Origin of the sequence: Rothia sp. HMSC072B03 (assembly GCF_001809565.1) — a bacterium.
Taxonomy (GTDB): Bacteria; Actinomycetota; Actinomycetes; order Actinomycetales; family Micrococcaceae; genus Rothia; species Rothia mucilaginosa_A.
The window spans coordinates 33,193-83,043 of sequence record NZ_KV797964.1 but is presented as its reverse complement, the minus strand read 5'-3'; the positions used below and the strand labels follow the sequence as shown (position 1 = coordinate 83,043).

Below are 49,851 nucleotides of genomic sequence, written 5' to 3'. Positions count from 1 at the left end.
CCCCCCCCCCGTGCCCGGCGCAATGCCTGCGGTGCGGTAGAGTGAAACCATGGTTACCCTATCCCCCACCGGTCCCGCGGTTCCCGCCTCCCTCAACCGATTCTTTGAGGCCCTCAGCTCCGTGCAGACCCCCGCACTCATCTGGTACTCCGACAACGGCGAGCGCATCGAGCTCTCCGGGCGCGTCCTCATGAACTGGGTCAACAAGACCGCCAACCTGCTCATCGAGGAATGTGACCTCGCCACTGAAGAGGCCTTCGATCTGCAGGCGCCCCTGCACTGGCGTCCTCTGGTGGTCGGCCTAGCCGCCCTGCGCGTGGGCGCAACTCTCGACCGGGACGAGCCCCTGGCCGCCGCGGTATGCACCGAGCAGGACGCGCGCTTCGTCAACGGCCCAGCCTATCTTCTGGCGGTAGACCGCGCTCCCCTGGCCCTCGCCTACTCTGGGGATTTGACTGCTCTGCAAACCTACGCCGATGAAGTGCTCGATTTCTGTGCCCTGGTGCCCAGCATGGGCGACCACTACGAGGGTCTGCTGCCCGACGAGTCTGCCGAAGTGGTCGAGGGCTTCACCTACTCCGAGGCCTACGCGCAGATTCGCCAGCTAGCGGACTCGTACCGTGGCGAGACGCTTTCCGGCGGTCAGCGGGCGTTGGCCCTCATGCTGAGCCCCAGCTACGGTTTTGATTCCTCGGAGGCGACGCTGAGCACCCTGATGCAGGCCTTGGCCATCATGGCTTCGGGGCGCGCCGTGTTCCTGGCCGATCCGGCCGTTGAGTGGAGCGAAGAGCGGCTTGCATCCCTCCTGGAGGCCGAACGCGCCAAGGAACTGCCCTGTAGTTAGGCCCCCGATACGATAAGAGCGTGAAGATAAAGCACCGGCCCCGATACACGAAGTATCGGGGCCGGTGCTTTATCTTTTATAGAGCTGGTGGGCTCTGAGCGGTGCCGTTTAGCGGCCGCGCTCGGTACCGGACGCGTTCGCCCCGCCGTCCTGAGCCTTGGAGCCTTCCGAGGCTCCGCCGTCCAGGATGGCGGCCGCGTCATCAAACATGCGGCCGAGTTCCTCATGGTCGGTGCCCTCACCCTTGGAGACCTGGTTACGGTGCGAGCCGTACACCCAGAAGCGGTAGAGGAAGTAACGCAGGATGGTGCCCAGGATGGTACCGATGATCGTACCGGAGATGAACGAGGCCTCCGCGGTGCGCAGGTTCAGCACGTAGGTGCTAAAGGCCACGCAGCCGGCCTCAACCATGATGCCCAGCAGGTTGACGATGCCGAATTCGACGGCCTCGCGCTTCCAGTTTTCGGAGCGGGATTCGCGGAAGGTCCACAGGCGGTTCATAAGCCACGAGAAGATGGTGGCCACGATACTTGCGACGACCTTTGCCTTCGTGTGGGACTGCGACATGACGGTCATCATGAGAACCCACACGGTAATGGAATTCACCACAAACGCAGCGCCACCGACGGTTCCGAACTTAAGCACCTCGATGCCGTAGCTGTCCCACAGGGATTTCAGTCGTTCGGTCATGGTGGGTTTAGTCTGTGCGCTCATGCGGGGCCTATCTAACAGGTGGTGTCGGTGGATAGCTTCCGGGTCCGCCAGAGCGGGGCCGCGAGGCAGAGACCGGGCGCCGGGGACTTTTCAAGCTCTTCATATGGTAGTACAGACCGGCCGGGTTATCCCTAGCCGCGCCAGATTTTTCAGTCAATACCCAGCCGGTAGCGGCAGCTTTTCCCCCGCCACAGGCAATCGCCCGCCCACAGTTCACGATACGGTTCATCTAACGTGTACGCCCCGAAGCGAGTACACTTAGGTGATGTGACTTACCCTGTGACTGGACCCGTAATTGGCGTCATCGGCGGAGGCCAGCTGGCCCGCATGATGGCCCCCGCAGCAACTAACCTTGGCATCAACCTGCAGATTCTCGCGGAGGCGCCCACCGTCGGCGCCGTGGCGGCGGTACGCACCGCCCCCGTTGGCGATTACAAGGATCTCGATACCCTCCGCGAGTTTGCCCGCGGCAAGGATGTCATCACCTTCGATCACGAGCACGTGCCCACCGAATTTTTGCGCACCCTCATGGCCGAGGGTGTGAACGTGCAGCCTCAGCCCGACGCTCTGCAGTACGCGCAGGATAAGCTCCTGATGCGCCAGGCCATCGAGCGCCTGGGTCTGCCGAACCCTCGCTGGGCCAAGGTTTCTACCCTGGACGAGCTTCTTGCCTTCGGCGATGAGATTGGCTGGCCCGTGGTGTTGAAGACCCCGCGCGGCGGCTACGACGGCAAGGGCGTGCTTGTGCTGGATTCCCCCGCCGAGGCCCGCGAGCGTAGCTCCGAATGGTTCGAGCAGCTGCCCTCGCGCACCGATTTCTCCGCCCTGCTGGCCGAGGAGAAGGTTCCCTTCACCCGCGAGCTTTCCGCACTGGTGGCTCGTCGTGAGAGCGGCGAGGTGCGCCCCTGGCAGGTCGTTGAGACCATCCAGGTGAACTCCATCTGTGACGAGGTGATTGCCCCCGCGCAGAACCTGGCCCCCGAGATTGCCGAGGCCGCCGCGGCCGCAGCCGTGACCATCGCCTCCGAGCTGGGCGTGACCGGCGTGATGGCCGCCGAGCTCTTCGAGGTGCCCGGCTCCCCCGCAGGCTTCTACATCAACGAGCTAGCCATGCGCCCGCACAACACCGGCCACTGGACCCAGAACGGTTCGGTGACCAGCCAGTTCGAGCAGCATCTGCGGGCCGTGCTGGATCTGCCGCTGGGCGATACCTCCGTGCTGGACGAGGTCGCCGTCATGAAGAACTACCTGGGCGGCGAGAACGAGGACATCTTCGGCGTCTACCCGCTGGCCCTCTCGGCCGAGCCTCGCGCCAAGATTCACTTCTACGGTAAGGAAACCCGACCCGGCCGCAAGATTGGCCACGTGAACATTTCGGGCCGGGTCGATGAGCTTGAGAACCTGCGCCACAGCGCCGCCAACGCCGCATCCATTTTGCGCGATGGCCGCCCCCTGTAGGCGACGGGCCACTCAAATATAGGTCGAGCGCGGGTTCTCTCCGCTGAGAACCCGCGCTCGACGCCCCTAGTGATGGTGGTATTCCACCGCATTGTGAAAGGATATGAGGATTATGTCTCAGTCTCCCTATGATTCCTCCCAACCCATTGTCGGCATTGTGATGGGTTCCGATTCGGACTGGTCGGTCATGGAGGCCGCCGCCGAGGTGCTGGAAGAGTTCGGCATCCCCTACGAGGCTGACGTCGTCTCGGCGCACCGCATGCCCGAGGACATGATTGAGTACGGCAAGAAGGCTCACAGCCGCGGCATCCGCGTGATTATTGCCGGTGCCGGCGGTGCCGCTCACCTGCCGGGCATGCTCGCCTCGGTCACCGCTCTGCCGGTGATTGGTGTTCCGGTGCGCCTGAAGAACCTCGAAGGCATGGATTCGCTGCTGTCGATTGTTCAGATGCCCGCCGGCGTTCCGGTAGCTACCGTCTCCATTAACGGTGCTCGCAACGCGGGCCTGCTGGCCCTGCGCATCCTGGGTTCGGGCACCGATGCTTTCGCCCGCCAGGTGCACGACGACCTGCACGAGTTCTCGGCTAACCTGCGCCAGTCGGCTATCGACAAGGGCGCCGCCCTGCGCACCCGCGTGGCCGAGGCCAAGGCCAAGGCAGCCGCCGAGCGCGAGGCTGAGGAGAACGTCTCTTCAACCCGTCCGAACTCTGCCCCCGAAGCCTCCTCGGAGCCCCAGGCTTACGTTCCCTAAGCTCGGATACACTAGAAGGATGAGCAATATTCTTCAGTCCGATATTTGGGCACGTTTTCAGGAATCTAATGGTCACACCGTAATCCGCAAGAGCGGTAACGGCTGGTCGTACCTTGCAACCGTTGAGGGCGGCGCCACCGGCCGCTACCTGTACAGCCCGTACGGACCGGTCGCCTCCAGCGCTGTGGCCTTCGACGAGGCTCTCGCGTCATTGAAGGAAGAGGCCGCGAAGCACCGTTGTCTGTTCGTGCGTATCGAGCCTACCGAATCGGCAATCTGGGGTGACCAGGATGCCGTTACATTCCTAGCTCGTCGCGGTGCGGTTCTAGCTCCTCGCCAGGTGCAGCCCTCGCACACGCAGATTATTGACCTCTCGGGCACCGAGGACGAAATCCTCAAGGGAATGAGCTCCAGTTACCGTAATCGTCATCGTAATATCCACAAAAAGGGCGTGACCATTGAGGTGTCGACCAATCCCTCGGATATGACGATTCTCTTCGGCTTCCTCGAGGAGACCGCGGAGCGTAACGGTTTTAACCGTCAGCATGACGATTACCTGATGCAGGTTGCTCGCGTGCTGATGCCCGCCGGTGCGGCATCGCTCTACATTGCGAAGCTGGCGGGCGAGAACGGTGAGAGCACCCCGATTGCGGCGGCGTTCGTGTACGATTCGGACGATACCCGCACCTACGCGCACGCTGCGGCTTCCTTCGAGCACCGCAACCTTAGTGCAGGTGTTGTGGTGGTGACGAACTTCATCCTGGACGCTAAGCGTAAGGGCCTGAAGTACGTTGACCTCTTCGGCATCGCGCCGGAGGATCAGCCGGATCACGAGTGGGCCGGTTTCACGAAGTTCAAGAAGTCCTTCGGCGGCGAGTCTGTGGAGTACCCGGGTACCTGGGATGTTCCGGTGACCTCGCTGGGTTACCGCGCCTATACCCTGGCGTACAAGGCACGCCCGGCGGTTCGCGATGCAGTGTCGAAGGCGAAGGATAAGCTGCGTTCCCTGCGTTCGCGCTAACGTGTGCCGGTAACGGCGATAAGCATAAGGAGCCGCCCCCGACCGAGTGATTCGGTCGGGGGCGGCTCCTTATGCTTGGGGGCTACCTCAAAGGCTTAGGCTTCGCCGGGGCTCTTGGTGTGCGAGAGAATCTCGCGCAGGCGGGAGAGGCGGTGCTCTGCCTCAACGGTACGCACGGTGCCCGAGGAGGAACGCATAACCAGCGACTGGGTGGTCACAACGTTCTTGCTGTAACGCACGCCGCGCAGCAGCTTGCCGTCGGTGATACCGGTTGCGGCGAAGAAGCAGTTGTCGCTGGTGACCAGGTCGTTGGTGGTCAGCACGCGGTCGAGGTCGTGGCCGGCTTCCAGTGCCTTTTCACGCTCTGCCTCGTCGGTCGGTGCCAGGCGGCCCTGGATAACGCCGCCGGTTGCCTTGATAGCGCATGCTGCGACAACGCCTTCGGGGGTGCCGCCAGTGCCGAGCATGAGGTCCACGCCGGTGTTTTCGCGGCAGGCTGCGATAGCGCCGGCGACGTCACCGTCGAGGATGATGCGGGTACGGGCACCTGCCTCGCGAATCTCCTGAATCAGCTTGGCGTGACGGGGGCGGTCCAGCACGCATACGGTCAGCTCGCTGACCTTCTTGCCCTTAGCCTTAGCGACCAGGTGCAGGTTCTGCTTGACGGGCAGGCGCAGGTCGACGAACTCTGCGGCGTCGGGGCCGGTGACCAGCTTCTCCATGTAGAACACTGCGGAGGGGTCGAACATGGTGCCGCCGTCTGCCACAGCAATCACGGAGAGGGCGTTGTCCATGCCGAGTGCGGTCAGGCGGGTACCGTCGATGGGGTCAACCGCCACGTCGAGGGAGGGACCGGAGCCGTCGCCGACATTCTCGCCGTTGTACAGCATGGGAGCCTTGTCCTTCTCGCCTTCACCGATGACAACGGTGCCGTTGAAGTTGACGGTGGAGAGGCGGTAGCGCATAGCGTCGACAGCTGCGCCGTCCGCAAGATTCTTTTCGCCCGCGCCAACCCAGGGACCCGCTGCGATGGCTGCGGCTTCGGTAGCGCGCACCAGTTCCATTGCCAGGTTACGGTCGCCGTGGTTATTGTTCGTAGTCATAGACTCACCTTCGAGATGTCTGAATACACCGTCGGCTGGCTGGTTCTTTCCAGCACGAAGTCGCCGACGCAGTAGTGCTCCTTTCAGGATAGCGCGCGGGCGCTTCGTTTTCTTATTCTGAACGAGTTTGCGTGCGTGTTGACTTTACGGTGAGCAGATGCGACAAATCTGTGAGGGTTTCGTCTCTCTTCGGCGCTTCATACGCTCTGAGGCACTGATTTTGGATGTTGTGAAGGCGCGCCAAACTAGCTATTTTTCGCATATTTAAGGCATATTTGAGGTAGGTTCTTTCTCCGGGAGGCTCCCGGCAAGGAGCTGAGCTTCAGCGCGAGCGCCTGAAGCCCCACATACCCGTTCGCAGATTCGCTGGCTCCGACGGCACGCGTTATCTGTATTTGTCCGCTAAGGAGCATCACATGGCTGGCATCCAACCGACTCCCGCAGAAGCATGGAAGCGTCTGAAGGACGGTAACCGCCGTTTTGTTGAGGGTAGCAATGAGCACCCCAACCAGGACACGATTCGCCGCACCGACCTGGCTGCGGGCCAGTTCCCGTTCGCCTCGATTTTCGGTTGCGGCGACTCTCGCCTCGCGGCAGAGATTATTTTTGACCTGGGCCTGGGCGACGCGTTCGTGGTGCGTACCGCCGGCCACGTCCTGGAGAACGCGGCGCTCGGTTCGCTGGAGTACGCGGTTGATGAGTTTGAGACCCCCATTGTGATGGTTCTCGGTCACGACTCCTGCGGCGCCGTGACTGCGGCCAGCAAGTCTCTGGAGTCCGGCGAGATGCCGCACGGCTTCATCCGTAACCTGGTGCAGCACATCCTGCCTTCGGTAATGTCCCCGAAGCTACCCGAAAACCCGGTCGTCAACGATATGGTTCGTGAGCACACCCGCCAGACCGCTATCCGCATTATCGAGCAGTCCCACATCATTTCGGATGCGGTGCTTGCGGGTAAGGTCGCCGTGATCGGCGTCTTCTACCACCTGAAGGAGGGTAAGGCCGAGCTCGTGTTCAGCTCGCAGGACCTCGCTCTGCAGGAGGAGAAGAACGATGAACAGAACCCGCCGACCCAGACGCTCCCCGTGGTCGTGAAGACTCCCCCGCGCGTCGTGATTGCCGAGAACCTGGACTAGAGCCCGGATTTATTTCTCCGGAGGGACGATAAAACGGCCCACCGCGAGAACCCACTCGTTCACACGCAAGACCATGTTTTTTCATGGGTAAGCCCCTCCCCTACGGTGTGTTCCCACATTCGCGGGGGTGGGGCTTTTTCCGTGCTCTGAATCCTGCAAAATTTATGAGCGTTTTTCCTTTTCTGGCACCGGATTTTGGCGACGGGGGCCACTTTGAACGCCTATGCTAGAGATATGGCTGAAAACATTGAATACCGCATTGAACATGACACCATGGGCGAAGTTCGCGTTCCGGCTGATGCACTCTACCGTGCACAGACCCAGCGCGCAGTCGAGAACTTCCCGATTTCGGGTCAGACTCTCGAATCCGCCCATATTCGTGCGCTTGCCCTCGTGAAGAAGGCAGCCGCGACCGCCAATGAGGAACTCAAGGTGCTCGACGCTGAGCGCGCCCAGGCTATCCGCGACGCAGCGGATCTGGTAGCAACCGGTAAGTACGACGCCCACTTCCCCATTGACGTCTTCCAGACCGGTTCCGGTACCTCATCGAACATGAACGCAAACGAGGTCCTGGCAACCCTGGCAACCCGTTCCCTGGAGTCCAAGGGCATTGAGGTTCACCCCAACGACCACGTGAACGCTTCCCAGTCCTCCAACGACGTCTTCCCCACCTCCGTGCACGTTGCTGTGACCGAGGCTCTGGTGAAGGACCTGATTCCCGCTCTGGAGGTGCTCGCTGAGTCCCTGGAGCGCAAGTCCGCAGAGTTCAAGGACGTTGTGAAGTCGGGCCGTACCCACCTGATGGACGCAACCCCCATCACCCTGGGTCAGGAGTTCTCCGGCTACGCCGCAACCGTGCGTTACGGCATTGAGCGTGTGAACGCTTCCCTGCCCCGCGTGGCTGAGGTTCCCCTGGGCGGTACCGCTGTGGGTACCGGCATTAACACCCCGGCTGGTTTCTCCGCTCGCGTGATTGAGTTGCTGGCTGAGGAGACCGGCCTGCCCCTGACCGAGGCTCGTAACCACTTCGAGGCTCAGGCTAACCGTGACGGCCTGATTGAGGTTTCCGGCCAGTTGCGCACCCTGGCGTACGGCCTGATGAAGATCAGCAACGACATCCGCTGGATGGGTTCGGGCCCGAACACCGGCCTGGGCGAGTTGCACATCCCCGACCTGCAGCCCGGCTCCTCGATTATGCCCGGTAAGGTCAACCCCGTGATTTGTGAGGCTACCATTCAGGTTGCCGCTCAGGTCATCGGTAACGACGCAACCATTGCTCTGTCTTCCACCAACGGCGCGTTTGAGCTGAACGTGGGTATTCCGGTGATGGCCGCTAACCTGCTGCAGTCGATCCGCCTGCTCGCTAACGTCTCTCGCGTTGCCGCCGAGAAGATGGTTGACGGTCTGACCGCTAACGTTGAGCGTTGCCGCTTCCTGGCTGAGGCTTCGCCCTCGACCGTGACCCCGCTGAACAAGCTGATTGGTTACGAGGCTGCTGCGAAGATCGCTAAGTACTCGGTGGCTCACAAGGTGACTGTCCGTGAGGCAGTTGTGGCTCTGGGCTACGTGGAGCGCGGCGAAGTGACCGAGGAGCAGCTGGATGCGGCTCTGGACGTCACCAAGATGCTGGGCAACTTCTAATCTCACCTGCCTGAACCTCACCTGATGTTCGCGGCTTAACCATAGAGGGAGGGGCGACTCGCCATGACGGCGGGTCGACCCTCCTTCTGTATGTGTTCTCTGCCCCGTCATTGAGTCGGCAACAGATCCTCACTATTGTTCAACGATATTGAACACTTTGAATTGTTTATAGTGGACCAGCGTGTAGATGAGGCAGAGTACAGCCGGGATACTCACGACAAGCGCAGCGTTGAAGGAGCCGAGATGGTCAAGCATCAGTGCTACCGCGCCCATGGAGTACAGCGTTCCTAGCCCAAACACGGCACCGTCAAGGGAGCTGGCACGCCCCAGTAGCTCATTCGGCGTAATGCAGTCACGCAGATTGTTGGAGAAGATGAAAGCTGATGCCCATCCTACGTCCAGGATGAAGAGCAAGGCTCCGAGCACTACAGGATTATTGCTGATGGTGACCAGCGGTATTCCGAGCAGGGATACGACATTGGCGACCAGCAGCATTCCTCGTGTGTTCTCGAAAGAGAGGAAACGATCGATGATGAGCGCCGCGACGATACCACCGATACCGCTGCAGGCCATAATCATACCTACCACTGAGGCTTCAAAAGTGAGCTCCTCATACAGACGGTAAATAATAATGAGCGAATACGATGCTGTAGCTGCCGCCAAGAAGAACGTGTAGACAAGGATAAGTCTCTGCGGGGCGCCGGAGAACATGTATTGGATACCGTCAAACATGCGGTGAATAAACCCATGTTGTGCGGTTTCGCGTTGCTCAGTTTTAGTTTCCATCTCTACGGATGGCAACGTTGCGTATGAAATAGTTGCCGCTCCGAAAAGGAGCACCGGGACGATAAGACCGACCGTTGCACCCGCGACAAGAACAATAAATCCTGCTGTAGGGGGCGCAATGATTGCGGATATTCCCTCGCAAATTTCACGACGTGCGTTGTACGAAAGAAGGTTTTCTCGTCCGAGAAGCTGCGGAATATATCCTGCTTCTGAGGCAGCAGCCAGTTCGGAGAAGACACCACTCACAAATCCTAGTGCGGCGATGGTGAACCATGACAGCATATGCTGCTCAATCATCAACGCCAAGGTAAGGATACTGAGGATGTTTACTGCCCCGGCAATCACAATCATAGGTTTTCGAGGCAGACTATCCGATAGGGTTGCTAGCGGATATGCCAAGGCGATATTGGGGATTTGCATGGCTACCGCCATTACGCCAGCCAACCCAATTTCGCCTGTACTAGCGAGAATCGCGATGGGTAGGGCGAAGGAATATATTCCTGTACCTACCAGAGAGCCGATAAGGGCTACGTAGATTCTCCAGGGTATTTTATGTGTTGTCATGCTTTGCTCCTTCCAGGACGCATCAAAATAGCGACCAAGAATTGCGATGAACACAATGAGCCTAGTTCACAGAAAAATGGCATGCCTTAAAGATTTATAGGCAGAGTAAAAGGAAAGCGACTACGCTCACCAGAACATCACGTGAACGAATCTTTCTCGGGTTACTGACTAATACGGGGCCGTCACTCCCAATGTAACCCGTGTCATATATAAAGCATCTCATGCGCACCACTCATAACTCGACACACAGGCGCAACTTAAAGTAAAAAAGACAAAAACAAAATAAAACCACGGCAACTTTTAGGTTTCCAGCCCCCCACTCCCACAGGAAAACAGGAAGAACCACCCAATAACATGTAATAAACTGTCATAAAAATACTGGGAGGGGCGACTCGCCATGACGGCGGGTCGCCCCTCCCTCTGTATGTGCAGGTTTAGTTCAGCGGCTTTTACTCAGTCCCAGTAACCGGTCTAGAGCTCTTCCGGCGGCACCGATTCCAAACCAAAACGGCAGTGGCCGTCATAGTTCAGCGCCGCATCAATACGGTCCAGCATCCGCTCCGAAAGCAACGCACGCTCCGCCGGGTCAGACACATCCACCCAACGCACCTGCGAAGACTCCTCATCATTCACCTTCGCCTCACCAGAAACCCAGCGGCACAAGAACGTATGATCCAAGAACTGGCAGCGGTCACCATTACCGAACTGCATGGCAGGGTCAGCCTTCACCTGCGCCAGCTCCAGCACCTCAATCTGCACGTTCGCTTCCTCCTGCGCCTCACGCAGGCAGGTCAGTGCGGGGCTCTCCCCCGGGTCCACAATGCCCGTAATCGGGGTCCACGCCCCGTTATCGCTACGGCGCACCAGCAGCACCTTAGAATCCTGCTCACGGTACACCACAGCCGTCGCACCGGACAGCCACAGGTAATCCGAACCGATCCGCTCACGCAGCTTACGGATATAGGGAGGAGTAGGCATAACATCAACCTTTCAAAAGCTCCCGGAAAGTCTACCGGGGAATAGGTGCTAGAGAGCAGAGCGAACAGCCGCGAGCCGCACACAGAACAAGCCCGCCACTTAGCCGGACGGTCACCCTACTTCGGAATCTACCACAGAGAATACGCAGGAGCCGCCAACGCCACCAGCGCACCCAGAAGCATAAACGGACCGAACGCAATACGGGTGCTACCGCGCGCCTTCGTGAACAGCACCAGAGCCAAAGACACCAGACCACCGGCAAGGAACGTTACCAGCGACGCCCAGCCCAGGTTCGCCCAGGACAGGTACCCGAGCACGCCGCCCAGGATGCCGGCGAGCTTCACATCCCCGCGGCCCAGCGCGCCAAAGGACAGAATACGCAGAAGCCCGTAGCAGAACCAGAGCGCCAGACCGGCACCAATCACGCGCCAAATATCGGCGGGGCGGCCCGCAAAAAGCAAAGACACCGGCAGCGCCGTATAGGTGGCAATAGCCAAAGGAATCAGGATGCGGTGCGGCAGGCGGTGCTCCCGCACGTCAATACGCCACAGCCGCAGGGCACACCACAGAAAATACAGCAGGTAGCTGCCGAGCACCAGAGCGGCAATAACGGAGGCACCGCCTGTGTTGTAGAGGCGGGAAAGCTCAGCGAGCATAGAACGTCCATTCTGTATTGCTGGAGGCTGTACTACCGGAGGCTACTAGTCAGGAACAGCCAGCCAAGAAACACGAGCCAACGGCGCTAGACCCTTAGCCTCTAGGAAGCTTCTAGGAACCGAAGCGGCGGGAACGGTTCGCGTAGTCCCGCAGGGCACGCAGAAAATCAACGCGCGTGAAATCCGGCCACAGGGCACGGCAGAAATAAAACTCAGAATACGCGCTCTGCCAGGTCATAAAACCGGACAGGCGCTGCTCACCCGAAGTGCGAATCAGCAGGTCCGGGTCAGGCATATCGGCGGTGTACAGGTGCGAAGAAATATCCTCCACGCTCAGCTGTTCGGCAAGCGATTCCAAGGATGTGCCCTCAGCGGCGGCTTCGAGCAGAACTGAGCGGACCGCATCCACAATCTCCTGGCGGCCGCCGTAACCGACCGCAATGTTTACCCGCACGCCGGATAGGTGCGCGGTCTGCGCAATCGCCCAGTCCAGGCGCTCGTGCAGCTGGCGGGGAATCAGGTCAATATTGCCGATGGCGCGCACAGGACCGCACGCAGACTCCACCAGCCGTACCAGGAAGTTATCGATGACCGCCACCAGGCCGGTCAGTTCCTGCTCGGGGCGCTTGAGGTTCTCAACCGAGAGCATGTACAGGCTCACCTGCGGAATCGACAGCTCGGTGCACCAGGCCAGAAAATCAATAATTCGCTCCGCACCGGCGGCGTGGCCCTCACGGGTGCTCAAGCCGCGCTGAGCCGCCCAGCGGCGGTTGCCGTCCACCAGCACTCCAATGTGGGCGGGCAGGATTTCAGGGCTCAGCGAGCGCTCCAGGGCCCGCTCGTAGACGGTCAGCTCCGTGACAGTACCGGGGTTGCTGGCATGACCGTGCACGGTAATCACGGGCAGGGCGTTAGCGCTCATGGCTCGTACCTCATTCGGCTGTCGAAGCGGATGCATCACGGGCTCTACGGTGTGAGAGCCCAAGCTCTAATTCTACGCCCCGGGCGCGCGCCGCGGGGCTCCCCGCGGGTGCGGAAGGGCTGAGAATCGGCTCAAAGTTTGAGCTTCCGGGGGCTCAGACGGGGCCCGGACCCGGAGTGGGTACTCATGCGAAGGCCCCGGCCCCGCTCTCCGTATGCATCACGGGGCGGAACCGGGGGCGCTGAAGAAGCATCGTGGCTGAGCTCTAGATGACGTAGTAATCGCTCAGGCCCTCGTCCAGGCTAGATTCGGGCAGCTGAACCTCAGTATGCGAGGCGGCCAGCGTGTAGTCCTCCCAGGGCCAAATGTCCTTCAGCTGTTCGCTGGGAACGGCGAAGAACACGCCGTTCGGGTCCACCTGCGAGGCGTGCGCGCGCAAAGCCTGATCGCGCTGCTCAAAGTGATCGGTCACCAGGATGCGGGTCGTAGTCTCGTGGCGAGGTGCCTCCCCTGAGGAGGCGCGGTGCGCGAGGTTCTCAATCCAGCCGCTCAGCAGGCTCTCACCGTGCGTATCGAGCAGATGCTCGTGCAGGGCGAGGGTGCGTTCGGGGTTGAATGCGCGGTCGTAGTAGAGCTTCAGCGGGGTCCAGGGCTCGCCCTCACCCACGTAGGCTTCCGGGTCGCCTGCCTTCTCGAATGCTTCCACGGCAACCTTGTGAGTCATGATGTGGTCGGGGTGCGGGTAGCCGCCAATTTCGTCATAGGTGATGATGATGTGCGGGCGGTACTCACGCACCAGACGCACGAGCGGCGCGGCGGCACGGTCCAGGGGCATGGTGCCAAAGCTACCGAAGGGAAGCGGCGGCATGGGGTCGCCCTCGGGCAGGCCCGAGTCGAAGAAGCCAATCCAGCGGTGCTCAATACCCATAATCTCGCGGGCAGCCGCCATCTCAGCGCGGCGCAGACCCGGCAGGTCACGGTGCGCACGCGGGCTCTTATCGACCTCCTCATTCAGAATGTCGCCGCGCTCGCCGCCGGTCATCGTCGCCACCATGAAGCGCGCGCCACGGGCGATATACGCGGATGCGGTACCTGCGCCCTTGGAGGACTCGTCGTCCGGGTGTGCGTGCACGGCCAGGATGCGCAGACCGGTGTAGTCCTCCTCCAGCGGCTTAATAGCCTCGACGGGAGGGTGAGTCGGCAGGTTCGCCTTCAGCTGTTCGATGGCTTCGCTCACGGTGGTGTCCTTTGGGTTCGTGCCTGGCGGTGCGGTGGGTGGCGTATTAGGTGCGGGATGCGTCGGCGCCTTCCGGTGATTATCCGAAGGCCACGACGAAAGCATTACGAAACAACGCCGGTGTAACTCCTCGTATGATACCCGGGGTCGGGAAGGTTCACTAGCGCAGATGACGCCGTGTGACATCGTGAAACGTAAGGTCACATCCGGGGGTGTATCCGGAGAAGCGCTGGGGAATCTCAAGTATGCGGCAGCCACCGTCCGCCCGGCTTTTCTGCCGTCGGCCCGCGCATCGTCGAGGATACGCTCAAAGGTGCGCTCAGAGGGGAAGAAGCGACCGAGCTACCAGCCGAAAACCCTCCGGTGCTCTAAAATAGGTCTGTTGATTCATTCCGTTACCGGCGCCGCCGCGCATTGAACGCGGCACACGGTAGCGGGTTTATTCGTTTCGCACCGGCAACGCCGGCGCACAAGCAAAGGATACGCATGGCTGACAACACCGGTGCATGGCTCACTCAGGACGCCTTCGACCGTCTCACCCAGGAGCTGGAGTACCTCTCCGGCCCGTACCGTCAGGAAATCGTCGACCGCATCGCGCAGGCACGCGACGAGGGCGACCTCCGTGAGAACGGCGGCTACCACGCCGCCCGCGACGAGCAGGCCAAGAACGAGGCACGCATCAAGCAGCTCAAGCACCTGCTGGAGACCGCACAGATTGGCGACGCTCCCGTCGACGACGGCGTTGTGGCCCTGGGCATGGTCATTGAGGCCGAGGTTGCGGGCCGCCACCTGAAGTTCCTGCTCGGATCCCGCGAGATTGAGGACACCCTCCCCGCCGGTACCGATCTGAAGGTCTTCTCGGAGAAGTCCCCGCTGGGTGCCGCAATCCTGGGCGCTAAGCAGGGCGACGAGGTTTCCTACACCGCTCCGAACGGCAAAGAGCTGAGCGCCAAGATTGTCTCTGTGACCCCCTACCACGCCTAAGTCGAGGCTCATAGATTTGCGGCTGTCGAGGTCCACGGCCCCAGCGCCAACACGCTAAAAGTGCGGGGTGCCGATTCTTCGGAATCGGCACCCCGCACTTTTTATGTCTTCCGCTTCACCGCGTGAAGATTCACGAGCGAGCGGCAACCCACAAAATGTAAGGTCGGCTTAGTAGACGATAATCGGCTTGAAGCCCTCGTCCTCCAAGGCAGAAATGACCTGGCGGCAGTGCTCCACACCCTTGGTTTCCATGTCGATGGTGATGGACACATCGCCCATGGAGAGCGAGCCACCCACGCGGGTGTGATCCACACCGGTAACGTTCGCGTCGTTCTCGGAGATGATGCGTGAGATGGTTGCCAGCTCACCCGGGCGGTCAGAGAGCATCATCTTAATGGTCATGTAGCGGCCGGCAGCAGAAAGACCGCGCTGAATCACCTTCAGCATCAGCATCGGGTCGATATTGCCGCCCGAGAGCACGCACACGACGGTGCCTAGGTCGCCGTACTCTTCCTTCAGCTTGCCGTTCATCAGCGCCGCCACGGGCACCGAACCGGCGGGCTCCACCACGAGCTTGTTGCGTTCCATGAGGAAAATGAGGGCGCGGGCAATATCGTCTTCGCTCACGGTCGCCACGTCATCCACCAGCTCCTTGATGATGGAGAAGGGCATCTGGCCGGGGCGACCCACGGCGATACCGTCGGCGATGGTGGAGACCTTCTTCAGGGGCACCAGAGCGTCCGCAGCGAGGGACAGCGGGTAGGCCGCGGCGTGCTCAGCCTGAACACCGATAATCTTGATCTTCTTGCCGAGCTCCTGCTCCTTCGCGCGAATCGCCGCGGACAGGCCGGCCAGCAGACCGCCGCCGCCAACACCCACGATGACGGTATCCACATCGGGCACCTGCTCCAGAATCTCCAGGCCAATCGTGCCCTGGCCCGCGATAATGTCTTCGTTATCGAAGGGGTGCACGAAGACCGCGCCGGTCTCTTCGGCGTAGCGCTTCGCCTCCGCCAGGGCCTCGTCCACGGTCACGCCGTACAGCTCAACCTCGGCACCGTGATCGCGGGTTGCGGTAATCTTCGGCAGCGCCGCGCCCAGCGGCATGTAGATACGGGCCTTAATGCCCAGGCGGTCAGCCGCCAGGGCCACACCCTGCGCGTGGTTACCCGCGCTCGCGGCCACCACGCCGCGATTCTTCTCCTCCTCGGAGAGCTTTGCCATGCGCACATACGCGCCGCGCACCTTGAACGAACCGGCGCGTTGCAGGTTCTCACACTTGAAGAACACCTCGGAACCCAGGCGCTGGCTCAGGGCACGCGAATGGGCGACCGGGGTGCGTTCAATAACGCCTTCGAGCAGCTCTGCGGCACGTTCAATATCGGTAATGGTCACGGGCAGGGAGTCGAGATCTACGCTCACAGGTTTTCCATTCTGACAGTGCGTTGCCCCGCGGGCGCGGGGCGGTGATGTATTGCTCATCCCATTTTAGAGGATGGGTACAGTGAAGGGGGCTACTCGGTCGCGAGTAGCCCCCTAGCGAGACACCGCCGTAGACGGCATCGCGGCCGGCGGTATCGCCGGGAGGAGATAGCGGAGCGTTATCGAGGATGGCGGGGTGCCATACGCCAAAACCTCCCGCTCGATGCAGGCCCCTAGTCTTCGGAGGAGTCCGAAACCTCGGAAGCCCGATTCTCAGGCTCCTCAGCCTTCTGATGGCGCGGCACTCGGGAGGCCAGCTTCTTGACGCTCTCCTGCCGTTCCTGGGCCTTCTCCTCAGCATGCTCGCGGCGAGCCACCTCGTGCGGGAAGAGGAACTCCTCATCGCGCAGGCTGGGGTCGTGTTCCCAACCGCGATCCGCCAGGTAGCGCACCACCGAGTTCACCACGGCCAGCGTCGGCACCGCGAACAGCGCGCCCACGGCACCGAAAATCATGGAGCCGCCGGCCACCGAGAAAATCACGGCCAGCGGGTGCAGGGACACAGCCTTACCCATGATGAGCGGCTGCAGAATATGCGACTCCACCTGCTGCACCAGTAGCACGATGCCCAGCATAATCAGCGCCTGCACCGGCCCCAGGGCCACGAGCGCCAGAAGCACCGCCACGGCACCGGAGAACAGCGCACCAATCACCGGGATAAAGGAACCCAGGAACACCAGCACGCCCAGCGGAATCGCCAGGGGCACACCCAGGATGGCGGCGCCCAGGCCGATACCGATGGCATCAATCGCGGCCACCAGAATCTGCACGCGGACGTAGGCGCCCAGGGACTTCCAGCCCGCGCGGCCCGCACCGTTCACGGCCTCGCGCGCATCCTTGGGGAAGAGACCAACGACGAACAGCCAGATGCGTTCGCCCTCCATCAGGAAGAAAAGCAGCGTGAACAGGGTTAGGAGCACACCGGTTGCGACATCGGCAGCGGTCGAACCGACCCGAGACACGCCGTTCAGCACGGTGTTCGGATTGTCCTTAAAAGTGTTCTCAATCTGGTGCAGGAGCTGGTTCAGCTGGTCAGCACCCAAATCGTACCCGAGGCTCTTCAGCCACCAGTCCACGAGCTGCTGATAGCCCTGCACCGCCTTATTAGCCATCGTGGCGAAACCGCGCACCAGCTGCTGACCGGTCAGCGAAATAATCACAGCGAGAAGCAGCAGCAGACCCAGCTCGGCGATAGCAGCCGCGCCGCCGGCCCGCACGCCCTTCTTCCGCAGGAGCATGACGGTCGGGCTCAGCAGAGCCGCCAGGAGCATGGCCACCATCATCGCGATGACCAGCAGGGAGACGTGCCCCAAGCCCTTCCACACGACCCAGCCCGCGCCGGCAATCACGATGAGGCGCCAGGACCACGCGCCGGCCACGTCCACGGCGAAGGGAACCCGGTAGCCCTCCCCCGCCCGACGTTCTTCGGCACTCGATGTATGCTTCACGCTGTCTCTCTTTCTCAAGCCCGCCAGGTTGCTGGGCGAGCCGGTATTCGTGGGGCGCTAAACCCCGCCAAAGCCGCGAAAGCGGCGGCACCGCTACGGTACCGCCGCTTCGTACGAATTTTTAGTCGTTGCTGAAGATGCTTGCCAGGTACATGAGTACGCGCAGAATCTCAACGTACAGCCACACCAGCGATGCGGTCAGGCCGAAAGCCAGGCGCCAGGACTCGCTCTGCGGCAGACCCGCATCCACAGCCTCGGCGGTCGTGGTGTAGTCAATCAGCAGCGAGTAGGTTGCCATCGCAACCGCGATCAGAGCAATCGGCAGACCCAGCGGGATACCACCGATGCTCATGCTGTTCAGCGAGAAACCGAAGAGGCCCGCGGTCAGCATGGACACCAGGCCGTAACCCAGGTAGCTGAGCGCACCAATCATGAAAATCTTATTCAGCTTGGGGGTGGTGCGAATCTTGCCGTTGGCGAAGAGAGCCAGGGTCACACCCGCAACCACGATGGTTGCCAGAACCGCCTGGATGGCGGTGCCCGGGTAGCGCAGGTTGACGATGGCGGACAGACCGCCCAGCATCATGCCCTCCATGAGCGCGTAGGCCATGACCAAAACCGGGGAAACCTTCTGCTTGAAGGAGTTCACGAGGCCCAGCACCAGGCCGCCCAGCAGACCCAGGAGCATCAGCACGGGCACGTACCATGCGACCACGGCGCCCACCACGACCAGGCCCAGGTTAATGGCGGTCTTGACCAGCACGTCGTTCATGGTCAGACGCTCACCGGCCGGAATCGGCTCGGAGTAGGTCGGCTCGGAGGAGGTCGGAGCACTGTAATCGGTGTACTGCGGCTGACCGTAGCCCTGCTGGCCATACTGAGCCTGGCCGTACTGGGGCTGGCTCTGCTGACCGTAAGACTGCTGGCCGTACTGCGGCTGACCGTAAGCCTGCTGCTGGCTCTGCTGAGCCTGGCCACCGGCGCCGAAGCGACCGAAGCGAGGATCGCCCTGCCCCTGCTTCTTCGTCATTGAATTAATAAGCGGGTTTCCCGCCATCTTTCTCTCCTTGAATAGATAAGTACTACTAATGCGTTTAATTATAACCGATGGTTGCCCAGCTCACGCTTCTGTTCGTTCTGAGCACGGCATAGTCTCACATAGCGCGACTCCGCGCAGACACCAGACTTTCGTAAGAGGCCGGCGAGAGATGCTAGGAGGCGTCACGCACATCCAGCGCATCCAGCAAGTCTTCCAGATAGCTCAGAACGGCCTGCTCCTCGTTCGTGCCAATCACCTCATCGGCCAGCTCCTTCACACTCGGCGCGGCATTCCCCGTGGCCACGCCGTGTCCGGCGAAGCTAAGCATCCGGCTATCATTCTCGCCGTCGCCGAAGGCGAGGATTCCTTCGGGGCTGTAGCCGAATCGCTCACAGAGATCCTGCAGACCCGTCGCCTTATTCACGCCCGTGCGAACCAGGTCGATTGCCCCGAAGCCGCTAACCAGCGGGGTCACACCCTCGGGCAGCACCTCGCGCAGGTGCGCGTTAATGCTTTGGGTCTGCGCCGGAGGGGTCAGCAGCGGGAACTTAATGGGTGCCCCGCGAACCTCCTCAATGGAGTCAACCAGAATCGCACCGGGAAAGAAGAACCCCGCGAAGTCCTCCAGGGTCAGGGTATCGGGAATACTCTGGCCCGTGTCCTCAAAGTAATTACGGATGACGTGCACAATCTGTTCGCGGCGATCCTTCGGTAGGAAGATTCCTTCGGTGGTGCATACGAGTAAGCCAATCTGCCTTAGCCCATCCAGCACTTCGTAGATGGCGGGAACGTCTTCCTCTCGGAAGGGGTGCACCGCCAGCTGGCCGCTATCGTCTGCCAGGTAAGCGCCGTTCTCGGCAATGTAGATGAGGCCTCGGTTCTCAAAGCCGCGCATGTAATCCTGCAACTTGGCGTAGGTGTTGCCGCTGGCCACCACGAATCGAATACCGCGCGCATCCAGGCGATCGAGAATCGCGGAGAAGCGTTCGGTATCGAAGGTCTTCGCGTCGGTGAGGAAGGTGCCATCCATATCGACGGCGATGAGAGAGGGCTGAGTCTGCATGTTATGCCTTTCTGGCTCTGCTATCCCGTTCAGGGCGGGTGCGCCTACGGCTGTGCTCCTTTAAGGGTCTCATGTTTTTGGGGTTCCGGAAGCCGCCGAGAGGAGGTTTTATGTATTGAGCGCCGTCACAAAACGTCATCTAAAACTCCAATTTTTGGGATGTGGGTCACTTTTTAGCCTATTTTTCACCACTTTTTGCACTCTTTTCCGCTATAGACTGAATTTACTCGAAGTGTAAAACTTTACTTGTCAAACTTAAAGGCATGAACAACGACACCATGAAATCCGCCGGCCTACTTATCCTCCGCCTCGTCTTCGGTTTCGTCATGATTATGCACGGCATCCAGAAGGCATTCGAATGGACCCCCGCGGGTACCGTCGCCTCCTTCGAGCAGATGGGCATCCCCATGGCAGCCGCAGCGGCATACTTCGCCATGGCAACCGAACTACTCGGCGGCACCATGATTATCCTGGGTGCGGGCACCCGCATCGCGGCAGCAGCATCTGTAGTATCCATGAGCGGCGCCCTCATCTTCGTCCACCTCGCGGCAGGTTTCTCCGCTTCCAAGGGCGGCTACGAATACGTTCTCACCCTTGCCGCAATCGCAGCAGCCTTCTTCTTCACCGGCGCCGGCAAGTTCTCCATCGACGCGCTCTTCGCACGCCGCAAGTAGCGTCCACAGATAGACTTTCGACCTCCGGCTCGGTGCCCCGCACGGGCAACCAATCACCGGTAGTCGAGCCAGGCTTCACCGCCGGGCCGCGCTGATTCCGGCAGCGCGCGGCCCTTATCTACCCGCGGTGAAGAGAGCACCGCCGCGTGCTCGACGATGCCCCCGATAGTATGGGTCGGGGGCATCGTCTCTTTATCCGGAACGTTGTTCTGCCTCCGCATCGAGGCTATAGCGGCAGTGCTACGGCGAAGGGCGGCGGTCCATTTCCCCTCGGGGAATGGACCGCCGCCCTGTATGCGTCACCGTTTGACGGCCGACGAGTGCCCCCACTGGGACTCGAACCCAGAACACAAGGATTTTAAGTCCTCTGTCTCTGCCAATTGGACTATGGGGGCTCGTTTGGTGCACACCAAACATAGAACACCATTATTCCACGAATCCCGGGTAACGCATATCCGCTCCTCGGTACCCAATAGCCCGCACCGGCTCTCGCCCGAGGCGGGGCAGGTTGGATGACGAAATGCCACCCCTGGGAAACACCGTGAATACAGCGAAGGGCGGCACCGAAGACCGAAGTCCTCGGCGCCGCCCGTTTCACATCCAAGGCCTAAGCGGCCTCACCGGCTATCGGCCAGCTCGGTTTAGAGCTTTGCCTTGTGCGGTGCGGGAGCGGTACCGGTTGCTTCCTGGAATGCCAGGCGCGGGGAGCGCTGGTGGCGAATCGAGGAGGTGTCGCGACCGAAGATCTGGTTCAGAGCCCAGGTGGTCATAACGCGAACGGTACGCTCGGCGGTGGGGATTGCGGAACCGTGGTAGCCGCGGTGCATCATCCAAGCCAGCGGGCCACCAATGGTCTTGCCCTTGAAGTTTGCAACGCCCTTCCACAGGCCCAGACCTGCCACAACACCGATAGTCTCGTGGTAGTAGTCGGTCAGGGGCTCGCCGCGGCGAGCAGCCAGCAGGTTCTTAGCCAGAACAACAGCCTGACGGGAAGCGTGCTGAGCGTTGGGGACGCAGAAGCCGCCCACGCCGCCGCCGGAGAGGTCCGGAACAGCAGCGTTATCGCCTGCAGCCCATGCGCCCTCAACCACGCCGTCATCACCGGTGACGCGCAGGTCGGCGCTCACGCGCACGCGGCCGCGCTCGTCAATCGGGAAGTCGGTTTTCTTCAGCATCGGGGACGCTGCCACACCTGCGGTCCAGACCAGAGTGTCGGTGGAGATCTCGCCGGCGGGGGACTTGTCAGCCATGTTGATCAGTTGCAGGTTGCCGTCGGTTGCGTCAGCCAGGGAGGTGTTGAGCAGAACCTCGATGCCGCGGGCGCGCAGCTCTGCGACAACCTTCTCGGCGCGGCCTGCGGGGACCTCGGGCATGATGCGCGGTGCGGCCTCAATCAGCACGAAGTGCAGATCGGAGACAGACAGGCGCTCATTACGCTCGACAGCCACGCGTGCCATGTCCTCGAGCTCGGAGATGGTCTCGATACCGGCGAAGCCACCGCCCACGATCACGAAGGTCAGGGCGCGACGACGAGCCTCAGCGTCGGTCAGCAGGGATGCGACCTCGATGCGGTCCAGAACCCAGTTACGAACCGAGACGGCCTCTTCGATGGTCTTCATGCCGATGGCGACGTCTGCCAGACCCGGAATCGGGAAGGCACGGGTCACGGCACCGGCGCCCAGCACGATCTCGTCGTACTTCAGTTCGAAGGGCTCACCATTATCGGTGGGCTCAACGACGGCAGTGCGGTTTGCATGGTCGATGGAGACAACACGGCCGGGAATCAGCTCGGTGTCGCGCAGGTGCTGACGCAGCGGCACGGTTGCGTTACGGCCTTCCATGGAACCTGCCGCAACCTCGGGGAGGAAGGGCTGGTAGGTCATGTAGGGGTTCGGCTCGACGATGGTGACGACGCCACCGGTCTCCTTGATAGCCTTCTGAATCTTCTTAGCAACGGTGAAGCCGACGTAGCCACCACCGACAATCAGGACGCGGGGACGGTCCTGTGCCACCTTAGTGAATGCCATGTTAGTTACTTCCTAGTCTCAGGTACCGGGAGTTCTCATCCCGGTAGGGTGGTATGCGCAGCCTCCGGCTCGTTCCGAAAGCTTTCCTAACAAACGAAGCGGCTCGCCCTGGAAGTCCTTACGCAACGCGAAGTGGCTAGCGGCACGAGCCTGTCTGTTACATACCCGGTTCACCATATATTTTACGCCTTTTGTTTAGGTGAAATCGCATTTATGCCCCCTTGAAGGCACACCTAAGCCAAAAGTTTCGAGGCTTGAACGAGGTTCACACAAGATAAGGCACTTACGGTTAGGCGAACCCTTTCCATTTTTTCGTTCAACGTTCGAATTTTTCGTTACGATTGGGCGCGTTTGAACCCATCAGGTACCGCCATGAGAGAGAATCACCGCGGCCCGCAAAAACTCAGCCGTTCGCGAACGGGCTAAGGCAAGAAATATAACGGACCGGCATTAGCCGCTCCCCCACCCCGCAAAAAGTGCAATCCCGCGGGGCCGCCCACCGCTACGACGACGAACCGCCGCGCCGGTGAGGCTGGTGATGCGGATGCGGCACGTGCTCCGCCGCGTGATGCGCCTGCTCGCGCACCGCGGTCCCCACCTGACGGGCCGCGTCGCCTGCCCGCACGTGCATCCGGTGCAGACGATGCACCGCACCGGCGGTAATAATCGTGACCCACACCAGGAGCGCACCCACAATGACCGGCGGCAACCAGCCGCGGTCCTCCGGCGGGCGGCTCGCGTCCGGGGCCGCCTGCTTCACGATGTTCTCGCCCTCTTCGTGCACGGGCGCGGCATCGCTGGGCGACGGTGCGCTCACCTGGTGCTTGCGGTGCACCGCAATCCACTCCGACATCGAACCCAGCGGATTCGCCGTCACCGTGGGCGCGGGCAGAGCCATAGCGTCCTGTGGGTTGAACACGCCGTACCCGTACAGCGGGTCACGACCCGTAGCGCCCTCGTCATCGGCTGAGGCAATCAAACGCTGGGCCAGCTGAGCCGCAGACTCCTGCGGGTACTTCTGCTTTAACAGCGCCGCCACGCCCGTCACCAGGGGGGCCGCCGCAGAAGAGCCCGACCACAGCATGTACCCGTTGCCCGGGGCCGCCGCAATCATGTCGGTGCTCGGAGCAACCACGGCAATCGAAATACCCTGCGTCGACGAGCCTTCAGAAACCTGCTTCTTTCGGTCCACGCCGCCGACCGTCAGCACGCCCGGAATCGTCGCGGGAGCACCCACCTGAGTCAGGCCGCTACCGCGGTTACCCGCCGCCGCCACAATCAGCACGCCCTTCTGCTCGGCGTAGGCGAAAGCGTCATCCCAGCTCTGCGGCCAGCTCGTCTTATTCGAGCCAATCGACATGTTGATAATCTGTGCGCCGTGGTCGACCGCGTAGCGCACCGCGGCAGGAATCTGCTCGTCGATGCTCTTACCGCCGGTCGTACCCATGTTCAGCGAAATCGGCAGGATCTTCGCATCCGGGGCCACGCCAATCATGCCGGTCGGCTTACCCGGCTGACCCGCAATCGCGGAGTACCCTTGAGTATCATGGCCGTGGCCGGCAATCAGCGAGGCGACCTCCGTGCCGTGCATCGGCTCCGCGCCCAGGCCCTGCCAGCCGTCCTCGCTGCCCACACCCGAGACATCGGTACCGCGCAGCACGTTGCCCGCCAAATCCGGGTGGTTCCCGTCCACACCCGTGTCAATCACGGCAACCGTCACGCCCTTACCCGTGGCCTGCGACCACAGCGAGGTAATGCCGTACTCGTTCAGCCAGTACTCGCGGTGGCGCACATCGTCGCCGTTGGCGGTATCCGCACCCTGGCTCGGGGCGGCCGTGCTCTTCGGCACCGCCGTGCCCGACGGCGAGGGGGTGGCCGTCACCTCCCTCTTCGGGCTCGGAGAGGCCGTGGCAGAGGAGCTGGGATCGGTCGCGTTGGCCGCGGTCAGCCACGAGGCCGGCCCCAGCGGCAACAGGGCCAGCAGGGCGGCAGAGGCCAGCGACCCGGCCGCACGCGAGCGCACCGGGTTCGAGCCCGCCGAACGCAGAACACCCAGGGGGCGGCGGATGCACCGCGCGGCACGCGCAAACCGATCCATTCGTTTCTCCTCAACTGAACGACGCAAACTCACATGGTGAGGCAAGCTCAACTAGACAATACAGGCCGGCCGACCCGCACCGCGCGGGTCGGCCGTTAGGATTTCCGGCCCGGAATCGGGGCGGATTTTGCCGAAGTAACGGGCTACAGCTGAGACAGCGCGATGCCGTCCAGAATGTCGTGCTCGCTCACCGTCACCGAATCCACCGCCCCGTCGGTCAGCTCGTTCAGGCGAGTCAGGATGCGGGCGTAAATCGTTGCGCCGGCACCAATCACATCCACCCGGCCCGGGTGCATGTAGCCCAAGGCCTCGCGCTCGGCACGGTTCAGAGAAGCCAGCCAGCGAGAAGTCTTCTGAACGGTCTCGATGGAGAAGGTCTGCGCGTTAATGGCCTCGGAATCGTAGCGGTCCAGGCCCAGGGCGGCCGCCGCAATCGTCGTCGCGGTACCGGCCACGGCCACCACGCGGCGGGCGTTCTGCAGGGGGACGGTCTTGCGGGCCACGTCAAGAGCTTCGTCGGTGTCTGCCTCAACGCGGGCAATCTGCGATTCGGTCGCCGGCGCGTTCACCATGTGACGCTCGGTCAGGCGCACGCAACCGATGTTGACGCTACGGGAAGCCTTCACGCCCGACTCATCCCCCAGCACGAATTCGGTGGAGCCACCGCCCAGGTCGAACACCAGGGTGTCGCCGTCGCCCGCACCCACGGCGCGCACGGCACCCGCGAAGGAGAGCGCGGCTTCCTCGTCGCCGCTAATCACCTCGGGCTCAATGCCCAGGATGTCGCGGATGCCGTTCACGAAGACGTTGCGGTTGCCCGCATCGCGGGTTGCGCTGGTCGCCACGAAACGCACCGAGTCCACGTCGTGGTCACGCAGCAGTACGGCGTACTCGCGAGCCGCCGCGAAGGTGCGGTCCAGGGCCTCCTGCGCCAGCCAGCCGGTCGCATCCACGCCCTGGCCCAGACGCACGATGCGCATCTCGCGCACAACGTCCTTCAGGACGGTCTTCTCGACCCCGTCCACCACCTCAGTGGTGGAATCGGCAATCAGCAGACGGATAGAGTTCGTACCGCAGTCAATCGCTCCAACGCGCACGGTGGGTTCCTTTCAGGACTATCGTCATCATCGTTCGCTGCCCAAGGCAACGCGAGCGCCGCAGGCGAAGCTGTTTTCGCTTCTCGGCGCTCTTTCTATCTATTATGCGCCCGCGCCGTCACGGGCGACGGTGCGGGCGCATCGAAATCAGTATTTAGGCTTCCTCGCGCCAGGCGGGGTCGCAGGAGCATACCTCGGGGGTCCACCATTCTGCGATAGCGTCCAGGCCGCGGTCACCCATGGGGTTCACGCCGCGACCCACCGAGAGGGTGTGGCCGATGACGGCGTGCAGGCACTTCACGCGGGTGGGCATGCCGCCGGCCGAGATGCCGTCAATCTCGGGAACCTCGTCGGTACCGCTGATCAGGCGGATGCGCTCACGCTCGGCCAGGTAGTTCTCGTGGGCTGCGGCGTAGGCAGCGGCCAGTTCGGCATCCTCGGCGAGGGCGTCGGTCATCTCGTACATGAGGCCGCCAGCCTCCAGGCGGGATGCGGCGGCGGTGATGACCGGGTGCGCCAGGTAGAACACGGTCGGGAAGGGGGTGCCGTTGCTCAGGCGAGGTGCGGTGGCGGCGACCAGCGGGTTGCCGCACACGCAGCGGGCGGGAATCTCGACCACGTCACGCACCTTGCGGCCCAGCTGTGCGGAGAGAACACGGATGTCCTGCTCGGTGGGCTTCAGGGTTTCAACGGTCACGCCGAAACCGCCGGGGGTACGGTTCTTCAGGTCCTCAATGGTGTTTTCGGTGCTCATAGTCCTTTATTCCTGTCCCGTCCGCTCGTGCGGTCCGGGAACGTTAGGGTCGTGGGTTCGTGGCGGGTCGCCGGTCTGCGCGGCGAGCCTCTCGGCCAGCCGCTCGGCGCGGTTTTAGTTCTTCTCGAGAGAATTCCAAACCTTGGTAGTCCAGGCTTCCTCGGGGGCGTTCTTCGCGTTCGCAGAAGTACCGTCCGCCTTCGTGGAGTCCTCGGTAATGCCGGTGACCACGTAGGGGGTGTCGCCGGGGTTCACATAGTAGAGGCGGCTGCGGGCCTGCTGGCGCACGTAGTTATCGTCGTTCCACCAGGTCTGTTCGGCCTTCAGCTGGGCGTTCTCCTGCTGCAGCTGCGAGATGTGGGTGTGGATTCGGTTCATTTCCCGGTCCTGATCCATGTAGGTGACCACCGGGTATGCGGTGCCAAGGGCAATCACGCCCACCATAACGGTCATCAGGAAGCTTCGCCCGGAAAACATGTGGGCGGCCACGGGCGTGGCGTAGCCTTCATCTTCACCGTTCTGTCGACGGGCACGGCGCCGCGCGCGTTCCTGCCGGCGGGCCTGCTCCGCGCGTTCGCGTTCGGGGTGACGGCGGTTGAGGCCCACGCCGAAGAAGAGCGCGCTGGCCTTCTTCAACAGGGAGGTGCCGGCCTGGCGGGCCGCCGAGGGCTTCTGGGAATCGGTGGAGGTTTGAGCGGTGCCGCGGTCCTCAGTCGAGGTGCGACCCGTTGCGTTACGCCGGGTCTGCTCGTCTGCTCGCTGGCTCATTAGTTCTCTCCCCCATCGTTGTTCCTACAGCGGTGCGCTTCTACCTATTCTACCCGGGTTTGTGTACCCGCCTGAGCGTTCCTTCCGGGACTGTTTCCTGGCCTATTTCGAGGGGCTCCAGGGCTTTCTGCGCTACCCGGGTAACGGGTGCTCTCCCGGGTACAGCCGGAGGCGGCGCCACCCCGATTGGGGTAGCGCCGCCTCCGGTATATTCTGTCTTATCCAAAGCCTAGACTCTGACTATCCAGCCTGAATAGCATCCAACGCTTTGATAAGTTCTGCAGAAATTTCGGGGTCGACCTTACGGGTAAACCACTTTCCTGATTCGAGAATAGCGGGGAGGTCCTCCTCGACAAGTACCTCAGGGTGGGCGCCATTCCCGCTCCAGTCAATGTAATGGTGATTTGCATGGTTCTCAGAGTGCTTTGTGCCCGGTGCCAGCTGACCATCGGTTGCCCATGCCTCAACGCTCTCACGAGCGGGAATATTGAGGAGCACACTCTGCATCCACAACTCGTCAGGCATAGGGGCAGAACGGAAAATCTTGGTGACCTCTCGGCCCTTCGGGGTCTTCAAAAAGTCCATCACCTGAAGTGCAGCCGAACGAGAAATCGTCCAATAGGCCGAGCCCTGATAAAACTGGACGGGCAAATTCTTGCGGGGGAACATTCGTGAAATCTTGTAATACACTTTGCGTACGCCCCTGCGGATAATCCCTTCAGGCAGCAGGCCTTCAAAGTCCTTATATTCCCGGTACAGCACCAGCTTGTAGTTACGCATTCCGGGAGCCAGAGCGTAGAAGCTTACCCAGGAGCGCTCCAGATTTTCGGGTCGGGCAAGAAAATCAGCGTATTCGCGAAGAGGACGCACAGGATAGCACTGCCCCGTAATAGATGCGTAATGAGTTGCCTCCGGATACTCCTTCAAAGCCTGGGCAAGCATTTTTTGAGTTGCCTTCACCGCAGAGTAACCGGCCCAACGCACATTCTCACGCTCACGAACGTAAGACACACCCTCGACGTAGAAATCGTCAAGATTGGCCTTCTTATCAATGTGGGCAACGCATACCCCACCAGAATTCAAAATATGCTGAGCAATTTTCTTGAACTGCTCCGGGTACTTATGGGCGAGGATGAGATAGCAGACAGTCATGATTTCCTTATCTGAAGTGTGAGTGAAATAAGCCTGGATGTTCTATCGGCATAAAAATAAGGCCGCACCGTAACTATCTGTCATGAATCACATCACGATATAGTCAGGTACGACCCGAGTAGCCGAAAAGCACCAAGTGGGTGCATAGGTTTAAGTAGTCAATAACGCCTTAAACCAGCTGAAAGTACGAAGTGTGAGTGAGTATATACCCAAGATTATATGCCTCTGATAAGGAAAAACCGGGCCGAACCACAATACATGACGTGATGAATTGCCTCACGATGTATCGGGGCCGACCCGGTCTATTCAGGGAAGTTCAGCAGAACATCCCTTATAAGTCTTCAGGCGTCATTATGCCTTGAAGCGGGGGAATGCGGACTTGCCAGCGTAGACAGCTGCGTCGCCCAGCTCTTCCTCGATGCGCAGCAGCTGGTTGTACTTAGCAACGCGCTCGGAACGTGCGGGAGCACCGGTCTTGATCTGGCCTGCGTTGGTTGCAACAGCCAGGTCGGCGATGGTGACGTCCTCGGTCTCACCGGAACGGTGAGAAACCATGCAACGGTACTCGTGGCGCTGAGCCAGCTCCATTGCGTCCAGGGTCTCGGTCAGCGAACCGATCTGGTTCACCTTCACCAGCAGAGCGTTAGCAGCGCCCTCCTTGATGCCGCGAGCCAGGCGCTCGGGGTTGGTCACGAACAGGTCGTCACCGACGATCTGGACCTTGTCACCGATCTGCTCGGTCAGGGTCTTGTAGCCCTCCCAGTCGTTCTCGTCCAGCGGGTCCTCGATGGAAACCAGCGGGTACTTAGCAACCAGGTCAGCGTAGTATGCGCTCATCTCGGCTGCGGACTTCTTCTGACCCTCGAAGTCGTATGCGCCGTCGTTGTAGAACTCGGAGGAAGCAACGTCCAGAGCCAGTGCAACCTGCTCACCCGGCTTGTAGCCGGCCTTCTCGATTGCCTCAACGATCAGGTCCAGTGCAGCTGCGTTGGACTCCAGGTTGGGTGCGAAGCCGCCCTCGTCGCCCAGGCCGGTTGCCAGACCGCGGTCGTGCAGCACGGACTTCAGGGAGTGGTAAACCTCAACACCTGCACGCAGAGCCTCGGAGTAGGTCTCGAAGCCGATGGGAGCAATCATGAACTCCTGGATGTCAACGTTGGAGTCTGCGTGAGAACCACCGTTGAGGATGTTCATCATGGGGACGGGCAGAACGTGGGCGTTCGGGCCGCCGAGGTACTTGTACAGGGGCAGGTCTGCAGACTCAGCAGCAGCCTTGGCCACGGCCAGGGAGACGCCCAGGATAGCGTTGGCGCCCAGCTTGCCCTTGTTGTTGGTGCCGTCCAGAGCAATCATGGCTGCGTCAACAGCGCGCTGGTCGGAAGCCTCGATGCCGATGACCTCTTCAGCGATTTCTTCGATAACAGACTTCACTGCGCCCAGAACACCCTTGCCCAGGTATACGGACTTGTCGCCGTCGCGGCGCTCAACAGCCTCCCACTCACCGGTGGATGCGCCCGAGGGCACAGCTGCGCGGGCGAATGCACCGTCTTCGAGCAGAACCTCGACCTCAACGGTCGGGTTGCCGCGGGAATCCAGGATCTGGCGTGCGTGAACTGCGGTAATAACAGCCATGGATTGTTCTCCTTATGAGACGTCAAGGATGTGAACGACGCACCCGATCGTGGCGCGTCGCGTCCCCTAAATTCTAGCAAAATTCCCACACAAACACACTAGTAGCCACCGCTTTTTTAGACCCCTTAGTGAAGGTGTATGGAACCCTTAGTAGCCCTACAGGACGCGGCAATCGACGCGCAGAGAGCCCCCACTCCCCCGCCGACCGCGCGTGTGGGATGTATCCCAAAGCACAACACGACCCCAACCGGCGGGGCATCACCCACGGTTAATAGCGCGGCTCGTCATTCGTATGCTGCGCAACATAGCGGCGGATGTACGAACGCAGGGCGCGTTCGGCGTCCAGGCCATTGCGCTGAGCACGGCAGACCAGCGCGAACAAAAGCTCGCCGAAATCCTCCTCGTTGTGCATATAACGCAGGTCGTCGTCCATGCTCGTGGGCTCCGGCGGCAGAATAATACCCGCCTTACGTGCCTTCACAGCAGTCTTCTCAGCCATAGCGAGCGCCGGCAGGTGCGGCGGAATACCGTCCAGAGCGCCACGGTCGCTCTTCTCCTTCTTCTTCAACGCATCCCACGCCGCCTGCTGTTCGGCGGCGGTGCGGGGTGCCTCCGAAGAGCCCTCAGACTCAGCCGCGAACACGTCGGGGTGGCGGGAACGAAGCTTCTGCACCAGGCCCTCAACCACCTGCACAATGTCGAAGCCCTGCGGGTTTGCCGCAGCAATATCAGAGTGGAACACGACCTGCAGCAGCACGTCGCCCAGCTCCTCACGCAGCAGCGGCATATTCGGCTCGCCGCCGGTTTCTACGGCCTCGACGACCTCGTAGGATTCCTCCACGAGGTAGCGAATCAGGGAGGCGTGGGTCTGCTCGGCGTCCCAGGGGCAACCTCCGGGAGCGCGCAGGCGGGCCATCGTCTCAACGAGCGTCTCGAAGGCCCCTCCGGCTCGACGGGCGGTGTCTTCGCTGCTCCGGGTGGCGGGCAAATCGGGAGTGATGGGGGTATCAGTCATAGCGGTCTTCCTCATCGAAAGTGTGAATACAGCGCGCCGCGCCGACCCCCACACGGGGAGCCGGCGCGGCTCAAATGGTTTTAGAGGTTCCAGTGCGACAGGGCGCTCGTCATGTGCGCCGGGATCTTCGAACCCAGACGCGGGAACATGCGCAACTCCTCCACGTAGCGTTCAGCATCCAGCGGGCGCGGGTAGCTGACGAAGGCCTGCTCGTTCGCATAGTCAAACGCAGCCTGTACCGGCACGCCGGGGGTGAAGGTGAGGCTCATGGCCAGCGGCGAGCCCTCACCCTCGCTGTACGAGTCGGTCTTCAGGGCGGGAATATCGAGCAGGGTTTCGGGAATCAGCTCGAAGGTGCGTGCCTGCTCCCAGAAGCCGTTGCGGCGCACGTGGGTCAAGGCGTCGTAGTAGGATCCGAGGGCACGTACACGAATCAGCACGGTGGTGGCGTCCTTTGCGGTGCCGTTCTCGCCGAAGAGGTGCTCGACGACCGGCGCCAGACGCTGAGCGACCTGAGCCTCCGTCAAAACCAGGTTGCCGGCTGCCAGCTGAGTTTCGGAAGGAACCAGCGGGCTCACCGGCTGGGATGCGGGGGTATCCGGCTCGTCGGCGACGGCGGGCAGCTCGTTGAGCTCGCTCAGGACCGGGGTCGAGGGTGCCGAGGGCACCGCCGAGGATGCTGCCGAAGAAGCAACGGGAGCAGCGGATGCTGCGGCGCCACCGGCGGCCACGGCTGCTGCCGCGGCGAGCGCACCGGTGACGGCCGGCGCCGGTGCCTCCGCCTTTGCAGGTTCCTCGGAACGGACCTGGGCGGGTTCGGGTTCCTCTGCCTTCGCGGTCTTCGAGGGTTCCTCTGCCTCGTCGGCGGGCACCAACTCGCGGTCGTTCAGGAAGGTGGGCAGTTCGGGCTCAGCCTCGGTGGATGCTACCTCCTCAGCGGTCTTTTCACCCTTTTCGGCGGGAGCCTCGTGAGCGGAAGATTCCGCGGCGGAAGACTCAGCGTTGGAAGCCTCAGCGGCAGGAGCCTCGACCGGTGCCGCGGGCTCCTCGACGGAGACGAACGCGGCAGCCTCGGTGGAGGTTTCCTCGGGTTCCTGCGGATCGTCCAGCTTCTCCTGGGCGTTGGCGACGATAGCGGCCAGGGCGGCTTCCATCTCTTCGCCGTGGTCGACGGCCTCGGCCTCAGCATCCTCAGCCTCAGCGGCATCGGGCTGGGCGTGCACGGGCTCGGTGTCCTCGTCAGCCTCAGAAACCTCGGGCTGCTCCGGCTGTGCGGAAGTAGCCTCGGCGTCCTGCGAGTTGGCGGTACCGAAAATCGGGTCATTATCGTAGTCGTGCTCGTACTCGGGCTCGGCGACCGAGGCTTCGCCCGATTCGGAGGCCGAGGCGGCGAGCGCGGCGGCACCGGTCACGGCAGCGCCGGCAACGGCGAGGCCCGCAGGAGCGCTCTGGCGCTCGACCTGCTCGGGAGCCTGTTCCTCGCGGACTTCCTCGGAGGGCTGAGCCTCAGCTGCGGGGGTCTCGGGCTCAACCTTCGGGGAATCGCCGGACTCGGATGCCTCAGCCTCGGGTGCTTCAGCCTCGGGTGCTTCAGCCTGGTGAGCTTCGGCTGCCTCAGCCGCCTCAGCGGTAGCCACAACCGAGGTCTCCTCGCGGGCGGGGGTTTCGAGCAGGAAGCTCTCGTGGGTGGTCTGCCCATCTACGGCACCCAGGTAGGAGGCGTGCACCTCCAGGCCCTCACCCAGGCGCGGGTTCAGGGTCACAGCCGCGCGGTTCCAGGTCGCGCCGGCTTCCTGGGCCTCGGTGTACAGGGCTGCGACGGGCGCAAACCAGTCAACGCCGGGCAGCACGATGCCGTTCTCGACCTCGCGACCGCGGTGCAGCAGGCGGTAGTGCATGTCCTCATCCACCTGGCGCAGCTCCAGGCTCAGGGTTCCCGAACCGCGGGTGCGCATGAGCTCAGTCAGCGAGTGGAGGGCGCGCTGCTCGCCGAGGACGGGGAGGTCCGCGGCACCCTCTGCGGGGGCGGTGAGCACAATGGATTCGGCCACAAGCTCGGCGTCATCGGCGCTCAGCTTCTGCTCGGCGGAGGCGGCTTCGTCGGATCCCGGCTCGGATGCGGGGTCCTCGGTGTCCTTCTTTGCCTCGTCCTTAGCGGCCTCGAGCTTCTCCTCGGACTCGTTAGAAGGCTCGGCAGGCTCGGAGGCAGGCTCGGAAAGCTCCTCCACCGTGGCCGTTTCGCTCACAAGTACCTCCGCCGCAGGTTCGGTCTTTTCGCCTGAGCGGGTAGGCTCGGCGCTGAGGGATTCGGGCTCGGTAGAACGCTCGGAAGCGGAGTGCTCGGCGGCGGGCTGCTTAGCGGCAACGGCCTCGGATTCCTCGGCCTGCTCGACCTCCTCGAAGCTACCCTCTTCGCTCTCCGGATTCAGGCCCAGGCGAGCCGCGTAGACGGCGGCCAGGTCGTCCAGGCCGGCGTTCTTTGCTTCGATGATGGCGGCGCGGGTACGCGCCTCGCGAATCTGCTCAGCCGAGAGGTATTCCTCGGCGGCAGCGTTACGGTCGGTGTCGTCGACGTCAGAGGTAGCCGGGCTTTCCTCCGCGGAACTCTCCGCACGGACGGCGCGCAGGTGCTCTTCAAACTGGGAGCGAGCATCCTCGGCGGTGTCGGTTGAGGGTTCGGCCTTCGCGGAGGAGTCGCCCTCGGTCTTCTCGGAGGTTTCGTCCTCATCGTCGCGCAGGAAAGCGGGGGTCTCCGGAGCAGCCGGGGCGTCCTCGACGGCCTCGGAGTCGTTGCTCTCCTCGCGGGCTTCGGGAGCCGCGGCGGCCTCGGAGTCCTCGTGCGGGTAGGAGTTCAGAGCCTCCAGGATGCTACGACGCTCTTCCTCGTCGGTGGTATTGCCGGTATTCGAGAGGGAGCCCTCGGTGAACGAGGGGGTCTCTTCGTCATCGTGCAGGAGGGCGCGCTTCAGGTCTTCCACGGCGCGATACTCTTCGGAACGTTCCTCGTCGCGGTTCTGGCGGGTGCCCTCCGACTTCACGAAACGGCGCAGGGAATCCTCCCACTGCTGCTGCTCCATAATTTTGTCGCTCAGCCCCGAGCCGCGGGACGGCTTGCTTTCCTCGTGCCCGTCCTGTGCCGCGGTGCTCTCCGCCTCGCGCGCCTGTTCATCCCACTTCTTCTTACCGATCCCAAAGAAGCTCATTTGGGCGTCCTCCTTCGGCGTGCGCCGTGAATACGCGCGGTGCCCGCCGAACCTCCCTCGCGACCACGCGCGGGTTCACGGGCACAACGCTGATGTCCTCATAATCTCTTTAATTCTATCGTGTGCATAGAGTTTCGCCCCGCTATCCGACCGATAGCGAGGCGAAACTCTATGAAACGACACAACTTGCCACCCGCACGCCGGCAGAACGCGGGATGCGCGGCTCGGTACCCCGGGGCCTAGCGGGCCTCGTCTCGTACCGGGTTGGCGGCCTTTGCGGCCTTGGCCAGCTCGAAGCGCACCGCGCGCAGGGCGGTTGCGGCCATGACGCGCACGCCAATGCCGATGGCCTGCTCGCTCGGGGCGTAGTCGCCCTGGTGCAGGTCGTAGGTGGGGTCGCCGGGGGCGCGGGTGCCCAGTCGGAACATGGAGCCGGGCACCTCCTGCAACATCCACGCGAAGTCCTCGCCGCCCATGGACTGCTCGACGAGCACGATGGAATCCTCGCCCAGTTCGGCGCGGGCGGCGTTCTCGAGCATGGTGGTTTCCAGGTCGGTGTTCACGACCGGGGGCACGCCGCGGATGTGCTCCACGCGGGCGTCCACGCCGAAGGGAACGGCGACCTGTTCGATGACCTCGTCCAGCAGGTTGCCCGCCTGGCGCCACACCTCAACGTCCAGGCAGCGCATAGTGCCGGCCAGGTAGCCCTCGGCGGGAATCGCGTTGGGGGCGACGCCGGCGCTGACCTGGCCCCAAGCAACCAGCACGCCCGAACGAACGTCGGTGCGGCGGGTCAGCACGGCGGGAACCTGCACCGCAATCTGGCTCATCGCGTAGATGAGGTCCTCGGTCAGGTGGGGTCGGGAGGTATGGCCGCCGTGGCCGCTCAGGTGAATCTTCACGGTGTCGGAGGCGCTGGTAATCGCACCGATGCGCGTACCGATTTGACCGAGGTCCACCTTCGGGTCACAGTGCAAGGCGAAAGCACGCGGAACGTCCTTGAGCAGGCCCTGGGAAATCATCTGTACGGCACCACCGGGTAGCTGTTCCTCGGCGGGCTGGAAGAGGATACGGATGCTACGGCCCAACGGGGTCTTCTCGTTGAGCTCGTGTAGCGCCAGCGCCACGCCCAACATGACGGTCTGATGAATATCGTGGCCGCAGGCGTGCATCACGCCGGGAACCGTGGAGGAGTAGGGCAGCTCGGTCTGCTCGACGATGGGCAGTGCGTCGATATCGGCGCGCAGAGCCGCGGCGAAGGGGCCGTCTCCGATGTCGACATAGCAACCGGTGCCTTCGCAGGCGATGGGGTTCATGCCGGCTTCTCGCAGTCGGTTCATGAGGCGCTCGGTCGTGACGACCTCGCGGAAGGAAAGCTCGGGGTTGGCGTGCACTTCGCGGCGGAATTGCACGAGGGTGCCCATCATGCGCTCCACCCAATCGTCGAAGACGGGGGTGGACAAATCGTAGCGAGAATTAGCAAAAACCATACACAGTAGAATAACCCTCCCGGTGACGGTTTACCTATCCATCCCGACCGTTACCGGCCCTTTAAGAATGTCTGTGACTTTGTGACGGATTTTGAAGACCGCTCGGAGGTTCGTCGGAGGTGCAGGCGGCGAGGGCTGCGGGGTTCCGGGGCGTGCCTCTCCCTCACTCCGGCTTCCCCCGGTTTCTCTCCCCTACCCCGGACACGCGACAAGCCGCCGCCCGGTGAGGGGCGACGGCTTGTCGCAGAAAGCGTTTGGCCTTCAAGAATCCGAGAAGGAACGTTCTAGAGCGAACGGCTCAGGATGGCCTGCTTCACCTCGGCAATAGCCTTGGTGATCTGGATGCCACGGGGGCAAGCCTCGGTGCAGTTGAAGGTGGTGCGGCAGCGCCACACGCCTTCCTTGTCGTTCAGGATCTCCAGACGCAGGTCGCCTGCATCATCGCGCGAGTCGAAGATGAAGCGGTGAGCGTTCACGATAGCGGAGGGGCCGAAGTACTGACCGTCGGTCCAGAAGACCGGGCAGGACGAGGTACATGCTGCACACAGGATGCACTTGGTGGTGTCATCGAAACGTGCACGGTCCTCAATGGTCTGCAGGCGCTCACGCTCAGGCTCGTTCGAGTCGTTAATGAAGAACGGCATGATTTCGCGGTATGCCTGGAAGAAGGGCTCCATGTCAACGATGAGGTCCTTCTCGCAGGGCAGACCCTTCAGGGGCTCCACGGTAATGGGCTTGGACAGGTCAAGGTCCTTGAGCAGGGTCTTGCAGGCCAGGCGGTTACGACCGTTGATGCGCATTGCGTCCGAGCCGCAGATGCCGTGTGCACAAGAACGGCGGAAGGAGACGGAACCGTCCAGCTCCCACTTAATCTTGTGCAGGGCGTCGAGCACGCGGTCGGTGCGGTACATGGTCAGCGGGAACTCGTCCCAGTACGCCTCGGAGGAAACCTCCGGGTTGTAGCGGCGCACCTTGATAATCACGTCGTACGTGGGGATGGAGTCGGAATCGCCGCCGGTCATGCCCTCAAATAGCTTGACGGATTCCGGTTCGGGAAGTTCGTTTTCAGCCATTTTAGTACTTACGCTCCTTCGGCTCGTAACGGGTGTAGACGACGGGCTTGGTGTCGAAACGCAGGCCCTTCACACCCTCAAACTCGGATTCGGGGTCGAGGTAGACCATAGAGTGCTTCATGAAGTTCACGTCATCGCGCTTGGGGTAGTCCTCGCGGTAGTGACCGCCGCGGGACTCCTTGCGGTGCAGCGCACCGACGGACATGACCTTGGCCAGCTGGAGCAGGAAGCCCAGCTCGACGGCCTCGAGCAGGTCGAGGTTGAAGCGCTTGCCCTTGTCCTGAATCGAGATGTTCTTGTAACGCTCTTCGAGCTTCTCGATGGTGGCCAGTGCGGCGCGGATGGTCTCCTCGGTGCGGAACACCTGCATGTCGGCCTCCATGGCCTTCTGCAGGTCTGCGCGGATAGCGCCGACCTTCTCGGTGCCCTTGCCTTCGAGGATGCCGTTGAGCATGTTGAGAACGCGATCTGCTGCGTCGTCCGGAACGGGAACGAAGTCGGCGGATGCGGCGTACTCGGCGGCCTTGCGGCCGGCACGCTTACCGAAGACGTTGATGTCGAGCAGGGAGTTGGTGCCCAGGCGGTTTGCACCGTGCACGGACACGCAGGCAACCTCACCGGCTGCGTAGAGGCCGGGGACGGTCTCTTCGCTGTTGCGGTACACCTCGGTCTCGTTGTTGGTGGGAATACCACCCATTGCGTAGTGCGCGGTGGGGAACACCGGGATGGGCTGGTGGTGCGGTTCCACGGCCAGGTAGGTACGAGCGAACTCGGTGATATCCGGCAGCTTCTCGTCGATGTGCGAGGGCTCCAGGTGGGTCAGGTCCAGCAGCACGTAGTCCTTGTGGGGGCCACAGCCGCGGCCCTCGCGCACCTCGTTTGCCATGGCTCGTGCCACGATATCGCGGGGTGCGAGGTCCTTAATGGTCGGTGCGTAGCGCTCCATGAAGCGCTCACCGTCAGCGTTACGGAGAATACCGCCCTCACCGCGAGCACCCTCGGTCACGAGGATGCCCAGGCCTGCCAGGCCGGTCGGGTGGAACTGAACGAACTCCATGTCCTCCAGGGGCAGGCCGGCGCGCAGTGCGATGGCCATGCCGTCACCGGTGAGGGTGTGGGCGTTGGAAGTGGTCTTGAAGATCTTGCCGCAACCGCCGGATGCGAAGATTACGGACTTGGCCTGGAAGACGTGCACCTCGCCGGTTGCCAGGTCATAGGAGACAACGCCGGCGGGACGGGGCTTACCCTCTTCGTCCTTGACCAGAATCAGGTCGAGCACGTAGAACTCGTTGTAGAACTCAACGTTGTGACGCACGCAGTTCTGGTACAGGGTCTGCAGAATCATGTGGCCGGTACGGTCAGCTGCGTAGCATGCGCGGCGCACGGCAGCCTTACCGTGGTCGCGGGTGTGGCCACCGAAGCGGCGCTGGTCGATGCGGCCCTCGGGGGTTCGGTTGAAGGGAAGACCCATCTTCTCCAGGTCGAGCACGGCGTCGATGGCTTCCTTAGCCATAATTTCTGCCGCGTCCTGATCGACCAGGTAATCGCCACCCTTGACGGTGTCAAAGGTGTGCCACTCCCAGTTGTCCTCCTCGACGTTGGCCAGAGCGGCACACATACCGCCCTGCGCCGCACCGGTGTGGGAACGGGTCGGGTAAAGCTTGGTCAAAACCGCGGTGCGGACTCGCTGGCCTGCCTCAATAGCGGCACGCATACCGGCACCGCCGGCGCCGACGATCACTACATCGTACTTATGTACCTGCATGATGTTCTTTCTGTGTTTTCGATGTTTGAATTTGTCTGCCGGTTACGTCGTCGTTAGTGTGCCGCGCAGAAGCTGGGGAGCAGGTTGGCCGCTGCGCCCGAGGGGCAGGGGTCAAACGCGAAGATGGTGAGGGTACCAACCAGCAGGACAAATGCGGAGGCAGCGAAGAGGATAACCTTCAGCCACACGCGCAGGCGGTCCTTCTCGGCGTAATCGTCGATGATGACGCGGATGCCGTTGGTGCCGTGCAGCATGGCCAGCCACAGCAGCAACAGGTCCCAGACCTGCCAGAAGGGGTTGGCCCACTTGCCACCCACGAAGCCGAAGTCGATGGCGTGGATGCCGTCGCCGACCATCAGGTTCGAGAAGAGGTGGCCAAAGATAAGAATCACAAGCACGACGCCGGACAGGCGCATGCCCAGCCAGGCGAACATCTCAAAGTTGTTGCGCTTGGAAGAGGAGCGGTTGTACTTCACACCGTCGATGCGGTTATCACGCAGGCGGGGTACGTAGGTGCGGGGCTTAAGCGGAGTAGCCATGGTTTAGTGACCTCCCATGTGCGAGAAAACGATCGGCAGGTGACGGGCGGCGAAGCCGGCAACGGTGAGTGCCCAGAGAATCAGCACAACCCACAGAATCTTGATGTGAACGTAGGTTGCCTTCTGGCTGATTTCGACGTTGCCGTCCTTGTTCTTCGCTTGGATGTGCTCCACGTGTGCGTTGGTTGCCTTACCCCAGAAGTCGATGAGGATAATGCGGATACCGTTGAAGGCGTGGTAGACGATGGCTGCTACCAGGGCGGTCTCACCCAGGCCCATGATGGGGTTCTTGTACAGGCCCAGCACACCGTTGTAGGCCTCCGGAGAGATGCGCACGACGGCGGTATCGAGGATGTGGACAAGAAGGAAGAAGAAAATCGCGATACCGGTAATGCGGTGAGCAACCCAGGACCACATGCCCCAACGGCCGCGGTAGAGGGTTCCCTTAGAACCATTCAACACTGAATAACCTCCTGCTGAGACGGCGGGCTCGGGGCGCAAAGGGGCACCGGGCGCCTCCCTGCGAGCCGGTCACGACTATGTACTCGCCGACTGCTTTGTTCGTCTGTTACTTCCAAGATATCAGGTAAATTCACAGCTTATTGACACACTGTTTATAGATTTTTCCCAGCCTATAAACGTGGATTAGGTTATATTTTTTTTGCGATATTACGATTTACCCCGAGTTGATGCGGAAGTAACCTTAACCTAACAATGCACCCCTCCCCCAATGAGAGCCGCCTGACATTTTCTGCCAAATCCTAAAAGAATTCGATATATGACAAATTCACCCGTTATTCTTGAAGCGATGAATACTGCACTCACTCGATTCCGCCCGCTGATTCCCGCCGGCGGTGTTGGCTCGCGTTTGTGGCCCCTGTCCCGCGCGCACGCCCCGAAGTTCCTGCTCGACCTCACCTCGTCGGGCAATTCCCTATTGCGTGACACCTACGACCGTCTCATCGACCTCAGCAACGGTTCCGTCATGGTCGTCACCGGCACCTCGCACGCCAATGCGGTCACCCAGCAGATTCCTGAGCTGCGCGCCGCTGACCTGGTGCTGGAGCCCTCCCCCAAGGACTCGGCTGCAGCTATCGGCCTGGCATGCGCCATCATCCACCGCCGCGAGCCGGACGCCATCATCGGCTCCTTCGCAGCCGACCACGTCATCAGCCCCGTGGACGAGTTCCACCGCGTGGTGACCGAGGCTGTCATCACCGCGGCAACCGGCAAGATTGTCACCATCGGCATTACCCCCACCGAACCCTCCAGCGCCTTCGGCTACATTCACGCCGGCGCTTCCCTGGGCATCGAGGATGCTCCCAACGCGCACGCCGTGGACACCTTCGTTGAGAAGCCGGACACCGCCACCGCACAGAAGTACCTGGACTCCGGTGAATACACCTGGAACGCCGGCATGTTCGTGGCACCGGCCGCCCTGATGCTCAAGCACCTCGAGGCCAACGAGCCCGAGCTGTACGCGGGCATCATGGAGATCGCTAACGCTTGGGACACCCCCGAGCGCGAGGCCGTCATGGAGCGGGTGTGGGAAACCCTCCCCAAGACCGCAATCGACTACGCGGTGGCAGAGCCCGCCGCCGCCGCCGGCGACGTCGCCATGGTTCCCGGCTCCTTCAGCTGGGATGATGTTGGAGACTTCGACGCCGTGGCACGCCTCAACTCCGAGAAGAGCGGCGAGCAGCTGACCATCCTTGGCGAGAAGGATAACGTCATTAACCACGGTTGCTCCGGCATTGTTGTAGCCAATACCGATCGCAAGATTTCGATTATTGGCCTGAACGACATCGTCGTGGTTGACACCCCCGATGCCCTGCTGGTCGCACCGCGTTCCAAGGCACAGGCTGTCAAGGATGCCGTGGGTGAGATCAAGGCACGAGGCCTGAACAACCTCCTCTAAAATTTTGGCCCTGAGTAGGCGCATGAACCCTACTCGAGCAAAAGATACCTCTAAGAAAACCGGTTCCCTTCTGGTCAGAAGGGAACCGGTTTTCTTTTACCCTAATGGGTCATTTTGCGGGTGGATTCAAGGCTTTTGCCTAGTGGAGCGTGGAAGGATGCTCCCTGCGGCTGGGCAGGGGTCTGAATGTCTTATGCACCCCGTGCAGGTTGCACTTCCAGAGTCTGATACGAGCCAAGGATCAACCATTATAGAGAATCATTCTCATGTTAGTCTTGGTGCATGCACATGACCCGTAAGTTTTTCCTCACCCGCGCCGGCACGCTCGGCGCCGTGGCTGCCCTCGCCCTGACCGCATGTGGCTCCCAGGCCACCCAGAACGCACAGACCAACCCCAGCGCCTCCACTTCCGCGAGCGCAACTCCCGCCCCCATCACCGAAGGCAAGGGCGCGGCAAGCCGCGTCGCCATCACCTACGACGGCGGCGTGCTCGTCTACGACGCCAAGGACATGAAACTGCTGGCCGATATTCCCAAGGAAGGATTCCTGCGCCTCTCCGATGCCGGCGATAACCGCCATCTCGTCGTGGCCGACGGCAACAGCTACACCTTCCTGGACACCGGCGTGTGGTCCGTAGCGCACGGCGATCACTCGCACTACTACACCACCGCGCCTTCCCTGAGCTCCCTGAGCCTCGCCGCCGACCATACCGGCCACGTCATCAAGGACAACGGCAGGGTTGCGGCCTTCGCTGACGGCACCGGCTCCTTCGCCGTGTACGACCCGGCGAAGCTGACCCAGGACAAGCGCACCGCCTCCTCCCTGGAGACCACCACCGTCACCCTGCCGAAGCCGCACCACGGCTTCGCCATCCCCCTGCCCGATAACCAGTACCTGGTGGCGGTCGGCGACTCGAAGACCCGCACCGGCGCCGCCGTTGTGGATGCGCAGGGCAAGACCGTAACCGAGAGCCCCGTATGCCCCGGCGTGCACGGTGAAGCTATCGCCAAGGACGGCGCGTTCACCATCGGTTGCACCGACGGCGCGCTGGTCTACAAGGACGGCAAGTTCACCAAGGTCACCAACCCCGAGGACCCGTACTCGCGTTCCGGTAACCAGGCTGGCAAGGCTGACTCCCAGTACGTTCTGGCGGACTACAAGACCGACAAGGACGCTAAGCTGGAGCGCCCCGAGAAGTTCTCCATCATCGACACCGTCGCGGCAACCCGCACCGTCTACTCCCTGCCTTCTGGCGTGAGCTACACCTTCCGATCGCTGGCTCGCGGCCCCCAGGGTGAGGCCCTGCTGCTGACCACCGACGGCAAGCTGCGCGTCTTCGACCCGGCAACCGGTGCCGAGCTGGGCTCCGTACAGCTCATGGAGGCATGGACCGAGTCCGAGACCTGGCAGGACGAGCGTCCGGCCCTGTGGGTGGATGGCAAGACCGCCTACGTGACCGACCCGGCCACCAAGAAGCTCATCGCGGTGCCCCTGTCGAACCCGGCGGCTCCGAAGGAGCTCATGAGCGTGGGACTGCCCAAGACCCCCAACGAGATCCTGGGTGTTTCTTCTGCGAACGCCGCGCCGGTTGAGGCTGAGTCACACGGCACTGAAGCTCACGGCTCGGCTTCCTCCTCGGCTTCCGCTGAGGCACACGAGTCTGGCGAGTCCCACTCCCACTAGGGATCTCACGCTGAGATAAACCATGTGAAAGCATAAAGAGAGATGCGACCGACAGTCTATCGGTCGCATCTCTCTTAGCGTTTTAGGCTGGCTACTACCGCAGCGGCAGAACCCCGATTTCCTCCCAGTTCTGCCCGTCGTAGGAGTAGCAGTGCAGGCGGTCCACCGTGAAGGTGCGCCGCTCCGCGGGCAGGGAGTCAAACGCCTCGCGGGCGCTGGCCACCTGTTCCTCGCTCAAACCGTGGCCCAGGGTCACGTGCGGCACGTACGGGAAGGGGGCCGCACCCGTACCGAGCATCCGAACAAGATCCCGGTGAATCCGCTCGAATTCGGCCTTGCCCACCTCCAGGTTCAGGTACTCCACCTCGGTCACCGGGCGGAAGGAGTGCACCGACCCCCAGCGAGCCTCGAAACGCGAGGCGCCCAGGTCTTCGGAAAACTGCGGGGAACGCACGGCATCCAGCAGGGAGTCATCCAGCTCCGCCACGTACACGGTCACGTGGGTGCTCATTGACGCGGCCGGGACCCCCGCTGTCTCCCGCTTCCACTCCTCCAGGCGCTGAGCATTCTCACCGCTCACGTGAGCAATAATGCTCAGGTAGCGGCGACCGGGCTTGAGGGTGGGTGATACGGAGGCCCCAGAGGGACTCGATTGCTCGCGGGGTTCTGTCATGGGTGTCGTGCGCTTTGCGTTCGTTGAAGATGAGGAATTGATAAGCGCCCGGCAGCTAGATGCTCACCGAGGGCAGGAAGCCGACCTTCTTGTAGACGTTTTCGATCGTGGCGGTGGCGATCTCGCGGGCGGCGGAGGCGCCCACGGCCAGCAGGCGGTCCAGCTCGGCGGGGTCGTCCATTAGCTCGAGGGTGCGCTCGCGCACCGGAGCCAGGCGGTCCACCACGATATCGGCCAGGTCGACCTTCAGGTGGCCGTACATCTTGCCCTCGTAGCGTGCCACAATCTCGTCGATGCTCTCGCCGGTCATGGCGGAGTAGATGGAGAGCAGGTTGGACACGCCGGGCTTGGCCTCGCGGTCGTAGGCGATGACGGAGCCGTCGTCGGTCACGGCGGACTTAATCTTCTTCTGGGTAACCTTGGGGGTGTCCAGCAGCTTGATGAGGCCTTTATCGGATGCCGCCGACTTGGACATCTTCGAGGTAGGTTCCTGCAGGTCGTAAATCTTCGCGGTTTCCTTCAGGATGACCGGTTCGGGCACCACGAAGGTTTCGCCGAAGCGGGAGTTGAAGCGCTGGGCCAGGTTGCGGGTCAGTTCGAGGTGCTGGCGCTGGTCCTCGCCCACGGGCACGCCGTCCGCCTGGTAGAGCAGAATGTCGGCGGCCATGAGAATCGGGTAGGTGAACAGACCAACCGAGGCCTTATCGGCGCCCTGCTTCTGCGACTTATCCTTGAACTGAGTCATGCGGGAGGCCTCGCCGAAGCCGGTGAAGCAGTTCAGAACCCAGGCCAGCTGGGCGTGCTCGGGCACGTGCGACTGCACGAACAGGGGCGCACGGGACGGGTCAATGCCGGAGGCGATGTACTGCGCCGCGGTCAGGCGAGTGCGTTCGCGCAGCTCCTCGGGATCCTGCGGAACGGTGATGGCGTGCATATCCGGAATAAAGAACAGACATTCGTTATTCGGGTCGTTCTGCAGGGCCACCCAGTTGTTCACGGCGCCAATGTAGTTACCCAGGTGCATCGAATCGGCCGAGGGCTGGGCACCAGAGAAGATACGCGTCTTCTGCTGGGAGGCGTTCGGGATGAGGGACTTATCCTGCTTCTTTTCGTCTGCCATAGTTATTTCCTGTGCAGTTACTTCCTGTGCGGTGCTGCGAACGGTGCAGCGTGTATCTCAAAACTTATGTTCGGGGCGCGGTGGCGCTAGGCTCTAGCCATCGATGCGGTAGTCCACCACCAGCGGCGCGTGGTCGCTAAAGCGCTCCTCGTAGGTGGCGGCGCGATCAACCTGCGCCTGCACGGCGCGCTCGGCCCAGGCGGGGGTCGCCATCTGGTAGTCGATGCGCCAGCCGGCGTCGTTATCGAAGGCCTTACCGCGGTAGGACCACCAGGTGTAGGGGCCGGGCACCTGACCGGCCAGATCGCGCGCCACGTCGCGGTAACCGATATCGCCAAAGAAGCGGTCGAAATAGGCGCGTTCCTCGGGCAGGAAACCCGCACGCTTCTGGTTGGCCTTCCAATTCTTGATATCCAGTTCGGTGTGGCCCACGTTCAGGTCACCCACGATGAGCACGTGATCGGAGTGCCCGGCCAGCTCGGGCATACGCACCAGCATACGCTCCAGGAAGCGGTACTTGTCCTCCTGCTTCTGGGTGCCGACCTCGCCGGAGTGCACGTACGCGCTCACCACGGTCAGGGTCTGCCCGTTCGGCAGAACGTAGTCGGCCTCAACCCAGCGTCCCGAGTCATCAAAGTACTCCTCGCCGATGGTGGAGCGGGTGGCCACGGGCTGATCCTTCAGCACCTCACCAGCCGAGTTCGGGGTGCGGCGGGTAGCCACCAGCACGCCCGCGCGGCCCTTAGCGGCGGCCTCGGCGTGCAGAATATTCCACTGCGACTCATCGAGGAGCTCACGCACGATGGCGTCGGGCGCGCGAACCTCCTGCAGGCAGAGGATGTCGATGTCTCGCTCAGCCAGCCAGTCGGCCATGTTCTTGCGGTAGGCGGCGCGGATGCCGTTGACGTTGACGCTCGCCACGCGGAGCAGACCGGGCTCACGCGGACCGGGAGGAATCGAAGAATGCATAGTCTTAATTATGCCAGCATGCGCGGAAGTAAAAATTCACCGTGATTCATTTTTCTTTCACAGATGGTTAAAATGTTGGGTGATGAATTCACACTCCTCACATACCCCCGAACCCACCGCCCACTCGCTCTCCACCGATGCTCAGGCCGCAGATCAGGCCTCCCCGAGTACTTCCCCCAACGGTAGCCAGACCTATGAGCTGCCGCCGATTCCGGGACCCAAGTACGAGCAGGTGATTCACTACCTCGAGCAGCGCTACATCATTCCGGGTAAGCCCGGCGATAAGCTCCCGACCGAGCGCACGATTCAGCAGAACTTCGGCGTGAGCCGCCAGACGGTACGCAGCGCCCTGAAGGTCCTCATCGAGCGCGGCCTGCTCTACAACGTGCAGGGGTCCGGCACCTACGTGGCCGAACGCAGCGAAGCCACGTACATCCCGCGCGTGGACACCTTCGCCGACGATATGCGCCGCCGCGGGTTCGAAGGCTCGACCCGCATGATCGCGACCCGCTGGGTGGACGCCACCGAGGAGATTTCGACCCGACTATCCGTTCCCGTGGGCGAGTCGGTCCTCTTCGTACGCCGTCTGCGCCTGGCCAACCACGAGGTCATCGGCTTCGAGCGTTCCTACTTTGTCAAGGAAGCCGCCAGCAGCATCCTGGACGCCATGATGGCGGAGATGTCCGGTGCGATGAGCTCGCTAGACCAGCTTGCCGACACTCCCAACGCCATTAAGCACGCCCGCGTACGCACCAGCGCGGCGCTCTTCACCGACGCCGACGCCGAGGCGTTCAACCAGCAGGTGCCCGTGGGCGAGGCCGCCTTCAAGGTGTGCGTCACCGGCTACACCAAGGAGGGAACGCCGGTCGAATACGCTGAGACCCTGTACCTCTCGGACCACTACTTTTACGAGCTGCTTCTCTAGCGCCTCTCCCCTGACGCAGGAGGCCGCACGAGACGCGCGAAAGGGCGGTGCCCCGGTAGATTGCTCTACCGGGGCACCGCCCTTTCGCTACCGGTCTTTCGTTACAGGTCTTTCGTTACGGGTCTATGCGAACGTCGCGGGGACCTACGCCGCCTGACGCTCCGCAGTCTCAACCACGTTCACCAGCAGCTCCGCGCGGGTCATCGGGCCCACACCGCCGGGGTTCGGGGAAACCCAGGACGCCTTCTGCGCGGCCTCCGGAGAGACGTCGCCGAAGAGCTTCTTCTTGCCGGTCTCCGGGTCCTCAGCGCGGGAAACACCAACGTCCAGCAGGATTGCGCCCTCCTTGACCTGGTGAGCCTTCAGCACGTGCGGCACACCCACAGCGGCGACGATGACGTCCGCCTCGCGCAGCACCTCGTCCAGGTTCTCGGTACCGGTGTGCGCCAGGGTTGCGGTCGCATTCACCTCGCGGCGGGTCAGCAGCAGACCCAGCGGGCGGCCCACGGTAATGCCGCGGCCGAGCACCACAACGTTCTTACCGTTCCAGTCGATGCCGTGGCGCTTCACCAGCTCAATGACACCGTTGGGAGTGCAGGGCAGCGGGGAATCCAGCGGCTCAGAAACGTTCAGCACGAGCTTGCCGAGGTTGGTCGGGTGCAGGCCGTCAGCGTCCTTCTCGGGGGCGATGCGCTCGAGCACGCGGTTGGTGTCCAGGTGCTTGGGCAGGGGCAGTTGCACAATGTAGCTGGTGCAGGCCGGATCGTTGTTCAGCTTGTCAATCTCAGCGTCGAGCTCCTCCTGGGTGATATCGCCGGGCAGGTCCACGCGGATGGAGTTAATACCAATCTCCGCGCAGTCGCGGTGCTTAGCGCCCACGTAGGAGCGGGATGCCGGGTCGTCACCGACCAGGACGGTGCCCAGGCCGGGGGTGATGCCCTTAGCCTTCAGCGCCTCGACGCGCTCCTTCAGCTCCGCCTTGATGGCGGCAGCGGTTGCGTTACCGTCTAGAATCTGGGGCATTGTTTTCCTTCCATAGATTACGGCGGGTTCGCCGAAACGGATGGTCTATGTGTTGGGTTCTTGGGGTCCCGCCGCGCCTCACCGATAGAGCGGGTCCGGGACGGCGGGCGGAGGGCGAAATAACCCCGTCCGCGCATCGGCCACACGGGCGGATGAGCGAACGGGGTCATTCACGGTTCTACCAGTTCTCGCTGCCCTGGTAGAGGGGGTACTTGGCGCAGAGCGCATCCACGCGAGCGCGCAGGGCCGCGATGTCCGGGTTCGGCAGCAGCACGGAGGCGATGATGTCAGCCACCTCGGTGAAGCCCTCGGCGTCGAAGCCGCGGGTTGCCAGCGCGGAGGTGCCGATGCGCAGACCGGAGGTCACCATCGGCGGGCGCGGGTCGTTCGGAACGGCGTTACGGTTGACGGTGATGCCGGCGTCGTGCAGCAGGTCTTCTGCTTCCTTGCCGTTGAGCGCGTGGTGGCGCAGGTCGACGAGCACCAGGTGAACGTCGGTGCCGCCGGAGGCAATCGAAACGCCGGCGTCCTTCACGTCCTGCTCCAGCAGGCGCTTCGCCAGGATCTGCGCGCCCTCAATGGTGCGCTTCTGACGCTCCTTGAAGCCCTCGGATGCGGCAATCTTGAACGCGGTAGCCTTCGCGGCAATCACGTGCATGAGCGGGCCGCCCTGCTGGCCGGGGAACACGGCAGAGTCAATCTTCTTCTTCAGCTCCTCAGTGCAGAGGATGAAGCCCGAGCGGGGGCCGCCCAGGGTCTTGTGTACGGTGGAGGACACCACGTGTGCGTGCGGGACGGGGTTCGGGTGTAGACCCGCAGCCACCAGGCCCGCGAAGTGTGCCATGTCCACCCACAGGTACGCGCCGATTTCGTCGGCAATCGCGCGGAATGCGGCGAAGTCCAGCTGGCGGGGGTACGCGGACCAGCCGGCGATAATCAGCTTGGGGCGCTCGGCCAGGGCCAGCTCGCGCACCTGCTCCATGTCAACGTAGCCGTTCTCGTCCACGCTGTAGGCGACAACGTTGTACAGCTTGCCGGAGACGTTCAGCTTCATACCGTGGGTCAGGTGGCCACCGTGCGCCAGGGACAGACCCATGATGGTGTCGCCGGGGTTCAGCAGCGCGTGCATGACGGCGTTGTTCGCCTGCGCGCCGGAGTGGGGCTGCACGTTCGCGTGCTCCGCGCCGAAGAGCTCCTTCACGCGGGCAATGGCGAGGTCCTCAACGATATCGACGTACTCGCAGCCGCCGTAGTAGCGGCGGCCGGGGTATCCCTCAGCGTACTTGTTGGTCAGCACCGAGCCCTGGCTCTGCATCACAGCGCGGGGGACAAAGTTCTCGGATGCAATCATCTCGAGGGTGTTCTGCTGGCGCTTGCGCTCCAGCTCAATGGCTTCTGCTACCTCGGGGTCGAGGTCGGCGAGGGGCATCTCGAGGATCTTCTGCTCGGTCATTACGCTCCTGGGAGTGTTTTTACGGTATCTTCGGTGGCTCGTCATCGGGGTTGCGGCAGTGTCTGCGGCTGAAAACCCTGAATGAAAAAATATGAGCTACACCTCATAATACCGTAAAGCCCGTTCTCCTTCGAGAAGGAAAACGGGCTTTGGGATGCATCATGATGAAGTTTTACGGCGCCGGTATGGTACCGGTGCGGGACGCTTGACACGCCCCGGCGGGCCTATCGGCAAGGCGGCGCAGGTCGGTGAGTCCTAAGCCTGGCGCAGGATGGCGGAGGCGTACTCCAGGTAGGCCTCGCGGGCGCTATCCTTCTTACCGCCGGCCACCAGCTGGGTCTGCACCACGTAACCGGTCAGCACAGAGAGCACGGCCGCGCCGATGACGGTCAGCCATTCCTCGAGCTCCTCATCGGTGAAGTCCAGTTCAGCGGCGCCCCAGGCGCGGTAGCGCTCCAGGGCCTGATCGCGCAGATAGGTTAGCTGCTCGGAAACCAGGGCACCCAGCTGCGGCATGGAGACCGCCTCACCCCAGGTCACCAGCAGGTGACGGCGCACCTTGGGGGTGTCCAGCACCTTCAGGCACCCGAACACGTAGTCCCAGGGCTGCTCGGCGCGGATGCGATCGAAGGGAGCCAGGTCCATGCGCGCGGCGGCGAGGATAATCTCATCCTTGGAGGAGAAGTGATTGTAGATGGCTCCAGCAGACAGGCCGGTGGCGGCGATAATCTCGCTCATTGAGGCCTTCTGGTAGCCGTGCTTGATGAAACACTCGCGGGCGGTCTCTACAATCTGAGAACGCCTGTTCTTTTTGTATTCTTCGCTGACTTTAGGCACAACCTAATCCTAGCGAATTTTTTGGCGCTCCGCGCGCCTTCCGGGCGCACCTTCCGAGCTGTGGAGCCCCAAAACGCAAAAAATAGAATAAAAATTCCATAAAAAGGCGGGGTGCCCCGAAAATCCGGGGCACCCC

At 62.2% G+C, this 49,851-nt stretch carries 42 protein-coding genes and 1 tRNA gene; 11 read left to right on the top strand and 32 right to left on the bottom strand.

The features are described from left to right. Positions 1-49 precede the first annotated feature (49 nt). Entirely contained in the window at positions 50-844 is a 795-nt protein-coding gene (locus tag HMPREF2630_RS00925) for a TIGR03089 family protein (protein ID WP_049342942.1), read from the top strand. 108 nt (positions 845-952) lie between these two features. Here the strand turns inward: HMPREF2630_RS00925 and HMPREF2630_RS00920 are convergent, their stop codons facing one another. Then, the gene (locus tag HMPREF2630_RS00920; protein ID WP_246822725.1) at positions 953-1,558 is read right to left on the bottom strand and encodes a GtrA family protein; all 606 of its coding nucleotides are present in this window, start codon (positions 1,556-1,558) and stop codon (positions 953-955) included. A 327-nt stretch (positions 1,559-1,885) separates the two neighbouring features. On the opposite strand from HMPREF2630_RS00920, the gene HMPREF2630_RS00915 reads away from it, so the two are divergent. The 3 genes from HMPREF2630_RS00915 (at position 1,886) to HMPREF2630_RS00905 (ending at position 4,788) form a co-directional block, all read left to right on the top strand. Next, positions 1,886-3,016 carry a 5-(carboxyamino)imidazole ribonucleotide synthase gene (locus tag HMPREF2630_RS00915; protein WP_246822736.1) on the top strand — a complete coding sequence of 377 codons (1,131 nt, stop codon included), beginning with the start codon at positions 1,886-1,888 and terminating at the stop codon, positions 3,014-3,016. A 112-nt stretch (positions 3,017-3,128) separates the two neighbouring features. Next, positions 3,129-3,767, top strand: coding sequence for a 5-(carboxyamino)imidazole ribonucleotide mutase (gene purE, locus HMPREF2630_RS00910; RefSeq protein WP_049342939.1), 639 nt, complete (start codon positions 3,129-3,131; stop codon positions 3,765-3,767). 19 nt (positions 3,768-3,786) lie between these two features. Next, positions 3,787-4,788, top strand: coding sequence for a lipid II:glycine glycyltransferase FemX (locus tag HMPREF2630_RS00905; RefSeq protein ID WP_049342938.1), 1,002 nt, complete (start codon positions 3,787-3,789; stop codon positions 4,786-4,788). Positions 4,789-4,883: 95 nt separating this feature from the next. Here HMPREF2630_RS00905 and glpX read toward each other — a convergent pair whose 3' ends face one another. Beyond that, complete coding sequence (glpX, locus tag HMPREF2630_RS00900; RefSeq protein ID WP_049342937.1) at positions 4,884-5,891, bottom strand: class II fructose-bisphosphatase; 1,008 nt, start codon at positions 5,889-5,891, stop codon at positions 4,884-4,886. A gap of 416 nt (positions 5,892-6,307) precedes the next feature. Here glpX and HMPREF2630_RS00895 point away from each other — a divergent pair, with 416 nt between their 5' ends. Both HMPREF2630_RS00895 and HMPREF2630_RS00890 read left to right on the top strand, forming a co-directional pair. Beyond that, complete coding sequence (locus HMPREF2630_RS00895) at positions 6,308-7,027, top strand: carbonic anhydrase (RefSeq protein ID WP_070482929.1); 720 nt, start codon at positions 6,308-6,310, stop codon at positions 7,025-7,027. Between the two features lie 234 nt (positions 7,028-7,261). Next, the gene (locus HMPREF2630_RS00890) at positions 7,262-8,668 is read left to right on the top strand and encodes a class II fumarate hydratase (protein ID WP_049333016.1); all 1,407 of its coding nucleotides are present in this window, start codon (positions 7,262-7,264) and stop codon (positions 8,666-8,668) included. Positions 8,669-8,800: 132 nt separating this feature from the next. Here HMPREF2630_RS00890 and HMPREF2630_RS00885 read toward each other — a convergent pair whose 3' ends face one another. From HMPREF2630_RS00885 to mca, 5 genes are all read right to left on the bottom strand, one after another. Beyond that, on the bottom strand, positions 8,801-10,072 hold the full coding sequence (locus HMPREF2630_RS00885) for an MFS transporter (protein WP_246822724.1): 1,272 nt from the start codon (positions 10,070-10,072) through the stop codon (positions 8,801-8,803). 417 nt (positions 10,073-10,489) lie between these two features. Then, the gene (locus tag HMPREF2630_RS00880; RefSeq protein WP_070482923.1) at positions 10,490-10,996 is read right to left on the bottom strand and encodes an NUDIX hydrolase; all 507 of its coding nucleotides are present in this window, start codon (positions 10,994-10,996) and stop codon (positions 10,490-10,492) included. 128 nt (positions 10,997-11,124) lie between these two features. Next, a complete protein-coding gene (locus tag HMPREF2630_RS00875) occupies positions 11,125-11,652 on the bottom strand; it encodes a prepilin peptidase (RefSeq protein ID WP_070482920.1) in 528 nt (175 codons plus the stop codon). Between the two features lie 112 nt (positions 11,653-11,764). Next, entirely contained in the window at positions 11,765-12,574 is an 810-nt protein-coding gene (gene uppS / locus HMPREF2630_RS00870; RefSeq protein WP_070482917.1) for a polyprenyl diphosphate synthase, read from the bottom strand. A gap of 265 nt (positions 12,575-12,839) precedes the next feature. Continuing rightward, positions 12,840-13,811, bottom strand: a complete 972-nt coding sequence (gene mca / locus HMPREF2630_RS00865; RefSeq protein ID WP_070482914.1) for a mycothiol conjugate amidase Mca — start codon at positions 13,809-13,811, stop codon at positions 12,840-12,842. A 486-nt stretch (positions 13,812-14,297) separates the two neighbouring features. Between mca and greA the strand changes: the two genes are divergently transcribed. Beyond that, the gene (greA, locus tag HMPREF2630_RS00860; protein WP_070482912.1) at positions 14,298-14,795 is read left to right on the top strand and encodes a transcription elongation factor GreA; all 498 of its coding nucleotides are present in this window, start codon (positions 14,298-14,300) and stop codon (positions 14,793-14,795) included. 168 nt (positions 14,796-14,963) lie between these two features. Here greA and ilvA read toward each other — a convergent pair whose 3' ends face one another. The 4 genes from ilvA to HMPREF2630_RS00840 all read right to left on the bottom strand — a co-directional run bounded on the left by ilvA (position 14,964) and on the right by HMPREF2630_RS00840 (position 19,827). Next, the gene (ilvA, locus tag HMPREF2630_RS00855) at positions 14,964-16,217 is read right to left on the bottom strand and encodes a threonine ammonia-lyase (protein WP_070482909.1); all 1,254 of its coding nucleotides are present in this window, start codon (positions 16,215-16,217) and stop codon (positions 14,964-14,966) included. Between the two features lie 233 nt (positions 16,218-16,450). Continuing rightward, positions 16,451-17,725, bottom strand: coding sequence for an AI-2E family transporter (locus HMPREF2630_RS00850; RefSeq protein WP_049333029.1), 1,275 nt, complete (start codon positions 17,723-17,725; stop codon positions 16,451-16,453). A 121-nt stretch (positions 17,726-17,846) separates the two neighbouring features. Further along, positions 17,847-18,755, bottom strand: coding sequence for a Bax inhibitor-1/YccA family protein (locus tag HMPREF2630_RS00845; RefSeq protein WP_371440186.1), 909 nt, complete (start codon positions 18,753-18,755; stop codon positions 17,847-17,849). 181 nt (positions 18,756-18,936) lie between these two features. Continuing rightward, a complete protein-coding gene (locus tag HMPREF2630_RS00840) occupies positions 18,937-19,827 on the bottom strand; it encodes a Cof-type HAD-IIB family hydrolase (protein WP_049342930.1) in 891 nt (296 codons plus the stop codon). A 263-nt stretch (positions 19,828-20,090) separates the two neighbouring features. On the opposite strand from HMPREF2630_RS00840, the gene HMPREF2630_RS00835 reads away from it, so the two are divergent. Further along, entirely contained in the window at positions 20,091-20,501 is a 411-nt protein-coding gene (locus HMPREF2630_RS00835) for a DoxX family protein (protein WP_049342929.1), read from the top strand. Positions 20,502-20,822: 321 nt separating this feature from the next. Here the strand turns inward: HMPREF2630_RS00835 and HMPREF2630_RS00830 are convergent. The 15 genes from HMPREF2630_RS00830 to sdhC form a co-directional block, all read right to left on the bottom strand. Continuing rightward, positions 20,823-20,896 (bottom strand) — tRNA-Leu (locus HMPREF2630_RS00830). A 246-nt stretch (positions 20,897-21,142) separates the two neighbouring features. Then, on the bottom strand, positions 21,143-22,528 hold the full coding sequence (locus tag HMPREF2630_RS00825; RefSeq protein ID WP_070482904.1) for an NAD(P)/FAD-dependent oxidoreductase: 1,386 nt from the start codon (positions 22,526-22,528) through the stop codon (positions 21,143-21,145). A 502-nt stretch (positions 22,529-23,030) separates the two neighbouring features. Continuing rightward, positions 23,031-24,626, bottom strand: coding sequence for a S8 family peptidase (locus HMPREF2630_RS00820; RefSeq protein ID WP_083298868.1), 1,596 nt, complete (start codon positions 24,624-24,626; stop codon positions 23,031-23,033). A gap of 143 nt (positions 24,627-24,769) precedes the next feature. Further along, positions 24,770-25,723, bottom strand: coding sequence for a Ppx/GppA phosphatase family protein (locus HMPREF2630_RS00815; RefSeq protein WP_049342928.1), 954 nt, complete (start codon positions 25,721-25,723; stop codon positions 24,770-24,772). Between the two features lie 154 nt (positions 25,724-25,877). After that, positions 25,878-26,477 (bottom strand): DUF501 domain-containing protein, encoded by a 600-nt coding sequence (locus HMPREF2630_RS00810; protein ID WP_070482901.1) that lies wholly within the window; start codon positions 26,475-26,477, stop codon positions 25,878-25,880. Between the two features lie 114 nt (positions 26,478-26,591). After that, entirely contained in the window at positions 26,592-27,245 is a 654-nt protein-coding gene (locus tag HMPREF2630_RS00805; RefSeq protein WP_070482899.1) for a septum formation initiator family protein, read from the bottom strand. 240 nt (positions 27,246-27,485) lie between these two features. Then, a complete protein-coding gene (locus HMPREF2630_RS00800) occupies positions 27,486-28,397 on the bottom strand; it encodes a core-2/I-branching beta-1,6-N-acetylglucosaminyltransferase family protein (RefSeq protein ID WP_070482896.1) in 912 nt (303 codons plus the stop codon). Positions 28,398-28,748: 351 nt separating this feature from the next. Then, entirely contained in the window at positions 28,749-30,029 is a 1,281-nt protein-coding gene (eno, locus tag HMPREF2630_RS00795) for a phosphopyruvate hydratase (RefSeq protein WP_049342927.1), read from the bottom strand. Positions 30,030-30,297: 268 nt separating this feature from the next. Continuing rightward, complete coding sequence (locus tag HMPREF2630_RS00790; protein WP_049342926.1) at positions 30,298-31,044, bottom strand: nucleoside triphosphate pyrophosphohydrolase; 747 nt, start codon at positions 31,042-31,044, stop codon at positions 30,298-30,300. A gap of 80 nt (positions 31,045-31,124) precedes the next feature. Continuing rightward, on the bottom strand, positions 31,125-34,247 hold the full coding sequence (locus tag HMPREF2630_RS00785; protein WP_049342925.1) for a hypothetical protein: 3,123 nt from the start codon (positions 34,245-34,247) through the stop codon (positions 31,125-31,127). Positions 34,248-34,486: 239 nt separating this feature from the next. Continuing rightward, on the bottom strand, positions 34,487-35,737 hold the full coding sequence (locus HMPREF2630_RS00780; protein ID WP_049333049.1) for an amidohydrolase: 1,251 nt from the start codon (positions 35,735-35,737) through the stop codon (positions 34,487-34,489). Between the two features lie 284 nt (positions 35,738-36,021). Next, positions 36,022-36,810: a succinate dehydrogenase iron-sulfur subunit gene (locus tag HMPREF2630_RS00775; RefSeq protein ID WP_070482893.1), complete on the bottom strand. Its 789-nt coding sequence runs from the start codon at positions 36,808-36,810 to the stop codon at positions 36,022-36,024. Position 36,811: 1 nt separating this feature from the next. Next, a complete protein-coding gene (sdhA, locus tag HMPREF2630_RS00770; protein WP_049333051.1) occupies positions 36,812-38,575 on the bottom strand; it encodes a succinate dehydrogenase flavoprotein subunit in 1,764 nt (587 codons plus the stop codon). Positions 38,576-38,628: 53 nt separating this feature from the next. After that, on the bottom strand, positions 38,629-39,114 hold the full coding sequence (locus HMPREF2630_RS00765; RefSeq protein WP_049333054.1) for a succinate dehydrogenase hydrophobic membrane anchor subunit: 486 nt from the start codon (positions 39,112-39,114) through the stop codon (positions 38,629-38,631). Between the two features lie 3 nt (positions 39,115-39,117). Beyond that, positions 39,118-39,576, bottom strand: coding sequence for a succinate dehydrogenase, cytochrome b556 subunit (sdhC, locus tag HMPREF2630_RS00760; protein WP_083298867.1), 459 nt, complete (start codon positions 39,574-39,576; stop codon positions 39,118-39,120). Positions 39,577-39,922: 346 nt separating this feature from the next. Between sdhC and HMPREF2630_RS00755 the strand changes: the two genes are divergently transcribed. Together HMPREF2630_RS00755 and HMPREF2630_RS00750 are read left to right on the top strand one after the other, a co-directional pair. Beyond that, the gene (locus HMPREF2630_RS00755) at positions 39,923-41,032 is read left to right on the top strand and encodes a mannose-1-phosphate guanylyltransferase (RefSeq protein WP_080974952.1); all 1,110 of its coding nucleotides are present in this window, start codon (positions 39,923-39,925) and stop codon (positions 41,030-41,032) included. A gap of 288 nt (positions 41,033-41,320) precedes the next feature. Then, complete coding sequence (locus tag HMPREF2630_RS00750; protein WP_246822723.1) at positions 41,321-42,715, top strand: hypothetical protein; 1,395 nt, start codon at positions 41,321-41,323, stop codon at positions 42,713-42,715. Positions 42,716-42,809: 94 nt separating this feature from the next. Here the strand turns inward: HMPREF2630_RS00750 and HMPREF2630_RS00745 are convergent, their stop codons facing one another. From HMPREF2630_RS00745 to HMPREF2630_RS00735, 3 genes are all read right to left on the bottom strand, one after another. Beyond that, on the bottom strand, positions 42,810-43,388 hold the full coding sequence (locus HMPREF2630_RS00745; RefSeq protein WP_070482888.1) for a 2'-5' RNA ligase family protein: 579 nt from the start codon (positions 43,386-43,388) through the stop codon (positions 42,810-42,812). 55 nt (positions 43,389-43,443) lie between these two features. After that, the gene (trpS, locus tag HMPREF2630_RS00740) at positions 43,444-44,508 is read right to left on the bottom strand and encodes a tryptophan--tRNA ligase (protein ID WP_049333061.1); all 1,065 of its coding nucleotides are present in this window, start codon (positions 44,506-44,508) and stop codon (positions 43,444-43,446) included. A 93-nt stretch (positions 44,509-44,601) separates the two neighbouring features. Further along, the gene (locus HMPREF2630_RS00735; RefSeq protein ID WP_070482885.1) at positions 44,602-45,477 is read right to left on the bottom strand and encodes an exodeoxyribonuclease III; all 876 of its coding nucleotides are present in this window, start codon (positions 45,475-45,477) and stop codon (positions 44,602-44,604) included. Between the two features lie 79 nt (positions 45,478-45,556). On the opposite strand from HMPREF2630_RS00735, the gene HMPREF2630_RS00730 reads away from it, so the two are divergent. After that, positions 45,557-46,402: a GntR family transcriptional regulator gene (locus tag HMPREF2630_RS00730; RefSeq protein WP_070482881.1), complete on the top strand. Its 846-nt coding sequence runs from the start codon at positions 45,557-45,559 to the stop codon at positions 46,400-46,402. A 144-nt stretch (positions 46,403-46,546) separates the two neighbouring features. On the opposite strand, the gene HMPREF2630_RS00725 is transcribed toward HMPREF2630_RS00730, so the two are convergent. The 3 genes from HMPREF2630_RS00725 to HMPREF2630_RS00715 all read right to left on the bottom strand — a co-directional run bounded on the left by HMPREF2630_RS00725 (position 46,547) and on the right by HMPREF2630_RS00715 (position 49,715). Next, positions 46,547-47,425, bottom strand: coding sequence for a bifunctional methylenetetrahydrofolate dehydrogenase/methenyltetrahydrofolate cyclohydrolase (locus HMPREF2630_RS00725; RefSeq protein WP_070482878.1), 879 nt, complete (start codon positions 47,423-47,425; stop codon positions 46,547-46,549). Between the two features lie 178 nt (positions 47,426-47,603). Further along, the gene (glyA, locus tag HMPREF2630_RS00720) at positions 47,604-48,878 is read right to left on the bottom strand and encodes a serine hydroxymethyltransferase (protein WP_049333068.1); all 1,275 of its coding nucleotides are present in this window, start codon (positions 48,876-48,878) and stop codon (positions 47,604-47,606) included. 255 nt (positions 48,879-49,133) lie between these two features. Continuing rightward, positions 49,134-49,715: a TetR/AcrR family transcriptional regulator gene (locus tag HMPREF2630_RS00715; protein WP_070482875.1), complete on the bottom strand. Its 582-nt coding sequence runs from the start codon at positions 49,713-49,715 to the stop codon at positions 49,134-49,136. Positions 49,716-49,851: the final 136 nt, after the last annotated feature.

Coding starts and splice junctions, on each gene's coding strand:
- HMPREF2630_RS00880 (WP_070482923.1), bottom strand. CDS start 10,996: ATGCCTACTCCTCCCTATATCCGTAAGCTGCGTGAGCGGATCGGTTCG.
- HMPREF2630_RS00800 (WP_070482896.1), bottom strand. CDS start 28,397: ATGACTGTCTGCTATCTCATCCTCGCCCATAAGTACCCGGAGCAGTTC.
- HMPREF2630_RS00825 (WP_070482904.1), bottom strand. CDS start 22,528: ATGGCATTCACTAAGGTGGCACAGGACCGTCCCCGCGTCCTGATTGTC.
- HMPREF2630_RS00840 (WP_049342930.1), bottom strand. CDS start 19,827: ATGCAGACTCAGCCCTCTCTCATCGCCGTCGATATGGATGGCACCTTC.
- HMPREF2630_RS00745 (WP_070482888.1), bottom strand. CDS start 43,388: ATGACAGAACCCCGCGAGCAATCGAGTCCCTCTGGGGCCTCCGTATCA.
- uppS (WP_070482917.1), bottom strand. CDS start 12,574: ATGAGCGCTAACGCCCTGCCCGTGATTACCGTGCACGGTCATGCCAGC.
- HMPREF2630_RS00775 (WP_070482893.1), bottom strand. CDS start 36,810: ATGGCTGAAAACGAACTTCCCGAACCGGAATCCGTCAAGCTATTTGAG.
- HMPREF2630_RS00725 (WP_070482878.1), bottom strand. CDS start 47,425: ATGCCCCAGATTCTAGACGGTAACGCAACCGCTGCCGCCATCAAGGCG.
- glyA (WP_049333068.1), bottom strand. CDS start 48,878: ATGACCGAGCAGAAGATCCTCGAGATGCCCCTCGCCGACCTCGACCCC.
- trpS (WP_049333061.1), bottom strand. CDS start 44,508: ATGGCAGACGAAAAGAAGCAGGATAAGTCCCTCATCCCGAACGCCTCC.
- HMPREF2630_RS00810 (WP_070482901.1), bottom strand. CDS start 26,477: ATGAGCACCGAAAACACCATTGAGGACCTGAAGAACCGTACCCCCGGC.
- eno (WP_049342927.1), bottom strand. CDS start 30,029: ATGGCTGTTATTACCGCAGTTCACGCACGCCAGATCCTGGATTCCCGC.
- HMPREF2630_RS00925 (WP_049342942.1), top strand. CDS start 50: ATGGTTACCCTATCCCCCACCGGTCCCGCGGTTCCCGCCTCCCTCAAC.
- HMPREF2630_RS00755 (WP_080974952.1), top strand. CDS start 39,923: ATGAATACTGCACTCACTCGATTCCGCCCGCTGATTCCCGCCGGCGGT.
- greA (WP_070482912.1), top strand. CDS start 14,298: ATGGCTGACAACACCGGTGCATGGCTCACTCAGGACGCCTTCGACCGT.
- HMPREF2630_RS00895 (WP_070482929.1), top strand. CDS start 6,308: ATGGCTGGCATCCAACCGACTCCCGCAGAAGCATGGAAGCGTCTGAAG.
- HMPREF2630_RS00915 (WP_246822736.1), top strand. CDS start 1,886: ATGATGGCCCCCGCAGCAACTAACCTTGGCATCAACCTGCAGATTCTC.
- HMPREF2630_RS00835 (WP_049342929.1), top strand. CDS start 20,091: ATGAACAACGACACCATGAAATCCGCCGGCCTACTTATCCTCCGCCTC.
- HMPREF2630_RS00820 (WP_083298868.1), bottom strand. CDS start 24,626: ATGGATCGGTTTGCGCGTGCCGCGCGGTGCATCCGCCGCCCCCTGGGT.
- HMPREF2630_RS00765 (WP_049333054.1), bottom strand. CDS start 39,114: ATGGCTACTCCGCTTAAGCCCCGCACCTACGTACCCCGCCTGCGTGAT.
- HMPREF2630_RS00785 (WP_049342925.1), bottom strand. CDS start 34,247: ATGAGCTTCTTTGGGATCGGTAAGAAGAAGTGGGATGAACAGGCGCGC.
- HMPREF2630_RS00845 (WP_371440186.1), bottom strand. CDS start 18,755: ATGACGAAGAAGCAGGGGCAGGGCGATCCTCGCTTCGGTCGCTTCGGC.
- HMPREF2630_RS00920 (WP_246822725.1), bottom strand. CDS start 1,558: ATGAGCGCACAGACTAAACCCACCATGACCGAACGACTGAAATCCCTG.
- glpX (WP_049342937.1), bottom strand. CDS start 5,891: ATGACTACGAACAATAACCACGGCGACCGTAACCTGGCAATGGAACTG.
- purE (WP_049342939.1), top strand. CDS start 3,129: ATGTCTCAGTCTCCCTATGATTCCTCCCAACCCATTGTCGGCATTGTG.
- HMPREF2630_RS00875 (WP_070482920.1), bottom strand. CDS start 11,652: ATGCTCGCTGAGCTTTCCCGCCTCTACAACACAGGCGGTGCCTCCGTT.
- sdhA (WP_049333051.1), bottom strand. CDS start 38,575: ATGCAGGTACATAAGTACGATGTAGTGATCGTCGGCGCCGGCGGTGCC.
- HMPREF2630_RS00805 (WP_070482899.1), bottom strand. CDS start 27,245: ATGAGCCAGCGAGCAGACGAGCAGACCCGGCGTAACGCAACGGGTCGC.
- HMPREF2630_RS00905 (WP_049342938.1), top strand. CDS start 3,787: ATGAGCAATATTCTTCAGTCCGATATTTGGGCACGTTTTCAGGAATCT.
- HMPREF2630_RS00790 (WP_049342926.1), bottom strand. CDS start 31,044: ATGACTGATACCCCCATCACTCCCGATTTGCCCGCCACCCGGAGCAGC.
- HMPREF2630_RS00780 (WP_049333049.1), bottom strand. CDS start 35,737: ATGGTTTTTGCTAATTCTCGCTACGATTTGTCCACCCCCGTCTTCGAC.
- HMPREF2630_RS00735 (WP_070482885.1), bottom strand. CDS start 45,477: ATGCATTCTTCGATTCCTCCCGGTCCGCGTGAGCCCGGTCTGCTCCGC.
- HMPREF2630_RS00890 (WP_049333016.1), top strand. CDS start 7,262: ATGGCTGAAAACATTGAATACCGCATTGAACATGACACCATGGGCGAA.
- HMPREF2630_RS00750 (WP_246822723.1), top strand. CDS start 41,321: ATGACCCGTAAGTTTTTCCTCACCCGCGCCGGCACGCTCGGCGCCGTG.